We start from the raw sequence: 55,543 nt of genomic DNA, 5'->3' as shown, positions 1-55,543 counted from the left end.
TGTTCCCTGGCGCCACTTGACCGCTCGGGAGTCGTTTTTGAGGGATCAACTCGCCGCGAGGAGCGAACTGCTCGCGCAGCTCACGTCCCATCTCGCCGGCGCCGAAGTCGCCGGCCGCACCTTCCGCCCGTACTGCAAGGCACTGCCACCTCCCGTGGTCGCCGTCGTCGGTGGCCGCGGCATGGGCAAGACGTACGACTTCGCCTGGCTGCGCGACGTCTGCGGACCCGTTACGCCCACCGCGTACCTGGACTGCGCGGACGACGCGCTGCGCACCGGCGCGGCCGAGTCGCCGGAGTCGCGGTCGCTGGTGACGGAGGCGCTGCGGCTGCTGGGCATCGGGTTCACGAGCGCGGGGCCGCCCCGTGCGCCGACGCTGCACATGACCCGGCTGTTCGCCGGCCTGGTCGCGGTCGCCTCGGGCACGTGGAACGCCGACCAGGACGAGCGCATCGCCGCCGAACTGCGCCGCCTGGAGCTCATCTCGCCGTCACGCGGCAACTGGGCGCCGGTCGTGCAGAGCTGGGTGGCCAAGCTGATGGCGGCGTACGCGGCGCTGCCGATGCCGCTGCCTCCGGTGCAGAAGTTCATCGAGGTGTCGGTGGAGGTGCTGCTGCAGGAGCTGTTCCAGCGCGGCAGCCGCAAGGCCGTCGGCTGGTACGGGGCCTATCCGGGCGCGCAGGGCAGCGCCCGCTGGGGGCTGACCCTGCTGGGCAGTCACTTCCGCCTCGGCGGTGACCAGCGACGGCGCGCCGAGTACTTCCTCGGGCAGGCACTGCGCGCCGACCTGGACGCGGCGTACCGGACGGCCGGTGGCTGGCTGCTGCGCACGGGCCGTCCGCTGATGCTGCTGGACAACGCCCACGACGAGCTGGGCGAGCAGCTGGTGCGGGACTGCCTCACCCACCGCTCGACCGGCCATCCGGACCGGGTCGTCATGTACGCCGCGTTCCGGCGCGGCGACCCGTCGGTGCTTCAGGGCGCGCACCGGCTGGCGTCGCTCAGCTCCGCGGTGGGCCTGGCCGGCAGCCGGGGCGACGGGCTGTGCCGGCACCCCATGGTCGTGGTGCCGTATCCGCCGCTGCCGTCGGCCGGTCCCGAGACCTCCGACGGTCTGCTCAGCCATGTCGACCCGGACGCGATGCTGCCGCCCGGACTGCCGCGTGCGCTCTACCGGTTCACCGGAGGACGGCCGCTGGCCATGACCCGGATGACGGACGCGATCGAGCACCTGCGGACCACGCCGGGGGCCGCCACGGCCCCCGGCCCGCTCGCGCCGGCCGCCCTGGCGACGCTGACGCTGCGTTCGCTGCTGCGGCACCGGCCGGCGACCCCGTTGCAGGCGGCCACCGGGCCGACCCTGGCCGAAGCCGTGCGGGAGGAGCTGGCCCCGGGGGAAATGGGCGAACTGCTCACCCGGCTGTCCCCGGCCGCGGACGCGCGCTCTGCCGAGCTGCTGCTCCCGGCGGCGGCCGGCATGACGACCGCGGAGCTGCGCCATGCGCTCGACGCCGACGGATGGCCGCGCTGCGAGCGGCACTTCGTGGCCGACCACTGCTTGCGCACCCTGCTGCTGCACCGGCTCTACCACCTGGACGCCGACCACTCCTCCTGGCTCGGCATGCACTCCCGGCTGGTGATGCACTACGCGGCGGCCGGGCCCGTCTCCTGGCACGCGTACCACCACGAGCTGGCGATCGGCCGGACCCAGGGGGCCGTCGCGCACCTGACCGGCTCCCTCGGCCGCCCGGACACGTCGGGCTGGCTGGAGGAACTGCTGCACATCGCGTCCGCGCCGTGCTTCGACGGGCTCGCGCAGCGGCGCCGTCTCGCGTTCACGGGCGGGCACCGCGACCCGGAGCGGCGCGTCGAGCGGCTGCTGAACGCCGCCTGGCTCGCGCAGGACTGGCTGGAACTGCCCGAGGCGCGGCTGGAGGCGGCAGTCCACGGCGCGCTGTACGCGCTGCGGGACGACGTCGCCGACAGCTCCGTACTCACCGACGCCGCCACGCAATGGGCGGAGAGCATCCGGTCGGGTCGTCCGCTGTGGGAGTGCGACTGTTCCCGGCGGATCCGGGCGAGTGGGGGGAACGACTGATGAACAACCTGACGAAGATCCTCATCGGGGTCGGCGCCGCGACCGCGGTCGTGCTGGCCGTGCTGTTCGGCCCGGGCGTGCTCGACCCGGACCGCTCGTGCGCGACGGGCGTGGTGAAGCCCGAGGGCAGCGACGAGTGCATCGGCGTCTCGGCGACCGGCTACCACTTCGGGGTGAAGGAGATACAGGAGGTCGCCCGCGCCATCGGTGCCGAGAACAGAACAGTGGACGACTCCGAGCAGCTGGCGGTCTCGGTCGCGGTGATGATGCCGTTCAGCTCCAAGGCGCCGGAGCAGCTGAGGAAGATGCGGCACGAGTTGCAGGGCGTGTACGTGCAGCAGCGGCTCGCCAACCGGGCAGAGGGCCGGCCGCCCAAGATCCGTCTGCTGCTGGCCAACACCGGCAATCTGGGCCACTACTGGGAGGACGTGGCGAACCAGCTGGTCACCATGGTCGACGGCCCCGAGCAGCTGCGCGTGGTGACCGGCATTGCCACCAGCAACACCGCGAACAAGCAGGCCGTCGCCCTGCTGGCCCGTCACCGGATTCCGATGGTCGGCTCCACCATCACCGCCGACGACATCACCAACGTCCCCGGCCTCGCCCGCGTCTCCCCCACCAACAAGGATGAGGCCCGGGCGCTGGTGTTCCACGCCAAATCCGTCGACCGCAGCGCCCTGCTCGTCTACGACACCAATCCGGACGACCGCTATGCGCAGACGCTGCGCGAGGCGTTCAACGAGCAGCTGCCCGACCAGGTCTACGAGCCGAGGCAGTTCACCTCCAGCGAGGAGCCCGACAATCCGGGCAATCTTGGCAATGTCTTCAACAGCATCGCCCACTACATCTGCGACACCGAGGCGCACACGGTGTTCTTCGCGGGCCGCCACACTCCCCTGCGGGTGTTCGTCTCGGAGCTCGGCAAAGCGGGCTGCGCCGGCCGCGGGTTCACGGTCCTGACCGGTGACGAGGCGTCCTATCTCGGCTCGGACGACAAGCTGGACCGGCAGGCCCTGGCGGTGCGGCCGGGCGAGAAGAAGCCGCGGGTGACGCTGAAGTACGCGGCGCTCGCCCACCCGGACGCCTGGGTCGAGGCCCCGGGACGGCCGCTGCCCGCGAGGGGCGGCTCGGCGGCGGCGTACCGGCAACTGGCCGACGGCATCGCGGAGATGCGCGCCGACATCGGGCCGAACCAGCTTCAGGACGGGCAGACGATCATCGGCTACGACGCGATGGCGACCGCCGTGCAGGGCATCCGGCGCGCGACCGGCACCTCGGCGAAGGCCCCGGCGCTGACCGATGTGACCGCCCAGTGGCCCCATCTGACGGGCTCGCTCCGGGTGAACGGCGCCAGCGGCTGGATCTGCCTGGACAACTACGGCAACCCGCGGAACAAGGCGGTGCCGATCGTGCGGCTCGCCGCCGACGGCACGCTGCGGTTCCAGGAGTTCTCGTGGCCGGATCAGGAGCCGCCGCCGGTGGACTGCATCCCCAAGAGGGACTGACCGGCCGAGAGGGACCGACCGGCCGAGAAGGACCGACCGGCCGAGAAGGACTGACCGGCCGCGCAGCAGTGCCGCCCCCGTGCGGTCACGCGGCCGCGTACGCGTCCCGCAGCTGCTGCCAGCGCTCAGGGGTCCAGGTAGACCAGTCGGTGGTCGGCCTGCCCTCCAGCGCGGCGACCAGCAGCTCGAAGTGGTGGTGCCAGCCGGCCAGGCAGTCGAGCAGCACCTCGTCGTCGCACCGCAGTTCGTTGGTGAAGCGGAGCACCGTGCCCTCGTCGCCGTGCGGCTCCAGGTGGAAGCGGATGCGGCCGTGCACGGTGACCGTGTACTCGGCGACCCGCTCCACGTCCCACGCGGTGACATGTCCCTCCGCAACGATGTAACGACCGTCCGCATCGGCGTTGAGCCAGCGCAGGGTGACGGCGCCGCCTAGTCGCGGTTCGAGGAGATCGGCGGCGCAGAGCCAGGCCGGCAGTCCTTCGGGAGTGGCGACGGCGGCCCATACCCGGATCACCGGGTGCGGCAGATGCAGCTCGTACCGCAGCAGGCGAGTGCCGTCGTCCCGGGTCTCGGTGGTGCCCTGGGGGATCACGTCACTCATGCCTCCAGCGTCACTCGCCGGCGGTGTCGGCGCTACCTCACGAGGGTTGTCGCGTCACTCCACGCCCGCGTACGAGTGCAGGCTGTTCACGAACATGTTCACGCCGTAGTAGTTCCACAGGAAGCACAGGAACGCGACGAGCGCGATGTACGCGGCCTTGCGGCCCTTCCAGCCGGCGGTGGCGCGGGCGTGCAGATAGGCGGCGTACGCGACCCAGGTGATGAAGGACCAGACCTCCTTGGCGTCCCAGCCCCAGTAACGGCCCCACGCGTCGCCGGCCCAGATGGCGCCCGCGATGATCGTGAACGTCCACAGCGGGAAGACGGCCGCGTTGACGCGGTAGGAGAACTTGTCGAGCGAGGCCGCCGAGGGCAGCCGTTCCATGACCGAGGTGGCGAACTTTCCTGGCTGTCCGCCGCGGGTGAGCTTGCGCTCGTAGGCGTCGCGGAAGAGGTAGAGAACGGCGCCGACCGCACCGAGGTAGAAGACGGCGCCACAGAAGATCGCGGTGGAGACGTGGATCCACAGCCAGTACGAGTCGAGGGCGGGCACCAGCTGGTCGCTCTCGGTGTACAGGTAGGTCACGGCGAAGCCGAGGTCCAGCAGCACGGTGGTGACGAGCGGCAGCCCGGCCCAGCGGATGTTCTTCCCGGCCAGCAGGAGGGCGAGGTACACACCGACGGCGACCGTGGAGAAGGTCGTGGAGAACTCGTACATGTTGCCCCACGGCGCGCGCTGCACCGACAGGGCGCGGGCGACGACGCCCGCCGCCTCCAGCAGGAACGCGAGCGCGGTGAGAGACACGGCGATCCGCCCGTACAGGTCGCCCTGTTCGGTGCCGCCGTGCGCGCCGGGGCCGTCGGGCACGTCCCGGGCGCCGCTCGCGGCGCGGGTGACGACCTTCGGCCTCTGAAGGACCGCGGTTCCGCCGGCGTTCCGGACGGTGACCGGTGGGGCCTCGGCCGCCTCGGCGGGGGCGGTGAGCGCGGCGGCCGTGCGGGCCACCTTGCTGCGGCTGCCGAAGAGCCACTCGGCGATGTGCGCGAGGAAGGCCAGCGTGTAGACGGCCATCGACGAATAGATCAGGTAGTTGCTGATCTCCGCCAGATTCTCGTTGGTTGCGGCGGCGAGAGTCACTTCTCAGCCCCTTCGGCAGGAACGTCTACGGGTTCAGGCGCTGTCGGCGCCTTCGAATGGAGTGTCGCGGCCAGGCCGGCCAGTTCCTCCGGGAGCTTCGCCGACTCACTGCGGCCGAGCCCGGCCATCTCGACGACCGTCACGCCGTCCTCACCGCGCACGGCCCGCACCCAGATGCGGCGGCGCTGGATGAACAGCGAGGCGGCCAGGCCCGCGATGGCGGCGATCGCGCCGCTCAGCGCCCAGCCGGTGGCGGGCTGACGGGTGATCTGGAAGGTCGCCCACTCTCTCACCTCGTTCTCGAAGGTGATGGAGCCGGCGCCGTCGGGCAGCTTCATGGTTTCGCCGGGGCGGATCCGCTGCTTGAGGATGTCGCCCTTGGCGTCCTTGAACTGCTTCATCTTGCGCGTGTCGAGCTGGTACACGTTCTGCGGCAGACCCGCGTCGACACCGAGGCTGCCGTGGTAGCCGGTGAGCGCGAGCACCGGGTACTCCAGGCCCGGGAACTGGGAGAACATGTCGCCCTTGCCGTGACCCGCGAACGTCGGCACGAAGAACGCCTGGAAGCCCAGCTGGTCCTTCTTGCCGTTCTTGTCACGGTAGCCGTCCATCACCTTGATGGCGCCGGTCGACGTGATGTTGTTGTCGATCGGCAGCAGCGGCACGGCGTCCTGGAAGACCACCTTGCCGTTGCCGTCCCGCACGGTGACGACGGGTGCGTACCCGTGGCCGTTGAGGAAGACCTTGGTGCCGTCCACCTCCAGCGGCTTGTTGACCTCGATGATCTGCTTCTTCTCGGTGCCGCCGGGCCCGGACCAGGTCACGGCCGCCTCGTAGGTGCGCGGCGTGCCGCGCTGCGGCCCGTTCTTCTCATACGTGCCGGTGAAGCCGTCCAGGCTGAAGCTGAAGGGGGGCAGGTCGTCCGTGTCGAACAGCGAACCGGACTTGAAGTCGTCGTACTGGGTGAGCGTGTTGGAGAAGCCGCCGCCCTCGACGACCAGCTTGCCGCCCTCGGACTTCAGCAGCTGGCCAAAGGCGAACGCCACCAGCATCACGATCAGCGAGACATGGAAGACCAGATTGCCGGCCTCGCGCAGATAGCCCTTCTCCGCGGCGATCGCGTCGCCCGCCGTGTGGGCGCGGAAGCGGCGTCCGCCGAGCAGCGCGAGCGCCGCCTCGCGCACCTGCTCCGGCTCGGCCTGCGTCCGCCACGTCGTGTACGCGGGTAGCCGGGTCAGCCGCCGCGGCGCGCCCGGCGGGCGGCTGCGCAGCTGACCGACGAACTGCCAGGAGCGCGGCACGATGCAGCCGATGAGCGAGAGGAAAAGCAGGATGTAGATCGCCGAGAACCACACCGAGCTGTAGACGTCGAAGAACTGCAGCTTCTCGTAGAGGGGGCCGAGGACCTCGTGGCGGTCCTTGAACGCCTGCACCTTCATCTCGTCGACGCTGTTCTGCGGGACGAGGGAGCCGGGGATCGCGCCGAGCGACAGCAGGAAGAGCAGGATCAGCGCGACCCGCATGGAGGTCAGCTGCCGCCAGAACCAGCGTGCCCAGCCGATCACTCCGAGGGCGGGGCCGCCGACGGTCTGGTCCGCGGCGGTCTCGGTGGGGGCGGTGGACAGCTGGGCGCCGGCCGCGCCGAGCTCGCGTTCGTCGGTGTCGTACTTGCTCATGGACGTTCAGATCCCCACCGTGAAACCGTTGGACCAGCTCTGCATCGACTGGACCATGCTGTCCCAGACGCCAGTGAGCAGCAGCAGACCGGTCGCGATCATCATGATGCCGCCGATCCGCATCACCCAGGCGTAGTGCCGCTTGACCCAGCCGAACGCGCCGAGCGCCTTGCGGAACGCCACCGCGGCGAGGATGAACGGAAGCCCGAGGCCGAGGCAGTACGCGACGGTCAGCAGCGCCCCGCGGCCCGCGCTGGCCTGGTCCGCCGCGAGGATCTGGACGGACGAGAGCGTCGGTCCGATGCACGGCGTCCAGCCGATGCCGAACAGGGCGCCGAGCACGGGCGCGCCCGCGAGCCCGGACACCGGCCGCTTGTGGATGCGGAATTCGCGCTGCGTGAGCCACGGCATCATGCCCATGAAGAACACGCCCAGCAGGATCATCAGCACGCCGAGGATCCTGGACAGCAGCTCCCGCTCGGCCTGGAGGGTGGAGCCGAAGTAGCCGAAGAGCGCGCCGCCGGAGACGAAGACGGCGGTGAAGCCGAGCACGAACAGGGAGGCACCGGCGACCATCCGGCCGCGCCGGGCCTCTGCGAGATCGGTGCCCGTGACGCCGGTGACGTACGAGAGGTAACCGGGGACGAGCGGCAGCACGCACGGCGAGAAGAACGAGACGAGCCCGCCGAGCACGGCGATGGGCAGCGCGAGGAGCAGGGCGCCGCCGAGGACCGTCTTGTTCAGTTCGGAGGCTGCGGCGAGGACTTCCACAGGATCACTTCTCCGCGATCAACGGGTCGATGATCTTGTGCAGTTCCTCGTCGTCGAGGGCCTTGAGCGAGCGGGCCGCGATCTTTCCGTCCCGGTCGAGCACGATCGTGGAGGGAATGGCCTGCGGATTGAGGCTGCCCTTGGGAAAGCCGTTGACGATCAGTTTGCCGATCGGGTCGTACAGGCTCGGGTACTCGATCCCGTAGTCCTTCTCGAAAGCGAGGGCCGGCCCCTTGTTGGCGTCCCGGGTGTTGATTCCGACGAACTCGACGCCCTTCGCCTTGGTCTCCTTCGCGACCTTCGCGAAATAGGGGGCCTCGGAACGGCAGGGCGGACACCATGATCCCCATACGTTCATCACGACGATCTTGCCCTGGAGATCGGCGACGTCGAGCTGGTCGCCCTCCAGGGTCTCGCCCTTGAGCTCGTTCGGAGACCGACGCTCCCCCTTGGCGACGGTCGAGATGCCGCCGGAGCCGGTGACGAAGTTGGTGTCGCCGCCGCCTCCGGACTTCCCGCCTTCGCCGCAGGCCGACAGGGTGAGCGCACCTGCGGCGACCAGTGCGGTCAGCAGGGCGGCGCGAGGGGCACGGCTGAGGCTCATGTGAAAAGTTTCGCATGGCCTCGGCGGCGATCTCCCGCGCCCCCCTGCGTGCCCGATAAGGCCCGTTGTCAGGAAGCCTTAAGGAATGCGTTCCAGCCGCCTGCCGGTGCCTGGCCGACCTCAAGGGTCCGCAGTTTCGCGAGCACCTGGGGATCCTGTGCGTCGAGCCAGTCGCAGAACTGCCGGAAGGAGACCAGCCGTACGTCCTTCTTCCCGGCCATGCCCTTCAGCGCTTCCTCCACGGCATCCATGTAGATGCCGCCGTTCCACTGTTCGAAGTGATTGCCGATGAAGAACGGCGCGCGATTGGACTCGTAGGCGCGGCTGAATCCCGCGAGATACGCCTCCGTGGCTTGCTTCCGCCAGCCCGGATAACGCGAGGGCATGCCCTTGGTCGAATTCTTGGACTGATTGGCGAGGATGTTGTAGTCCATGGACAGGACCTGGAACGAGTGCCCGGGGAACGGCATCAGCTGGAGCGGCAGGTCCCAGATGCCCAGCCGCTTGCCGGGCCACATCTGACGGCCGCCGGGCGACGAGGCGTCGTAGCGCCAGCCCAGCTTTTTCGCGGCGGGCAGCAGACGGTCCTGGCCGAGCAGACACGGGGTGCGGCCGCCGACGAGTTCCTTGCGGTAGTCGAACGGCAGCGGATCGATGTCGTGCCAGCCGCTGTTGGTCCGCCATTCGGTGACGAACTTCACAGCCTGGTCGATCTCACTCTGCCAGTCGGCGGTCGACCAGCTGCCACCCGATCCGGGGCCCTCACAGAAATGCCCGTTGAAATGGGTGCCTATCTCATGGCCGTCGAGCCACGCCTGGCGTATGTACTTCAGGGTGTCCTTGATGTGTTCGTCGGTGAGATAACCGATGTCGGACGCGCCGATCGAGTTGTTCGGCGGACGGTAGAGCGACTTCTTCGACTCGGGCAGGAGATAGATCCCGGAGAGGAAGAAGGTCATCGCCGCGTCATGGTTCCTGGCGAGTTCGAGAAAGCGCGGGAAGAGGCCGTTGCCGACCTCGCCCGCACCGTCCCAGGAAAAGATCACGAATTGCGGCGGCGTCTGCCCCGGTTCCAGCGGAACTTCACGCCCCGGCTGGTTGGGCTGCTTGCCGGTGTCGGACGTGGAGCCGTCGCCGATCGGCCGGCCCTGCGCCGCCGACGGCGAGGGCTTGGCCCCCTTGCCCTGGTCACCGCCCCGGCCACGGCCGGATCCGCCCGGGCCACTGGAGCCACAGCCCGCCACTGTGACCGCGGCCGCGGCCCCAAGTCCCGCTCCGAGCAGACCCCTTCGGGTGATGTCGCGCATATCGTCCCCCATCCGCACTCCCCTGGTCCGGGGGAGATTTCCAAACCGGCACAGGGAGAGATGCCGTGCGGAACGCGGAGGTTCCTGATATGCGCGACGGGTTCTTCTACGTCTTTTCCCGGGTGGCTACGCGCCGAATGCCTTCGACTTGCCCTTCACGGGCTTGGCACCGGCGAGAAGATGCGGCGGAACGAGATCGCGGGCCGGCTCGGAGTATCCGACGGAGACAATCGTGTTGCCCTCGTAGGTGAACGAGGTCAGCGAGGCCAGCGTGCACTGGCGGCGCCGCGGGTCGTGCCACAGCCGGCGCTTCTCGACGAAACTGCGCACCACCCAGATCGGCAACTGGTGGCTGACGCACACCGCCTCGTGTCCGCGCGCCGCGTCCCGCGCCGCCTCCAGGGCGGCCGTCATCCGCTCGACCTGCTCCACGTACGGCTCGCCCCAGGACGGGCGGAACGGGTTGGTCAGGTGCTTCCAGTTGGCCGGCTGGCGCAGCGCGCCGTCGCCGACGCCGAAGGTCCTGCCCTCGAAGACGTTGGCCGCCTCGATCAGCCGCTCGTCGGTTTCGAGCGTCAGACCGTGCGACTTGGCGATCGGCTGGGCGGTCTCCTGGGCGCGCTCCAGCGGTGAGGCGACGACATGCGTGATGTCCCGGCCCGCCAGATGTTCGGCGACCCGGTCGGCCATCTGCCGCCCGAGCTCGGAGAGGTGGTAGCCGCTGCGGCGGCCGTAGAGGACGCCATCGGGGTTGTGCACCTCGCCGTGGCGCATCAGATGGACGACGGTGATGTCCCTGCGGCTCATGCGGTGGCCTCCGCGGCGGCTCGGGCGGCGGCGGGCAGCGCCGCCGCGATCCGCTCGATCGCGCGCTCGTCGTGGGCGGTGGAGACGAACCAGGACTCGAACGCGGACGGCGGCAGGTAGACGCCGTCGGCGAGCATCGAGTGGAAGAACGCGTTGAAGCGGAACGCCTCCTGCTTCTTGGCGTCCTCGTAGTCCCTGACCTCGGTCGGGGTGAAGAAGACGGAGAACATGTTGGACGCCGTCTGCAGCCGGTGCGCCACGCCCTGCTCGGTCAGGGCGTCCCGGACCAGCGCCTGGATCTCTGTGGAGACCGCGTTCACCTTCTCGTACGCGGCGTCGTCCAGCAGCCGCAGCTGCGCGAGGCCCGCTGCGGTCGCGACCGGGTTACCGGACAGCGTGCCCGCCTGGTAGACGGGACCGGCCGGCGCGAGGTGCGCCATGACGTCCCGGCGGCCGCCGAACGCGGCGGCCGGGAACCCGCCGCCCATCACCTTGCCGAAGGTCATCAGGTCGGGCACGACACCGTCGACACCGAACCAGCCCGCCTTCGAGGTGCGGAAACCGGTCATCACCTCGTCGGAGATGTACAGGGCGCCGTTCTTCGCGCAGGCGTCCTTGAGCCCCTGGTTGAAGCCGGGCCGCGGCGGGACCACGCCCATGTTGCCGGGCGACGCCTCCGTGATCACACAGGCGATCTCGCCCGGGTGTGCGCGGAAGGCCGCCTGCACGGCCTCCAGGTCGTTGTACGGCAGCACGATCGTGTCACCGGCCTGCGCACCCGTGACGCCGGGCGTGTCCGGCAGGGCGAACGTCGCGACGCCCGAACCCGCCGCCGCGAGCAGCGCGTCGACGTGACCGTGGTAACAGCCGGCGAACTTGATCACCTTGGGCCGGCCGGTGAAACCGCGGGCCAGCCGGATCGCCGACATCGTCGCCTCCGTACCGCTGGAGACCAGCCGTACCTGCTCGACGGGCGCCACACGGGCCACGATCTCCTCGGCGAGAGCGACCTCGCCCTCGCCCGGCGTGCCGAAGGAGGTGCCGCGGGCGACCGCCGCCTGCACCGCCTCGATCACCTCGGGGTGGGAGTGCCCGAGGATCATCGGCCCCCAGGAGCAGACGAGGTCGACGTACTCACGACCGTCGGCATCGGTCAGGTACGGTCCGGTGCCGGACACCATGAACCGGGGCGTACCGCCCACGGCGCGGAAGGCACGGACGGGAGAGTTCACGCCGCCGGGCGTCACAAGGGACGCGCGGTCGAAAAGCGTCTGCGAAACTGGGGCGTCATAGGGAAAGCTCACGGAAACCATGGTCTCAGAGGCCCGGGCGATCTTGCGGACAGGTGTTTCACCGGACGTTCGTGGGGGAGGTCACTGTCACGATGATCTGGTTGCGCGGCGGGGGCTGCGAGTGGTCGGGTGGAGATATGCATCGCGGTGGCGGACTGGGCGAGGGGACCGACGACCTGGGTCCTGAGCCTGCCCGGCGTGGAAAACACCGGCGAGGCGAAGCGGATGATCCCGTGGGAGGCAGGAGCGGCCGGTTGGGGGTGACGTACAAGTACTTCGGTGCGCCCGACGGGGCCACGGCCGCACGGGTGCCGATCTCGATGCGCCCCGAGGAGCTCGGCGGCGACGAGCTCGGCATGGGCGGCATGTTCACGAAGATCAAGCCGGAGACCATAGCCGCGATGGTGCTGACCGGCATCCAGGGCATGCCCCTGCACAAGGTGCCGCCGCTGGAGCTGGTGGTGCTCCACCCCGACTATGCGGTGGTGAAGCTGCCCATGACCGTGGTCGACCCGCTGCGGGACATCGGCGAGGAGTCGGTGGGCGCGGCCGCCTTCATCTGGTCGACCGTCCCCGACCGGGGCGGGCCGCGGGACGCGTTCAACGTCTACCAGCTGCTGCACGAATGGCAGGATTTCAGTCATCGTCTGCACGAGGCGGGGCATCAGCCGTACTGCTTGGTGTGGCCCTGACGTACTGCTCGGTGTGGCCTGGCGCCACGCGCCGCGCGCCCTTCGCGCCCACGCTCGCCGGGAGCCGTTGGGGCCGGTGCGCCCTTGGTCCCCACGCGCCACGCGGCCTTCGCGCCCACGCTCGCCGGGAGCCGTTGGGGCCGGTGCGCCCTTGGTCCCCACGCGCCACGCGGCCTTCGCGCCCGCGCTCCCCGGGAGCCGTCGGGGCCGGTGCGCCCTTGGTCCCCCACGCGCCACGCGGCCTTCGCGCTCTCGGGCGGGTGCGCCCTTGGTCCCCGCGCGGCCCCGATGGCTGGATCAGACGACCGGCGGTCGGCCCAGCCGCGCCATCAGCCACACCGTGCTCCAGCGCATCGGACGGCGCTCGCCGCACGGCGTGCGCACACCCTCGGCGAACCCGCCGAACCAGGCCCGCAGGCCGGGCGCCGAGCGGGTGCGCGCCAGCGTGAGCGCGGTCCACGAGCCGAGGTAGAGCGGCACCAGCAGGGCCGGGAGATTCCGCTTCGCCAGCCAGACGCGGTTGCGGGCGGTCATCCGGTAGTAGACGCCGTGCCGGGTCGGAGGCGTGCGGGGGTGCTGGAGGACCAGCTCGGGGGCGTAGAGGATCTTCCAGCCGTCGTCCAGGGCACGCCAGGCGAGATCCGTCTCCTCGTGCGTGAAGAAGAAGTCGTCCGGCCAGCCGCCGACCCGCTCCAGCATCCGCATCGACAGGGCGTGCCCTCCCCCGAGGAACGTGGTCACCTGCCCGCCGCGCAGCGGATCGGTCCTTCCGATCCGCGGTACGTGCCGACGCTGGGTGAAACCGGTCTCGTCGGCGATACGGAAGCTGACGATCCCGAGCGCGGGATCGGCGTCGTACATCGCGGCGATACGGCTGAAGACGTCCGACTCGATGAGCAGCCCGTCGTCGTCCAGGTCCACGAGGACGTCGACGTCGCCGAACTCGCGCAGCCGCTCCATGGCGACGTTGCGCCCGCCGGACACCCCGAGGTTCTCGGGCAGCTCGACGCCGGTGACGCCGGGCGGCAGGTCGGGCAGCGGAGCGCCGTTGGACACCACGACGACGCGGGTGGCGGGATGGTCCTGAGCGGCCACCGATGCGAGCAGAGCCCCCAGTTCGGCGGGCCGTGAGCCCATCGTCAGTACGGCCACACCCACACGCGCTCGGGACACGTCCACATCTCTCCATCTGTTGCCGGTCGTGACCCGCGAGCTTAACGGTGCCCGTCCGGCAGGTGTACGGAGGTGAGCGTGTTGCGGTCACCCTCGGGGCAGACGCCACCCCGGCTACGGCCGACGCCACCCCGGATCGCGCCCCGTGAGCGCCAGCAGCCGGTCGAAGTCCGACGCACCCGCTCCCCCGTCCGGCAGCGGATACTCGGCACCGAAGACGCCCATCTTCCGGGCGGTCGGTGCCAGTTCGCCGAACGCGGTCTGCACCTCGCGCACGACCACCGGCTCCGGTGCGAACTCCTGCCCCGTGGCCCGCGCCAGGTCCCAGGCGTGCACCGTGAGGTCCCCGAGCGCCATCCTCCCGACGAGGCCCGCCGGCATGTTCATGGCCCCTGTCACGCCCTGGTCGGCGCCCGGCACTGCCCATGCCGCGACAAGGGCCTCGGTCTCGCGGACGAAGTCCTCCCGCCAGTCGCCGTGACCGGCGCGGTCCGGCTCCGCGGAGAAGTCGGTGTCCTTCTTCGCCGCCAGCAGCTGAAAGTTCACGACCACCTGGAAGAGGTGATCGACCAACTGCCGCACGTCGTATTCGGCACACGGCGTCGCGTCGCCCAGCTGGTCGTCGGTGATGCCGCGCACCACCGGAACAGCGCGCTCCGCAGCTGCTCGCAACAGGTCACTGATGGTGATCGCCATACCTCCGACCGTAGGCGTGCACCGCTGCACCCGTCTTGAAGAAACGCGACACGGCCCGCAACTAGGATCACCCCATGGCAGGTCCGCGACGCGACACCCGGGGCATCGTCGAAGCCCGGGAACTGCTCGCCCGCGTCGACTTCCGCCGCCGGGAGCCCGCACCCGAACTGCGCTCCCTCATCGAGCACTACTGGCTCATCGACTGGGATCTGACCGAGCCGTACGCCTCCCATGTCGTGCCGCACCCGTCCGTGAACCTGGTGTTCCAGCGGTACGGCGACGAGGCGCCATGGGCCGAGATCGCGGGCATCGGCCTGGAGCTGTTCACGCAGAAACTCGCCGGCCGGGGACGGGTGTGCGGGGTGCAGTTCCGGCCGGGCGGGTTCCGGCCGTTCGCGCCGAACCGGCCGGTGTCGTACTGGACGGGCCGACGGGTGCCACTGACGCGGGCGATCGCGGATCCGGGGCCCGCACCGGGCGGCGACCAGCAGGAAACGACCGGAGCCCGAGCCGTGACTGCGCCGCCCTGGACGCGGCTCGACGCCGAGATCCGCCACGTCGTCGGACCGGACGACGAGGACGCCCGGGTCGCCGCCCTGGACGCCTTCCTCCTGGGCCTCGCCCCGGCACCGGACCCGCAGGCGGCGCAAGCCGTGGCCCTGGTCGACCGGGTCCGTGGCGACCGCTCGATCCGGCGCGTCGCCGACCTGGCGGCCGCGGAGAGGATGTCGGTGCGCTCGCTGCAACGGCTGTTCGCGGCCTGCGTGGGCGTGGGACCGAAGTGGGTCATCCTGCGCTACCGCATCCACGAGGCGCTGGAGCGTGCCGAGGCGGATACGGCCGTACTCGACTGGTCCGCGCTCGCCACCGAGCTCGGCTACAGCGATCAGGCCCATCTGGCGCGGGACTTCACCGCGACGGTGGGCGTGCCGCCGACCGCGTACGCGCGACCCCGGCGCTGAAGCCCCGAGTGCCGCACCCGCCACCACTGTCGTACCCCGCCCCTACAGTGCACGGCATGGGCATCGACGCAGTGAAGGTACGGATCGAGCCGTGGTCCGAGGACGACTTCGCGCTGCTGCGCGCCGCGAACGCGCCGGAGCTGATGGACCACCTCGGGGGCCCCGAGACCGAGGAACAGCTGGTCGAGCGGCATGAGCGCTATGTGAAGCTGAGCGCCGACCGCACCGGCCGGGGAAGGATGTTCCGCATCCTCGTGGCCGAGGGCGAGGACGCGGGCCGCTCCGCCGGCTCTGTCGGCTTCTGGGAGCAGATCTGGGACGGCGAGCAGATCTACGAGACCGGGTGGGCCGTCCTCCCCGCGTTCCAGGGCCGCGGGATCGCGACCGCCGGGACACTGGCCGTGATCGAGCAGGCGCGCGCCGAGCGCAGACACCGGACCCTGCACGCCTTCCCCTCCGTGGACAACGGCCCGTCGAACGGGGTGTGCCGCAAGGCCGGTTTCACGCTCCTGGGCGTGCGCGAGGTCGAATACCCGCCGGGGAACATGCTGCGTTCCCACGACTGGTGTCTCGATCTCAGAACAAGCCGAGGGAATGAACTCATCCGGCCATGAGCAGGCGTCACCTGGGTGGCGAGGTCCTAGGACGCGCCCCGGCGGAAACTATTGGCTGCCACCCTGCGGCCGGTGACATCCTGGCGCTGTGAACGGACCGGAAATCACCCTCAGTGTCGCCCCTGAGCTGCGGCTCTTCCTTCCGTCGGAGCGCCGCCAGGGCCGCAGTGCCGTCGTCACCGACGGCTCGTCGACACTCGGCCATGTCGTCGAGTCGCTCGGCGTCCCGCTCACGGAGGCAGGCAGGCTGCTGGTCGACGGCCGCCAGGTGCCGGTCTCGCATATTCCCCGGGAGGGCGAACACGTCGAGGTGCACGGCGTCGAAAGGCCTCAGCGGGTCCCGGGCGCACCGCTCCGCTTCCTTCTCGACGTCCACCTCGGCACGCTGGCGCGGCGGCTGCGCCTCCTCGGCGTGGACGCGGCATACGAGAACGAGGACATCGGCGACGCCGCCCTGGCGGCCCTGTCCTCGAAGGAGCGACGGGTGCTGCTCTCCCGCGACCGGGGCCTGCTGCGGCGCCGCGAGATCTGGGCGGGCGCGTACGTCTACAGCGACCGGCCAGACGACCAACTCACCGAGGTACTGGAGCGGTTCGCTCCGGAGCTGGCGCCGTGGACCCGGTGCACCGCGTGCAACGGGCCGCTGACGGACGCCGACAAGGAGTCGGTCCAGGCCCAGCTGGAGCGGGGGACCCAGCGTACCTACGACGTCTTCGCCCGGTGCACCGTGTGCGACCGCGTCTACTGGCGCGGCGCCCATCACGCCCGCCTGGAGGCGATCGTGGCGTCGGCCCTGCGCACGGCGGGGACGTAAGGGACGTAGGGGCGGGGACATAGCTCAGGGACGTAGCGGCGGACCGCCCGGGGCGGACGCGTGCCTACGACGCCGGGGAAGGCCGGCGAAAGGAAGTCGGCGAGGTGGTCGGCGAGGTGGTCGGCGAGGTGGTCGGCGAGGTGGTCGGCGGGGTGGTCGGCGAGGTCAGGGGCGCTCACCCGTCAGATAGCGCTGCACCGTCGGCGCCAACCAGCTCACCACCTCCTCCTTCGTCATCTCGACGGCGGGCGGGAGGCACCCGCCGCCACGACCGCCGCGGTGCCGGACGCACCCGGCCGCGTCATACGGGCGCACTGGGCCACCGGCCGGCGTGGCCCGGCCCGGCGGGGCGGGGCGGGGCGGGGCGGCGTCAGAAGACGTACGGATCCCCTGTGGCCGGCACGATCACCCGGTGCTCGTTGTTGGCCGGGTTCCGGTCGGTGGCTCCCCCGTTCCACACGGTGCGGATCTTCACGACCAGCTCAGGTGGGTCGCCCGCTGTCCGCAGACGCAGGATGGTCGTGCGACCGGCACCGTCCGCCCGCAGCGGTCCCGTCGCGCACAGGACCACCCTTTCGCCGGCCCACAGGCACCGCTCGGGCAGGCGCAGTTCGCCGACCGCCCGCAGTGAGAACTCCAGCTTCACCGTGACGTCGTCGAGGCCGGAGGGCCCGTGGTTCCCGCTCTTCAGGGAGATCTCGAACCGCCCGCCGTGCAGCGAGACATGACCGTGATGGGCCACGTCTGCCTCCGGGGCGACGGCCCCGGAGACCACACCCGCGCCCCCGCCCGCTTCGACGCCGCCGTGGCCCGTGTCCGCAACCGCACGCGCGCCCGCCCCCGAGCCGACCATCAACACGACCGCCGCGGCCCCGGCCGACAGCGCCCTACGCATCGCATACATGGACCGAAGATACCGATTCCTCCGCTTATGCACCTGACCGCCGATCAGCACCCGGCGCGTCCCGCTCCGTACTGCCCGTCCCGCTCCGCACGGCTTGCCTGTCCCGCTGCGCCGGCCGCCCGGGCCTGGTCCACCGGTTCGCCGGGCCCGGTCACAGAACCGACCTATCCTGACCGCAGTTCGATCACACGCGCGAGGAGCCACCACATGACCACAGCCCGGACCCCCGTCGCCGTCGTCACCGGAGCAAGCAGCGGCATCGGCGCGGCCACCGCACGGCAGCTGGCAGCCGCCGGACACCATGTTCTCCTCACCGCCCGCCGCAAGGACCGCATCGAGGCCCTTGCCGCCGAGATCACCGCCGCCGGCCACCAGGCCACCGCCCACGCACTCGACGTCACCGACCGGCCTGCCGTCGACTCCTTCGCCGCGTCCCTTGACCGTTGCGACGTCCTCGTCAACAACGCGGGCGGCGCGCTCGGCGCCGACCCGGTCGCCACCGCCGACCCCGCCGACTGGCGCCGGATGTACGAGGTCAATGTGATCGGCACGCTCAATCTCACCCAGGCGCTCCTCCCCGCGCTCACCGCGAGCGGCGACGGCACCGTGGTCGTCCTGTCCTCCACGGCGGGCCTCGCCACCTACGAGGGCGGCGGCGGTTACGTCGCCGCCAAGCACGGCGCCCATGTGCTCGCCGAGACCCTGCGTCTGGAGATCGTCGGCACCCCCGTCCGGGTCATCGAGATCGCGCCCGGCATGGTCAGGACGGAGGAGTTCGCCACGACCCGCTTCCGGGGCGACACCGAGAAGGCCGCCAAGGTCTACGCCGGCGTGCCCGAACCGCTCACCGCCGACGACGTCGCCGACACCATCACCTGGGCCGTCACCCGCCCGTCCCACGTCAACATCGACCTGCTCGTGGTGCGCCCCCGCGCCCAGGCGTCCAACTTCAAGATCCACAGGGAGCTGTGATGAGCGACCGCATCGCCCTCTCGCGCCTCTGCGCCGCCGATCTTCCGGCCGCTGCCCCCGGCCTCGGCGCCCTGCTCGTCGACGCTGTCGACGACGGCGCGTCCGTCGGCTTCCCCTCCTCGCTCACCGCCGGGGAGGCCGCCGCCTGGTGGACGCACCTGGCACCCGCCCTCACGGAGGGACGGACAGCCGTCTGGGCGGCCCACGACGGCGGCCGGCTCGTCGGCACCGTCCAGCTCAGGTGCGAGACCTCGCCCAACGGGACGCACCGCGCGGAGATAGCCAAGCTGCTCGTCCACCGCGACGCGCGCGGCCGCGGCGTCGCACGCCGGCTGCTCGCCACCGCCGAGGAGTTCGCCCGTTCGTCGGGGCGCACCCTGCTCATGCTCGACACCCAGACGGGCAGCACGGCGGAGCGCCTCTACCGGTCGGCGGGCTGGATTCCCCTCGGCACGGTCCCCGACTACGCCGCCGATCCCTCCGGCGTCCTGCGTTCGACGACGTTCTTCCACAAGTCGCTGCGGTCGGCGCCGACGGCACCGCAGGTCTCAGATCGGGCAGTCGAGCTCACGGGCCCGTAGCCCGGCCTGGAAGCGTGATGTCGCACCCGGCAGCGTCATCACGTCGGCGACCCGCCTGCGGTAGGTGCGCAGCGACATCCCGAGAGCCACGCCGCCGTCTCGTCGGTGTGCCCGTCGCCCAGCATCCGCACGCGAACAGCACGCGGCCCCGGACCGTTCCCGCGTTCCCGGTCCGGGGCTCACGGCGACGGCTCGCCTCAGCCCTTCACACAGATGACCTGCTTCAGCTTCGCCACCACCTCGACCAGGTCCCGCTGCTGGTCGATCACCTTCTCGATCGACTTGTACGCACCCGGGATCTCGTCGACCACCCCGGAGTCCTTGCGGCACTCCACCCCACGGGTCTGCTCCTCCAGGTCCCGCGTCGAGAAGCGCCGCTTCGCCGCGTTACGGCTCATCTTGCGACCCGCGCCGTGGGAGGCGGAGTTGAAGGACGCCTCGTTCCCGAGGCCCCGGACGATGTAGGAGCCGGTGCCCATCGAACCGGGGATGATCCCGTAGTCGCCGGCCCCGGCCCGGATCGCGCCCTTACGGGTGACCAGCAGGTCCATGCCCTCGTAACGCTCCTCCGCCACATAGTTGTGGTGGCAGCTGATCTCCGGCTCGAAGGTGACCCGGGCCTTCCTGAACTCCCTGCGGATCACTTCCTTGAACAGGCCCATCATGATCGCGCGGTTGTACTTCGCGTACTCCTGGGCCCAGTAGAGATCGTTCCGGTACGCCGCCATCTGCGGCGTCTCCGAGACGAAGACGGCAAGGTCGCGGTCGATCAGGCCCTGGTTGTGCGGCAGCTTCTGCGCCTCGCCGATGTGGTACTCGGCCAGCTCCTTGCCGATGTTCCGCGACCCGGAATGCAACGTGAGCCACACCGTACCCAGTTCATCGACCAGAAGCTCGATGTAATGGTTGCCCCCGCCCAGCGTCCCCATCTGCTTCGTCGCCCGTTCCCTACGGAACTTGACCGCGTCGGCCACTCCGTCGAACCGGTCCCAGAAGTCGTCCCAGCCCTCCGCCGGGAAGCCGAACACCCGTGTCGGCTCCAGCATCTCGTCGTGCATGCCCCGGCCCACCGGGATCGCCTGCTCGATCTTCGAGCGCAGTCGGGAAAGGTCACCGGGCAGGTCGTTCGCCGTCAGGGAGGTCCGCACCGCCGACATGCCGCAGCCGATGTCCACGCCTACCGCCGCCGGGCACACCGCGCCGTGCATCGTGATCACCGAGCCGACCGTGGCGCCCTTGCCGTAGTGCACGTCCGGCATCACGGCGAGGCCCTTGATCCAGGGAAGCGTGGCGACGTTCTGCAGCTGGCGCATCGCGACGTCCTCGACCGTCGCGGGGTCGGTCCACATCCGGATGGGAACCCTCGCGCCCGGCATCTCTACATACGACATAACTCCCCAATTCCCCCGAAAAGACATCTAACGCAAATGCCCGGTCAATGACCGCGAACAGCTCAGCGGACCGACATCCGGGGCAGCGCGTGCGATAGACATTGTGTCGTTCGGCCCTCGGCGGTCGACAACCGTTTTTCCCGGGCGCGGCAGCGCGGACCACTCAGCGCTACCCATGGAGAAGGGAGCCAGGCACGTGCAACGGAAGGCGTACGTCCCCGGCGCGGCGGCGCTCCTCGCGGCGCTCGTCACCGGCGTCACCAGCTGCACCAGCGGCGGGGGAACCACTGATTCCGCAACCGACGCCAAGGCCAACGGGGCCCCGGCCTCGGCCGCGCCTCCCGGCCGGTACCGCACGCTGCTGGAGCCCTGCGGCTCCGTCGAGCGAGGCACCCTGAAGGACCTGCTGCCCGGCGTCGTCACGCTGCCCGAGGACCAGCAGCAGCAGGTGCTGCGGGGCACGCCGGCCGTGACGTACGACACCGACCGCCGCGCCGCGTGCAGTTGGAAGGGCCAGTCGCCGGACTCCTCCCACCAGGTGCGGGTGGATTTCGAGCGGGTCGTCTCCTATGACCCCGCCGTCAGCGACGACAACCGCGCTCAGGAGGTGTTCGCGGAGAAGCAGTCCGCGACCTCCGTGCCCGTCGCCCTTCGCCCCGGTGACGGCGGCCCCGAGGGCGAGACCACGGCCTCGCCCTCCACGACCCCGAGCGCCGGGTCGGGCGCGACCCCGGACCTGGAAACCCGCGGCGGGAAGGGTACCGAGGCACCCGGAAAGCCTGAGGACCCGGAGAGCTCCGGACAGCCGTCCGACGACGCGTCCCCCGACGGCTCCCCGGACGGCTCCGCCAACGACCCGGGCGGCAGCCCGTCCGGCAGCGCGTCCACCGCAGGGCTGGAGCCCCGCGTCCTGGAGGGGCTCGGCAACGCCGCCTTCATCGACGACGTGCTCGGCCGTGCCGGGAACACCGCGCAGCGCCGCACCGTGAGCGTGGTGTTCCGCACATCGAACGTGATCGTCACCGTCGTCTACGCCGAGCAGCCGGCGCTGGTGACGGAGGTTCCGGACAGCCAGGAACTGCAGGAAAAGGCCCAGAGCGTGGCCCGCAGGCTGGCCGAGCTCTTCGAGGAGTGACCGGCGCGGCCGGGGCCTCGCACGTCCGGAGCCCGGCCCCACCGCCGCCGCGAGGGCGCGTACCGTGGCCGGGCCGGCCGTGGCGTCCGCGCCCGGCCCGACGGACCTGACGGAACCCAGGACCGACCGAACGAACGACGGACAGACCGAACGACCGACTGAAGGAACCATGCACCGTTCAGCCCAGCGACTCACCCGCATATTCGCCTGCGCAGCCGTTCCGGTGATGCTCGTCGTCGCCGGCTGCTCCTCGGACTCCGACGACAGCAAGCCCGAGGGCTCGTCCGCCGCCGCGACCCCCGAGGCGAAGAAGTCACCGACGGTCGCGCCCGCGAAGTTCACGAAGCTGCCGGACCCGTGCGAGTCGATCGCCCGCAAGACGATCGAGGACCTGGTACCGGCCGCGAAGTCGAAGTCCGGTTCGGCCGGCCGGTCCTCGGACGCCGACAGCCGCGGCAGCTGCTCCTGGAACGGCTTGGACGACAACGGCGTGAAGGGCTCGCAGTACCGCTGGCTGGACGTCTCCTTCCTGCGCTACGACTCCGACGCCACGCTCGCCGTCAGCGGTGAGCAGCGCGCGAAGGACAACTACGCCAAGGAGATCGCCAAGGCGCAGGCCACCGAGGGCGCCAAGGACGTGAAGACCGCCCCGGCGCCCGGCATCGGCAACGAGGCGAGCACGGTCAACTACAAGCTGAGGAACACCGGCGAGGACTTCGTCTACGCCGTCATCGTGGCCCGCACGGAGAACGGCCTGGTCACGCTCACCTACAACGGCACCGGCTACGCCGGGGCGAAGAACCCCTCCTCCGGCGATCTGACGAAGGACGCGCTGAAGGCGGCGAAGGAGGCCGTGGCCTCGGTGGCCACCGCCAACAAGTAGTTCGCCGACAGAACGGACAGTCCACCACAGAACAGGCACTCCACCGACAAGCAGTGGGCCTGTTCACCGACACACCGCTCCCCCACCGGTGTTGACGTATCTGCCGACCACCCTCCGCCCGCCGTCGTAGTGGAGGGCGGAGGCACACGCTCCGGGGCCATGTGCCAGGCTGGGCCCCCGCAGAATGAGGGATGGGGAGGGGAACACCGTGGCCGCGATGCAGCTGACGCGCACGCACCGGGTGCTCATCGTTGTCGTCGTCGCGGGAGCATTGATCATTGCCGCGATCGGTTTCGCGGGATCGTATTCCGCGGTCCGCGAGCTCGCGGAGCAGAAAGGGTTCGGCAACTTCTCGCTCGTCTTCCCCATCGGCATCGACGCCGGCATCTGCGTGCTGCTCGCGCTCGACCTGCTGCTGACGTGGATGCGCATACCGTTCCCGCTGCTGCGCCAGACGGCGTGGCTGCTGACGGCCGCGACGATCGCGTTCAACGGTGCGGCCGCCTGGCCCGACCCCCTCGGCGTCGGTATGCACGCGGTGATCCCGATCCTGTTCGTCGTCTCCGTCGAGGCGGCCCGCCACGCGGTGGGCCGGATCGCGGACATCACGGCGGACAAGCACATGGAAGGCGTGCGGCTCACGCGCTGGCTGCTCTCCCCCGTACCGACGTTCCGGCTGTGGCGGCGGATGAAGCTGTGGGAGCTGCGCAGCTACGAGCAGGTGATCAAGCTGGAGCAGGACCGGCTGATCTATCAGGCCCGTCTGCAGGCACGTTTCGGCCGGGCCTGGCGCCGTAAAGCGCCCGTCGAGGCCCTGATGCCGCTGCGGCTGGCGAAGTACGGCGTTCCGCTGGCGGAGACCGCCCCGGCGGGTCTCGCGGCCGCGGGCATCGAGCCGGCGCTGCTCCCGCCCGCGCCGGTCGCGGAACAGGCGGCGCAGCCCGAGCTGCCGCGCGGCACCGAACAACGCCCGGCCGCCCGGGAGGCCATCGCTCCCGAGCCCCGGCCCGACGCCGAGGCCGCGCAGGACGCACAGGCCCAGGCCGGGGGGCAGGAGCCGCGGCAGGAGCGGGCCGAAGGCCCTGGCGGCCCCTACGAGAGCCCTTGGTTCGCCGCGTCGCAGGCTGCGCAGGACGCCTACCAGGGCACGTACGACCCGACGTTCCTCGAAGGCTTCGAGCCCGTTCCGGTGCCGGTCCCAGTGGGCCCCGGCGACCGTACGCGCCCGCTCGGCACGGGCCCCGGACCGCAGGCGTCCGACGAGCAGCAGCGGTACGCCCAGGGGTACGCGGAACAGCAGTACGCGGAGCAGTACGCGCAGCCCGCTCCCGGGCCCGAGCTCGTCCCCGAGTTCACGCCCGAGGACAAGGAATTCGAGGAGATGGCCTACCCGGCGTACAGGGACTACGTGGACGAGCACCAGGACTATCCGAACTCCCGGACGCTCGACATAGTGCTCGCCGACCGCTACGGCGTCCGCCACCCGAGCAGCGCGACGCTGCTCAAGCGCCTGATGCCGCGCTTCCAGCAGCGTCATCAGACCGAGCTCGAGGCCGAGCACATCGCCTGACAGCCGCCCCGACACGGCAAGGGCCCCCACCCAGCCGGGTGAGGGCCCTTCGCACACCTGGGGGCTTCAGGCCCCGAGCAGCTTGCGCACCCGGTCCGCACCCACGGCGAGGAGCAGCGTGGGCAGGCGCGGACCCGTCTCGCGGCTGACCAGCAGGCGGTACAGCAGCGCGAAGAAGGAACGCTGGGCGACCTTGAGCTCCGGCGTCGGCTTGGCGTCCGGCGTCAGGCCCGCCATCACTTTCGGCACTCCGTAGACGAGCGTGGTGAGCCCGTCCAGGGACCAGTGCGTGTCCAGTCCCTCCAGCAGCAGCCGCAGGGACTCGCGGCTCTGGTCGTCCAGCGAGCCGAGCAGCTCGGTGTCGGGCTCGGAGCGCACGACGGTCCGGGCTTCGGCCGGGACGTGCGTCGAGATCCAGCTCTCGGCACGGTCGAGCCGCGGCCGGACCTCATCGAGGTCCGTGACCGGGTTCGCCGGGTCCAGCTCGCTGAGGATGCGCAGCGTCTGGTCCTCGTGCCCGGCGGTGATGTCGACGACCGAGGCGAGCGTGCGGTAGGGCAGCGGGCGCGGCGTACGCGGCAGGTCACCGGCGGCCGTGCGGGCGGCGCGGGAGTGGGCGGCGGCGTCGGCGGGCAGGACGGTGCCCTCCGCCACCTTGGCCTCCAGCTTGTCCCACTCGTCGTACAGCCGCTGGATCTCCTGGTCGAAGGCGATCTTGAACGACTGGTTGGGCCGGCGGCGGGCGTACAGCCAGCGGAGCAGCTGCGGCTCCATGATCTTCAGCGCGTCGGCCGGGGTGGGCACGCCACCGCGGGACGACGACATCTTCGCCATGCCGGAGATGCCGACGAAGGCGTACATGGGACCGATCGGCTGCTTGCCGTCGAAGATGCCGACGATCTGGCCGCCCACCTGGAAGGACGAGCCTGGCGACGAGTGGTCGACACCGGACGGCTCGAAGATCACGCCCTCGTACGCCCAGCGCATCGGCCAGTCGACCTTCCAGACCAGCTTTCCGCGGTTGAACTCGCTCAGCCGGACCGTCTCCGAGAACCCGCACGCGGTGCAGGTGTAGGTCAGCTCGGTGGTGTCGTCGTCGTACGCAGTGACCGTGGTCAGGTCCTTGTCGCACGAGCCGCAGTACGGCTTGTACGGGAAGTAACCCGCGGAGCCGGTGCCGTCGTCCTCCGCCGCCGCGCCGGAACCCTCGGCGGCCTCCAGCTCGGCCTCGTCGACCGGCTTCTGCGACTTCTTGGCCTGCGCCTCGGCCTGGGCCTTGGGGTCCTTCTTGGTGCGGTACTGGGCGAGGATCGCGTCGATGTCGCCGCGGTGCCTCATCGCGTGCAGGATCTGCTCGCGGTAGGCACCGGCGGTGTACTGCTCGGTCTGGCTGATGCCGTCGTACTCGACACCCAGCTCGGCCAGGGACTCGGTCATCGCCGCCTTGAAGTGCTCCGCCCAGTTCGGGAAGGAGGAGCCCTTCGGCGCGGGGACCGAGGTGAGCGGTCGGCCGATGTGCTCGCTCCAGGACTCGTCCACGCCGTCGATCCCCTTCGGGACCTTGCGGTAGCGGTCGTAGTCGTCCCAGGAGATCAGGTGGCGGACCTCGTACCCGCGGCGCCGGATCTCGTCGGCGACCAGGTGCGGGGTCATGACCTCTCGGAGGTTGCCCAGGTGGATGGGGCCCGACGGGGACAGTCCGGAGGCGACGACGACCGGTTTGCCAGGCGCACGTCGCTCCGACTCGGCGATGACCTCGTCCGCGAAACGGGAGACCCAGTCGGTCTCGGTGCTGCTCTGAGCCACGGTCGGCACGTCCTTGATTCCTAGGGTCGGGTAAACGTCGGGAAACTCGCGTACACCATTCTCCCAGACCGGCAAACCGGATCGCACTGACGATTCGGCGCGGCGCCGTACGGCCGTCCGCGTCCCGCCGCATCGGCGCATCGCTCGCCCCCGCGCACCGGCACATCGGCTCGCCCGCCGCCAAGCCGTCCAGCCGTCCGCGCCACGCCGGTCGGCCGTCCGCGTCCCGGCGCATCGGCTCGCCCGCGTGCCGGCAATTCGGTTGCCGGGCCATGGGACACTTGACCACTGGAACATCCCCCTCGACAGGAACGGAAGCTCATGGCCTCGGTCCCTTCCCTCGCTTCGACCGTGCAGCAGCGCCTCGCGGACGCCCTGGCAGCAGCGCTGCGGAAGACCGAGCTCGCCGACCCTTCCCCTCGCCCTTCGGGCTGGGGAGACCCCATGCTGCGACGAAGCGACCGGGCCGACTTCCAGGCCAACGGCATCCTGGCGCTCGCGAAGAAGCTCAAAGGCAACCCGCGCGAGCTGGCGACCAAGGTCGTCGACGCCATCGCGGCGAACGACGTGCTGAAGGACATCGAGGTCTCCGGCCCCGGCTTCCTGAACGTGACGATCACCGACAAGGCGATCGTCCGGACGCTGGCCGCCCGTGCCGCGGACGACCGGCTCGGTGTGCCGACGGCCGCCGAGCCCGGCACGACGGTGATCGACTACGCCCAGCCGAACGTGGCCAAGGAGATGCACGTCGGCCACCTGCGCTCGGCCGTGATCGGCGACGCGATGGTGCGGATCCTGGAGTTCGCGGGCGAGCGCGTGGTGCGGCGGCACCACATCGGCGACTGGGGCACCCAGTTCGGCATGCTCATCCAGTACCTGATCGAGCACCCGCACGAGCTGGACCACAAGGACGGCACCTCCGGCGAGGAGGCGATGTCCAATCTGAACCGCCTCTACAAGGCCGCCCGTGCCCTCTTCGACTCCGACGAGGAGTTCAAGGCCCGCTCGCGCGACCGCGTGGTGGCGCTCCAGTCGGGCGATGCGGAGACCCTCGCGCTCTGGCAGAAGTTCGTCGACGAGTCGAAGATCTACTTCTACTCGGTCTTCGACAAGCTCGACATGGAGATCCGCGACCCCGACGTCGTCGGCGAGTCCGGCTACAACGACATGCTCGACGAGACCTGCCGCATCCTGGAGGAGTCCGGCGTCGCGGTGCGCTCCGAGGGCGCGCTCTGCGTCTTCTTCGACGATGTGAAGGGCCCCGACGGCAACCCGGTCCCGCTGATCGTCAAGAAGTCCAACGGCGGCTACGGCTACGCGGCCACCGACCTGTCCGCGATCCGCGACCGCGTGCAGAACCTGGACGCCTCCACCCTGCTGTACGTGGTGGACGCCCGCCAGTCCCTGCACTTCAAGATGGTCTTCGAGACCGCGCGCCGGGCGGGCTGGCTGGGCGACAAGGTCCAGGCCGTGCAGCTCGCGTTCGGCACCGTGCTCGGCAAGGACGGCAAGCCGTTCAAGACCCGTGAGGGCGAGACGGTCCGGCTGGTGGACCTCCTCGACGAGGCGATCGACCGGGCGACGGCCGTCGTCGCCGAGAAGCGGGAGAAGGTCGGCCTGACCGACCAGGAGGTCGCCGACAACGGCCGGTACGTGGGCATCGGCGCGGTCAAGTACGCCGACCTGTCGACGTCCGCGGTGCGCGACTACAAGTTCGACCTGGACCAGATGGTCTCGCTCAACGGCGACACCTCGGTCTACCTCCAGTACGCGTACGCCCGTATCCAGTCGATCAAGCGGAACGCGGGGGACCGCCGCCCGGTCGCGCACCCCGAGCTCGAACTGGCTCCGGCCGAGCGGGCTCTGGGCCTGCATCTGGACCAGTTCGGCGAGGTGCTGGCGGAGGTCGCGTCCTCGTACGAGCCGCACAAGCTGGCCGCGTACCTGTACCAGCTGGCCTCGCACCTGACGACGTTCTACGACCAGTGCCAGGTGCTGAGCAACGACAACCCGGTGGAGCTCGTGGAGAACCGCCTCTTGCTCGTCGACCTCACAGGCCGCACGCTGCACCAGGGCATGGCACTGCTGGGCATCCGGACGCCCGAGCGCCTCTGAGCCCTCCTCCGTACCGGGATCCCTTTCCGTACTGGACCGTCGGCCCGGATCGCAGCGAGCGGATGACCCGCTGAGCGGTCCGGGCCGACGGCCCTGCGGTCAGGCCGTCAGGCCGTCAGGCCGTCAGTGGATCGGGTGCGACTTTCTCCCCGACGCCTGGTCGATCTCCGTGTGCGCCTTCTGCAGCAGCTGGGAGGCGAGGTCCATCAGGGCGCGTGCGCCCGCGATCTCCTCGCCGACCAGTAGTTGCGGCTGGTCGGAGTGGTGACGATTCGCGTTTCCGTGGCCCCGGTATTCCGTGCCGTCACCGAGCCTCACCATGGCGGCCGCCCTGGTCCGGTCGCCCTCCTCCCGGAATTCCATCTCGATGTGCCATCCGACGAGTGTCTGCATGGCGGATCACCTCCAGCGGTACCCCTTCCAGGGTGCGCCGCGAGGCCGCAGATCACCACACCACTTGCCCGCCTCGTGCGTATCCGACTGAGTCGACCTCACCGTCGGCACCCCGGCCCAGGCGCGCGACATCGCCGCGTACGCGAAGAAGGAGGGCGTCCGCCGCATCGACGGCGGGATCACGGCCGTCCCGCGGATGATCGCGGCCCCGGCCGCGTACGTCCTCTACAGCGGCGACAAGCAAGTGTACGAGGCCCACGAAAGTTACCCGGCTCACATTGGTCTATACCTTGACTGGATCATGACATAACGCTTGAGTGGGTGTCACAGCCCCCACCGCGGCTCGCCCGGAGGCGAACTCCAGCTCCGGCGCGGGCCGTTGAGCTCAAAAGGAGTGATTGAGTGCTGAGAACACGCCTCATGGCCCTGCTGGTCGCGATCCTCGCCACCACCGGCCTCGCCGCGGTCCTGATGCCCTCCGCGTCCGCAGCGTCCGCAGCGTCCGCGGCGTCCGTCTGCGACACCGCTCCGAACTGGCAACAGGGCGCCTGGTACACGACTGGCAACGTTGTCAGATACAACGGCTCGTACTACATAGCCGAGCACGACAATCCGGGCTACGACCCGACGATCAGCACCTGGTACTGGGACCCGTACACCTGCAGCGGTGGCAGCACCCCGTCCCCGTCGGGCTTCGTGGTGAGCGAGGCCCAGTTCAACCAGATGTTCCCGAACAGGAACTCCTTCTACACCTACAGCGGCCTCACCGCGGCCCTCAGCGCCTACCCCGGCTTCGCCAACACCGGCAGCGACACGGTGAAGAAGCAGGAGGCCGCGGCCTTCCTCGCGAACGTGAGCCACGAGACCGGCGGACTGGTCCACGTCGTGGAGCAGAACACGGCCAACTACCCGCACTACTGCGACTGGAGCCAGCCGTACGGCTGCCCGGCCGGCCAGGCGGCGTACTACGGCCGCGGCCCGATCCAGCTCAGCTGGAACTTCAACTACAAGGCCGCGGGCGACGCGCTCGGCATCGACCTGCTCAACAACCCCTGGCGCGTGGAGCGCGAGGCGGCCGTGGCCTGGAAGACGGGCCTTTGGTACTGGAACACCCAGACCGGCCCCGGCACCATGACCCCGCACAACGCCATGGTCAACCAGGCCGGCTTCGGCCAGACCATCCGCTCCATCAACGGCTCACTGGAATGCGACGGCAAGAACCCGGCGCAGGTCCAGAGCCGGGTCAGCAAGTACCAGCAGTTCACACAGATCCTGGGCGTGCCGACTGGCGGGAACCTCTACTGCTGAAACCGCGCCGCCACTGAACGGGCCGCGGACCGGGGAGACTTCGTCCCCCGGCCGCGGCCGCACCATGTCTCGCGGCCCACAGGCAACCCACAGGTTCTTCTCCCCGTCCTCCGAGTTCGAGAGGCACCCGCAGACCAGGGCGCCCGAGAAACGGGGTCGAGGAGGGGGAACGTTGATACGTACCCGGAAGATATGGGTCACCGCGGCAGCGGTGCTCACGATGGCGGTGGTGTCGCCCGCGGTGGCGCACGCCGAGCCGCAGCCACCCGGCAGCCCGCCCGCCGCGGTGACCGACGACAACGAGGGCCTGCCGCCCGGCTGGCGGATCACGAACACCGCCGGGCAGAACACCCTGGAGTGGCGTTCACCGCGGCCCGTGCCCACGGGCGACGCCCGGGTGGAGTTCCACGCCGACGGCAAGCTGGTCGGCGTGCCGGAACCCGAGAACGACGGCCGGACCTTCCGGCTGCCTCTGGACGAGGCGCGCACAGCGGACCTGGCTGACCTCCAGGTCCTGGCGGCAGGCCGGCGCCTCGACCAGCAGGCGGACGGCGCCCGCGACCGGCGTTCCTCGCCGCCCGCCGCCCAGCCTCCCGCCCAGCTCCCCGCGGGTTCCGTCGACCCGGGCAGGCCCGGCAAGTACCGCACGGTCACCGGCGAGTACGCGCTCGACCCGGTCCGCCTGCCCGGCTTCCCCGCGCCCGTCGAGATGCGCGGCGTCGTCGTCGCACCGAAGGGCGCCACCGGCAGGAGCCCGGTCGCGCTGTTCCTGCACGGCCGGCACGCCACCTGCTACGTCCCCGGCAAGGACGAGATCACCGGCGACTGGCCCTGCGCCAAGGGTGCCGAGCCGATCCCGAGCCACCGGGGCTATCTGCGCGACCAGCAACTGCTGGCCTCCCAGGGCTATGTGACCGTCTCGATCTCCGCCAACGGCATCAACGGCCAGGACGGGGACGCCGAGGACGGCGGCGCGCAGGCACGCTCCTCGCTGGTCCGGCAGCACCTGGCCCGCTGGGCCGACTGGGCCGCGAAGCCTGCCAAGGCACCAGAGGCAGTACGCAAGGGGCCGAAGGCCGACCTGTCCCGCGTGCTGCTCGTCGGGCACTCGCGCGGCGGCGAGGGCGTCAACCGTGCGGCCATGGACAGCCTGTACCCGGCCCCGGCCGGTCAGGACGGCTACCGCGGCAAGGTGCGCTGGCACATCCGCGGGACCGTGCTCATCGGCCCCACGATCTTCGGCCAGAACCCAGTGCCGGACGTCCCGTCGCTGACGATCCTGCCGGGCTGCGACGGCGACGTCTCCGACCTCCAGGGCCAGGTGTACGCCGACGGCACCCGCGGCGTCAGCAGGGGCAAGGCCCTGCACAGCGCGGTCTACATGGTCGGCGCGAACCACAACTACTTCAACAGTGAGTGGACGCCGGGCCAGGCCCAGGCTCCCGCCGACGACGATTTCTGGCACGACCCGGAGCAGCCCGACCCGGTCTGCTCGCCCGGCACCGCGACCCGGCTGACCGCCGACCAGCAGCACAGGGCGGGCGCCACCTACATCGCCGCGGCCGCCCGGCTGTTCGTCGCCGGGGACGACCGGGTGCGTGAGCTGCTCGACGGCACCGGCCGCCGGGCCCCCTCCGCCGACCCGGCGCGGGTTCTGACCCACGGGGTCGGCTCGAACCGAGGCGCCGGTTTCCTCCCCGACGGCTCCGTGAAGGTGACCGGCGGACGGCTGTGCTCCGCGATCGACCCCGATCCGCGCAAGGCCTGCCTGGACCCGGAGGCCGGCGGCTCCTCGCCGCACTTCGCCTCCTGGCAGCCGGACCGTGAGACCGGCCGCCGTGCCGTGGCGCTGCGCTGGTCCGCGCCGGGCTCGGCGGTGAAGGTCCGCCCGGAGAAGCCGCTCTCCGTGCGCGGCGCCAAGGGCCTCGCACTGCGCGTCTTCGTGCCTCCGAACACCACCGGGACGCAAGCGGACGTGGCCGTCACCGACGCCTCCGGCAAGCGCGCGAACCTGGGCCGCGTCCGGGTGGACGGGCTGCCCGGCAGCGACCGTACCGCGTCCTACTGGGCGCGCGAGGTGCGCGTACCGCTCTCCGCCGCCGCTCGCGCCGGACTCGACCTGCGCCGGATCGCCTCCCTGGAGCTGATCCCGCGCAGCCGCTCCGGCCAGGCATGGCTGATGGACGCCTGGGCCTGGAGCCCCGGCACCCCTGCCGTGCGCGAGGCCCCGCTGGCCCGCGTCGACATCGGCCGGCTGAAGGTCAAGGAGGGCGACTCGGGAGTCCGCACGTACCAGGTGCCGGTACGCGTGTCCGGCAAGGGCAGCGGCACGGTCCGGCTGTACGTCCTCGACCCTGCCACCGGTCAGGCCAAGCACCGGCTGGTGACGGTCAGGCCGGGCAGCAGCGGCATCGACGTACCGGTGAAGGTGAAGGGCGACAAGCGCTACTCCTGGGACGTGGCCACCGACGTGCTCGTCAAAGCGGTCCGCGGGACCGTCGTCGGCACGTACTCCGGCGGGGTCACCGCGGAGAACGACGACCCGATGCCCGAGATCACCGTGAAGCCGCTCGCCGACAAGGTGACGGAGGGGCAGCCGCTGAGGTGGCAGGTCGCCCTGTCCGCGCCCGCCGACGTGGAGATGTCGTCGACACTCCGGTTCGTGGGCGTCCCGGGCCGCCCTGAGCTGTCCACCAAGGACGTCGACCGGCAGTGGCTGATGGACATGATCGGCGAGGTCCCCGACGGGGACGTCCCGCTGTCCCGGCTGGAGTACGCCTACCTGTGGGCGTCCGTACCGGCCGGGAGCACCAGCGCGGAGGTGACCGTGCCCACGGTCGGCGACCGGGTGGCAGAGCCGGCGGAGTACGTGGGCCTCCAGTCCGTCGACGACGAGGGCCGGCCGCAAGGCCCTGTCCTCACGGGCACGGTGACCGACGCGCCGTAGCCCCGTCACGGCAGGGTGAACTCGCACCACACCACCTTGCCCGGGTCGCGCCGGCCGACACCCCAGGTGTCGGCCAGCGCGTCCACCAGCAGCAGTCCGCGCCCCGACTCACCGGCCGGGGCGCGGACGCAGGGCCGCCCGTCGCCGCTGTCGTGCACCTCGACCCGGAGGGCGGTCCCTTGCTCGTAGAGCCACAGCCGCAGCAGATACCCACGCCCCGGCGGTACGCCGTGCACCAGCGCGTTCGTCGCGAGCTCGCTCACGCACAGCGTGATGTCGTCGGCCCGTGAGCCCCACCCCCACGCGCCCAGTGCCTCACGGACGAACTCCCGGGCAGCGGCCACCGATCGACGCTCGCGGCGGCAGAACAGCTCGCGCAGGTCCCCGTGTTGCATCGTCTTGTCCACCACGGGAGCGTTGCGCGCAGTGACGGTTCGGCAGCACGCCGTCGACCCGTACATTTCTTTTGTACGGGTGGCGGAGGCGTAACGTACGAGTCCCTCCGGGGAGTTGGTCAGACATGCACCCCAGGAGACGCCACCGGAAGAACGCCACCGCAGTGCGTATGGTCGGCCGCCAGCTGGCCCGCTTCCGTGAGGCCGCGGGCCTCACGCAGCGTGAGCTCGCCGCCGAGTTCAACCTCGGCGAGGAGACCGTCGCCTCGATCGAACAGGGCCGCCGCCCACTGAAACCGGACCTCGCGCAGAGATTGGACGACCGCCTCGACACGAAGGGCGCGCTGTCGGTCGCGGTGGAGCACATGCCGGAGGTGGACCTGATCCCGGCGTGGGCGGAGGAGTACATGGACCTGGAGCGGGAGGCGATCGCGCTGTCCTGGTACGACAACCAGGTCGTCCCGGGCCTGCTCCAGACCGAGCGCTACGCACGCGGCGTCTTCCGCAGCAGGGTGCCCGCCTTCGACGCGGACGAGATCGAGGCCCAGGTCGCCTCACGCGTCGCGCGCCAGGAGATCCTGGCACGGAACCGGCCGCCGACGATCAGCTTCGTGATGTGGGAGGCCATCCTCATGGACCGCATCGGCGGCGACGACGTGTACGAGGAGCAGGTCCGTCACTTACGCGCGTGCGCCGAACTGCCGGGCGTATCGCTCCAGGTGATGCCGTTCGGCCGCACCAGCCACGCGGGGCTCAACGGCCCGTTCACGTTGCTGGAGACCCCGGACCATCAGCTCGTTGGCTACACCGAAGGTCAGCGCGGCAGCCAGCTGCTCATCGACCCCGACGAGGTCAGCATCCTTGCGCAGAAGTATGCGATGCTGCGGGCACAGGCCCTCAACCCCGAGGACAGCACGGGCCTGTTGGACCGGCTGCTGGGAGAGAGATGAGCACCGCACTGAAGTGGTTCAAGTCCAGCTACAGCGGCGACGAGGGCGGCCAGTGCCTCGAAGTGGCCTACGACTGGCGCAAGTCGACCCACAGCGGCAGCGAAGGTGGGCAGTGCGTCGAGGTCGCCACCCACCCCTCCGCGATCCACGTCCGCGACTCGAAGACCCCCGGCGGCCCGGTGCTCAGCCTCGCACCGGCCGCCTGGACGGCCTTCGTCAGCGACCTGCGCTGAGACCCTGCGCGCCCTGGACGTACAGGGCCCACGCGAGGCAGCCGAAGGCCGCCGTGTGCAGGACGGCCCGGACGGTGTTCCAGGTGACCCACTTGTCCTCGAAGGCGGCCCGAGCCGCCTTGAGCTGAGCGGGGTCGCCCGCGAGGGACACCTTGTCGAGCGCGTCGTTGAGCGGCACGTTCTGCGTGCCGGTCACCAGGAACGCCACCACGTACAGCACGAGCGCGGCGACGATCCACCAGCGGGCCCCGCCGCCGGGCCCGCCGCCCGGCCGGACCGCCGCGAGGACGAGCAGGGGCAGCGGCAGCAGGAAGGGCACCAGGAACCAGCCGTTGATGATGGCGCGGTTGATGTGCTGCATGGCCTGGACGAACGCCTGGTCCCCGGCACGGGCGAGGCCCGGCATGACCGCGTAGGCGAAGGCGGCGAACAGACCGGCCATCAGCCCGGTCGCCACCGTGGAGGCCACGAGGGCCGCGGTGCTCAGTGTTCTCATACGTTCTCCTCTACGCTGTCGGCGGCGGGGGTGACCCATTCGACGAACTGGACGATCACTCCGTTGGGGTCGGTGATCTGGAAGAGCCGCTCGCCCCACGGCTCCTCGCGCAGCGGCATGGTGATCTCGACGCCTTCGGCGCGCAGCCGCTTCTCCTCGGCCTCCAGCCCCGTGAGGGTGAAGGCGAGGATCAGGCCGCCGGCGTGCTGGTCGCGCTGCTCCGCGGGCAGGACCTCGATGCCGCGCCGCAGCAGGACGATGTCGACTGCGGCGTCGGCCCGGGTGAGGGAGGCGAAGCCGTCGGCGGCGGCCTGCTCCTGGTAGCCGAGGTGGGTCGTGAAGAAGGTCTGGGACGCGGCCACGTCGTCGACGGTGAGCGAGACGGTCGAGGCGTTGATCTGCAAGGTGTGTTCCCTTTCCAGGGGTTGAGGGGGCCGGCGCGCCACGGTGGCGGTCGGGTCGGTCAGTAGGAGCTGCGGCGCGGGAGGTTGCGTGCGCGGCGGTGGTTGTCCTGGAAGCGGACGGGATGGAGCTGTGCGGGCTGCCGACCGCCTTGCTGCCGTCCACGGGCGGCCTGGTTGCCGGTCGCCTGGTCGGCGAGGAGCTTGGGGAGCTCGATTCGCTGCATGCGTTGTTCCTCTCGGTGGAAATTTACCACGGACGTAAACTTACTCCGAGAGAAGCAGGGGTGTCAACATAAAATTGCTACGGATGTAAGATTCCCTCATGAGCAATGAGACGGGCATGGCGACGAGCACCCCGGCGCATGACGCGCAGGCGGGCCTGCGAGAGTCCAAGAAGCGCGAGACACGGCAGCTGATCTCCGACCACGCGACCAGGCTGTTCATGGCCCAGGGCTTCGAGCGGACGACCATCGCGGAGATCGCCGACGCGGCGCGCGTGGCGAAGAAGACGGTGACCAACTACTTCCCGCGCAAGGAGGACATGGCGCTGGACCACCAGGAGGCGTTCGTCGCGAGCCTGGCGGACACCGTCGCCTCCCGGCCCTCCGGTGAATCGGCCCTCGCGGCGCTGCGCCGCGCGTTCGAGGCCGCCGTCGCGGCCCAGGATCCGATCGCCGGGTTCGCGGGCCCGGACTTCTCGCGCATGATCGACGACAGCCCGACTCTGTCAGCCTGTCTGCGCGGTCTGCACGACCGGCGCGAGGAGGCCCTTGCCCACGCCCTCGCCGGGGCCACGGGCACGTCCGCCGACGACATCACGCCCCGTACGGCGGCGGCGCTGCTGGGCGCGGCGCACCGGGTTCTGTTCGGGCGCATCCAGGAGCTCACCCTCGCGGGGCACTCAGGCGATGACATCGCGCGGACCGTCGAGGTCGAGGCCGTCCGCGCCTTCGACCTGCTCGAACCCGCCCTCGCCGACTACGCGGTCGCCTGACCGGCCGGCACCGTGCCGGCGTCGCCGCACACGGCAGACGGCCCGGTGCACGCGCGCGCACCGGGCCGTCGGGGAAGTCTTGGTCAGCGACCTGCGCCGATCCGCTGCGCGACCTCCGTCGCCCAGTACGTCAGGATCATGCTCGCGCCCGCGCGCTTGATGCCGAGCAGGGTCTCGGCGATCGCCTTCTCCCTGTCGATCCAGCCCTTCTCGGCGGCGGCCTCGACCATCGCGTATTCGCCGCTGATCTGGTACGCGGCGACCGGCACGGCCACCGACTCCGCGACCTTGGCGAGGACGTCCAGGTAGGGCCCGGCGGGCTTGACCATGACCATGTCCGCGCCCTCCTCCAGGTCGAGGGCCAGCTCGCGCAGCGACTCGCGGACGTTGGCCGGGTCCTGCTGGTAGGTCTTGCGGTCGCCCTGGAGCGAGGAGCCGACGGCCTCGCGGAAGGGACCGTAGAAGGCGGAGGAGTACTTCGCGGTGTACGCGAGGATCGACACGTCCTCCTTGCCGATGGTGTCCAGCGCGTCGCGGACGACACCGATCTGGCCGTCCATCATGCCGCTCGGGCCGACGACATGGACGCCGGCGTCGGCCTGGACCTGGGCCATCTCGGCGTAACGTTCCAGCGTGGCGTCGTTGTCGACGCGGCCGTCCTCGGCCAGGACCCCGCAGTGGCCGTGATCGGTGTACTCGTCCAGGCACAGGTCCGACATGATCACGAGCTCGTCGCCGACCTCGGCGCGGACGTCGCGGATGGCGACCTGGAGGATGCCGTCCGGGTCCGTGCCCGCCGTTCCCAGAGCGTCCTTCTTCGCGTCCTCGGGTACGCCGAAGAGCATGATCCCCGCGACCCCGGCCTCCCGTGCCTCCACGGCGGCCTTCCGCAGGGTGTCGCGGGTGTGCTGGACGACGCCGGGCATGGCCTGGATCGGGACGGGCTCGCTGATGCCCTCACGTACGAAAGCGGGAAGGATCAGGTCGGCCGGGTGCAGGCGGGTCTCGGCGACCATGCGCCGCATGGCGGGAGTGGTCCGGAGCCGCCGGGGGCGGGCACCGGGGAAGGATCCGTACGCAGTCATACGTGCCACGCTACGCCCGGCCGGAGCGTGCGATTACCGACACCGCGTCGGCGCAGGCACCGGGCGCCGGGGGATGCCGAGCGGATCAGGCCGGACATGCCGTGGCCGTCTGGCGCAAGGGGCCTCCCCCAGGCCCACAGGGCCGAGGGGAAGCAGGACTACGGGGGAGTGCCGTCACCTGGGAGTGCCCGAGGCTTCGCCTGGGGCTCAGGCGAAGCCTCGGGAAGCATCATGGCCCCGGCCACGACGCGCCGGACCCCCTACGGGCGTACGGCGGTGACGATCCAGGCGGCCGAGCCGTACAGCACCCCCTCCTCGGTCAGATGCGCCTCGATGTCCGCGCGCAGTGCGTCCAGGACCCGTGCCCGTCCGGCAGGGTCGAGATCCTCGAACAGCCAGACCATCCCTGACACGAAGCGGTACGCCTCCTCGGTGTTCCGGCCGAGGCGCATCGGGCGCTCCAGGCCGGTCAGCCGCGGCGCGCCGAACCCGGCGGCGGTCAGCCGCTGCCGTACGACACCGGGGTCGGCCATGGAGAAGGGGCCGGGCTCGTCCGGCGGCAGGGCGGGCAGCTCACGCCCCGCCGCCAGCAGAGCCGAGACCGAGCGGAACCACTCGTTGCGGGCCAGGTCCTGCCACACCAGGAGCACCAGCCGGCCGCCGGGCCGCAGCGCACGGGCGATGTTGCGGAACGCGGCCACCGGGTCGGCGAAGAACATGGAGCCGGCCCGGCTGATCGCGACGTCGAAGGACGCCTCGGGGAACCGGTGCGTCTGCGCGTCCGCCTGCTCGTAGCGGACGCTGTCGAGCCCTTCCCGCTCGGTCTCCCGCCGGGCCACACGCAGCATGGGCCCGGACAGGTCGACGCCGAGGACGGGGCCGCCGACGGTGAGCCGGGCGGCGGCGCGGGAGGTGAGGCCGTTGCCGCAGCCGACGTCCAGCACGCGCTCACCGCGCTGGAGGGCGGCGGCATCCAGGAAGGGCCGCTGATAGGCGTGCAGGGCTCGGTCGAAGCTCTCGGCGTGTTCCGCCCAGTACGCGCCTTCTTCGCCGTCCCAGGCGCGGGCCTGCTCGGCGTTGGCGGGGTCGACATGCACAGTCCCGGAGCACACGGCCGGTCACCCCTTTTTCGGCTGCCCGAAGGACCCTTGTGCTTCCGGTGTACGCCCGTCGGACCCCACCTGTCGAACGCACGGCCCGACCCGTGGCGCCCACGGCCCGGCCTGTGGCACGCACGCAGGCGGGGCGGGCGGAAACTCCGCCCGCCCCGCCTTTCAAAGAGATGTCCGCTCAGGTCGTCGTGCGACGCCTCCGGCCGCCCGGACGCCGCTCGGACGGGCGCGTCACGTGCTCGCCCGCCTCCACCGCAGCCGCCCGGCGCGCCGCGCCGAACTGCGCCAGTGCCTCCGCCAGCTTGTGCACCGACGGCTCCGGCGACAGGACGTCGACCCGCAGCCCGTGCTCCTCGGCCGTCTTCGCCGTGGCGGGACCGATGCACGCGATCACGGTCACGTTGTGCGGCTTGCCGGCGATGCCGACCAGGTTCCGCACGGTCGACGACGACGTGAACAGCACCGCGTCGAAGCCGCCGCCCTTGATCGCCTCACGGGTCTCCGCCGGGGGCGGCGACGCGCGCACGGTCCGGTAGGCGGTCACGTCGTCGACCTCCCACCCGAGCTCGATCAGGCCAGCGACCAGCGTCTCGGTCGCGATGTCCGCACGGGGCAGGAAGACGCGGTCGATCGGGTCGAAGACCGGATCGTACGGCGGCCAGTCCTCCAGCAGACCGGCCGCGGACTGCTCGCCGCTCGGCACCAGGTCCGGCTTCACGCCGAAGTCCACCAGCGCGGCCGCCGTCTGCTCGCCGACCGCCGCGACCTTGATCCCGGCGAAGGCACGGGCGTCGAGCCCGTACTCCTCGAACTTCTCCCGCACGGCCTTCACCGCGTTGACGGAGGTGAAGGCGATCCACTCGTAGCGTCCGGTGACGAGTCCCTTGACCGCGCGCTCCATCTGCTGCGGCGTACGCGGCGGTTCGACCGCGATCGTCGGGACCTCGTACGGCACCGCACCGTAGGAACGAAGCTGGTCGGAGAGCGAGGCCGCCTGCTCCTTCGTACGCGGCACGAGCACCTTCCAGCCGAACAGCGGCTTGGACTCGAACCACGCGAGCTGGTCGCGCTGGGCGGCGGCGCTGCGCTCACCGACCACGGCTATGACCGGCTGGTGTCCCTCGGGGGAGGGCAGCACCTTCGCCTGCTTCAGCGTCTGCGCGATGGTGCCGAGCGTCGCCGTCCAGGTGCGCTGGCGGGTCGTCGTACCGGCGACGGTGACCGTCAGCGGCGTGTCGGGCTTGCGGCCCGCGGCCACCAGCTCGCCCGCCGCGGCGGCGACCATCTCCAGCGTCGTGGAGACGACGACCGTGCCGTCGCTCGCGCCGACCTCGGTCCAGCAACGGTCGGACGCGGTGCGGGCGTCGACGATACGGACGTCCGTGCCCTGCTCGTCGCGGAGCGGGACACCGGCGTACGCGGGCACGCCGACGGCCGTCGCCACACCGGGCACGACCTCGAAGGGAATCCCTTCGGAGGCGCACGCGAGCATCTCCCGGCCGGCGTCGGTGTCCAGGCCGGGGTCACCGGTCACGGCACGGACGACCCGCTTGCCGCTCCGCGCGGCCTCCATGACAAGATTGGCCGCGTCCCTGAGGACGGGGATCCCGGCGGATGTTGACGCATCGTCAATGACCGTCAACTCAGGCGTGCTCACGCCTGCCCGCGCATGGCCTCGGACGACATCGAGGACAGCGGGCTCGGCGATCAGCACGTCCGCGCCGGCGAGCGCCTCGACGGCGCGCAGAGTCAGCAGACCGGGGTCGCCGGGACCGGCACCCAGGAAGGTGACGTGCCCGTGGCCGTCGAAGGCGGGAAGGTTCGAGGTGGTGGGGCTCAAAGTGCTCGCTCCCCCATAAGACCGGCCGCACCCTTGGCGAGCATCTCGGACGCGAGTTCGCGACCGAGCGCGATGGCGTCGCCGTGCGACGTGGGTACGGGACCGGTGGTGGACAGCTGCACCAGCGCGGAGCCGTCGGTCGTGCCGACGACGCCCCGCAGGCGCATTTCGGTGGCTTCCTGGCCGTCGGCCAGCAGGTCGGCCAGCGCACCCACAGGTGCGGAGCAGCCGGCCTCCAGGGCGGCGAGCAGGGATCGCTCGGCGGTCACGGCGACCCGCGTGTGCGGGTCGTCGAGTCCACCGAGCGCGGCGACGAGATCCGCGTCGGACGCGGAGCACTCGATCGCCAGGGCCCCCTGGCCGGGGGCGGGCAGGACGAAGTCGACCGACAGGAAGTCGGTGACCTCGTCGATCCTGCCGATGCGGTGAAGTCCCGCAGCGGCGAGCACGACGGCGTCGAGCTCCCCGTTGCGTACGTACCCGATCCGGGTGTCGACGTTTCCGCGGATCGGCACGGTCTCGATGTGCAGCCCGTGGGAGCGGGCGTACGCGTTCAGCTGCGCCATGCGGCGCGGCGAACCGGTGCCGACCCGGGCGCCGTTCGGCAGCTGGTGGAAGGTCAGTCCGTCCCGGGCGACCAGCGCGTCGCGCGGGTCCTCGCGCCTGGGTATCGCGGCCAGCGCCAGACCCTCGTGCGGCGTGGTGGGCAGGTCCTTCAGCGAGTGGACGGCGAAGTCCACATCGCCGCGGAACAGCGCTTCCCGCAGGGCCGTGACGAACACGCCGGTGCCGCCGATCTGCGCCAGGTGCTCACGGGAGACGTCCCCGAACGTCGTGATCTCGACGAGCTCGACGGCCCGGCCGGTCAGCCGGCGCACCGCCTCAGCCACGTGCCCGGACTGGGCCATGGCGAGTTTGCTGCGCCTGGTCCCGAGCCTCAGTGCCCTCTCGGTCATACTCGCCCTCGGTTCTTGACGTCTGCGTCATTCAGGTCGGCCCGGCTGACGGAGGCGACCGTCTCCGGGTCGAGGTCGAAGAGGGTCCGCAGCGCATCCGCGTACCCGGCACCGCCGGGCTCGCTCGCCAGCTGCTTGACCCGCACGGTGGGCGCGTGCAGGAGCTTGTCCACCACGCGGCGCACGGTCTGGGTGATCTCGGCGCGCTGCCTCTCGTCCAGGCCGGTGAGCCGGCCTTCGAGGCGGGCCATCTCGCCGGCCACGACATCGGCGGCCATGGTGCGCAGGGCGACCACGGTCGGGGTGATGTGCGCGGCGCGCTGGGCCGCGCCGAAGGCGGCGACCTCGTCGGAGACGATCGAGCGGACCTGGTCCACATCGGCGGCCATCGGCGCGTCGGCGGAGACCTCGGCGAGCGACTCGATGTCCACGAGCCGTGCACCGGCGAGGCGGTGGACGGCGGCGTCGATGTCGCGCGGCATGGCGAGGTCGAGCAGCGCGAGCCGGACGAGGCCGCTGCCGTGCGGCACGGTGGCCGCACGGGAGGAGGCCGCGCGGGCACGGGAGGCGTTGTCGACCCAGGCGCCGTGCTGAGCGAGGGAGTCGTCGAGACCGACGGGGCACTCGGAGCCTGGGGCAACGTCAATGCCGCCGAGACCGGCGCCGCTGCCCGCGAGGGCCGCCGCCTCGGCGGCGGGCAGGTCCGTCACGCGTACGGCGGCGGTGTCCCCGCGTCCGGGGTCCGCCGACTCTGTGTGATGCGCGCCGGGCAGGCGGGACGCCTGGTCCGCGCCGGGCAGGCGGTCTTCCGTCCGGTCCGGGCCCGCGGAGTCGCCGGACCGGTCGGTGCCCTCGATCGAGGGAGCGGCCAGGTCCGCGCGACCCGGCAGTTCGGCCACGCGTCCGTCCCTGGCCGCCGCGGCGGCCAGGCGTGCGACCACACTGCCCTCGGGGGCGCGCAGGTCAGCGGCCCGGCCAGTGGGCTCGGGCACGACGTGCTGGGAGGCGAGCGCCGTCGCGACCGCCTCGGCGGTCAGGACCAGACCGGTCGCGCCGGTGCACGAGACGGCCACGTCGGCACGTGTCAGTTCGTCGGCGACGGACGCCATCGGCACCGCGTGCGCACGCACGCCGCCCGACTCGGACAGCGCCGCGGCCAGCCGCTCGGCGCGCTCCGTCGTCCGATTGGCGATGACGAGTTCGCGTACGCCCAGGCGCGCCAGCGTCGTCGCCGCGAGCGAGGACATCGAGCCGGCGCCGATCACCAGGGCCCGCTTGTCCGCGGCCCACGCCTCGACCGGCTCGCCCGCGGCGAGCTGCTCGAGACCGAAGGTGACGAGCGACTGCCCGGCCCGGTCGATTCCGGTCTCGCTGTGGGCGCGCTTGCCGACGCGCAGCGCCTGCTGGAACAGGTCGTTGATCAGCCGTCCGGCGGTGTGCAGTTCCTGACCGCGCGCGAGGGCGTCCTTGATCTGGCCGAGGATCTGGCCCTCGCCGACGACCATGGAGTCCAGACCGCAGGCCACCGAGAACAGATGGTGGACGGCCCGGTCCTCGTAGTGCACATAGAGATAGGGAGTGAGCTCCTCGAGCCCGACCCCACTGTGCTGGGCGAGCAGCGTGGACAGCTCGGCGACACCGGCGTGGAACTTGTCCACGTCCGCGTACAGCTCGATGCGGTTGCACGTGGCGAGGACCGCCGCCTCGGTGGCGGGCTCCGCCGCGAGGGTGTCGTGCAGCAGCTTGATCTGCGCATCGATGGGCAGCGAGGCGCGCTCCAGCACGCTCACGGGAGCGCTGCGGTGGCTCAGCCCGACGACGAGGAGACTCATGCCGGCATCACGGCGGGCATGTCCCCGTCGGGTCCCTTCCGGCCGGCGGCCTCGGCCTCCTCGCCGGCCTTCCGCTGCTCGTGGAAGGCGAGGATCTGGAGCTCGATCGAGAGGTCGACCTTGCGCACGTCCACGCCGTCCGGCACGGACAGCACGGTCGGGGCGAAGTTGAGGATGGAGCTGACACCGGCCGCGATCAGCCGGTCGCACACCTGCTGGGCGGCACCGGCGGGCGTCGAGATGACGCCGATCGACACCCCGTTGTCGCTGATGATCTTCTCGAGCTCGTCCGTGTGCTGGACGGGGATGCCCGCGACGGGCTTCCCGGCCATGGCCGGGTCGGCGTCGATGAGCGCGGCGACCCGGAAGCCACGGGAGGCGAAGCCGCCGTAGTTGGCGAGGGCGGCGCCGAGATTACCGATGCCGACGATGACAACCGGCCAGTCCTGCGTCAGACCGAGCTCGCGGGAGATCTGGTAGACGAGGTACTCGACGTCGTAGCCGACGCCGCGGGTCCCGTACGAGCCGAGGTACGAGAAGTCCTTGCGCAGCTTCGCGGAGTTGACGCCGGCGGCCGCGGCGAGCTCCTCGGAGGAGACCGTGGGCACGGACCGCTCCGAGAGCGCCGTCAGGGCGCGCAGGTACAGCGGAAGCCGGGCGACGGTGGCCTCGGGGATTCCTCGGCTACGGGTCGCCGGTCGGTGATTTCGGCCAGTTGCCACGGTGCTCCTGCGGGATGAGCGAGGCTGCAGGCGGCCGTGTGTGCCAGGACCGCCCCGTCGAATGCAGGCTATGTCTTTGTGAACGCGTGCACAAAGATGGTGTCCGCTTTGTCCGTCCAAAGTGACCGGGGTCACGCGATCCGGGGGCCTGATGCAGGAACCGCGAACCACCCCGGACCGTTGAGGCGCCAATGGGGGCAAAGCCGTACACACTCCTTACGATCTACGCCCCCGAGACCGCCTGGCTCCACCTACTCTGCCCTTTCGCGGCCCTGGCCCGATAGAGTCGCGCCCGGCGGAGAAACCCAAGCAAAACGACCATGATGGTACCCGCCTTCCGTGTGACATCAGCTCCCGAGCGCGCGGCGCAGCCGATCGGGGTCCACCCGCCAGAAGGTGTGCTGTTCCCCGTCCACCAGGACCACGGGGATCTGTTCCCAATAGGCGCGGTGGAGTTCGGTGTCCTGGTTGATGTCCTTCTCCACCCACGAGGCGCCGGTCTCCGCGCAGACCGTCTCGACCACGGCCCGCGCGTCGTCGCACAGATGGCACCCGGGCTTGCCGATGAGCGTCACCACGCGCTCCTCGGGCTTCTTCTTCACACGCCGCAGCACAGGACTCATACGTCCATTCTCGCCCGCGCCGCTGATGCCCCGTTTCCTTCCGTTGCCGCGCCGCGGATCACCCGTTTAACAGCGCTGTCGCGGAGTGTTCACGCCGTCGCGTCCCGGCGAGTCCGGAAGTCCCGAACAGACTGGCTATGCTCACGACATGGCCGCTCTGGGATGGCTCACCCCTCGTAGGCGCTCCGCCACCGCTCGCAGCGTGCTGGCGGGCGAAGCCGCCGCCGAGGCAGCGCGTAAGTCCTCACAGACCATCGAGGCGCTCGAAGCTCTTGAAGAAGGGCCCCCGACCGCAGGGCCCGCCGTCGCGGAGCCCGTGTTCCCCGTTGCCGGGGACGTTCGCGCCGCGGCGTTCTTCGACCTCGACAACACCGTGATGCAGGGCGCGGCGATCTTCCACTTCGGCCGCGGCCTGTACAAGAGGAAGTTCTTCCAGCGTCGCGAACTGGCCCGGTTCGCCTGGCAGCAGGCGTGGTTCCGGCTGGCGGGCGTCGAGGATCCGGAGCACATGCAGGACGCGCGGGACAGCGCGCTCTCCATCGTGAAGGGCCACCGGGTCTCGGAGCTGATGACCATCGGCGAGGAGATCTACGACGAGTACATGGCGGACCGGATCTGGCCGGGGACTCGGGCGCTGGCCCAGGCGCACCTCGACGCCGGCCAGAAGGTCTGGCTGGTCACCGCCGCACCGGTCGAGACCGCGACGATCATCGCCCGCCGGCTCGGGCTGACCGGCGCGCTCGGGACGGTCGCCGAGTCGGTCGATGGCGTGTACACGGGCAAGCTGGTCGGCGAACCACTGCACGGCCCGGCGAAGGCGGAGGCGGTACGGGCGCTGGCGGCGGCGGAGGGCCTGGACCTCGACCGGTGCGCGGCCTACAGCGACAGCCACAACGACATCCCGATGCTGTCGCTGGTCGGCCACCCGTACGCGATCAACCCCGACGCGAAGCTGAGGAAGTACGCGCGTGAGCGCGACTGGCGCCTGCGGGACTACCGGACGGGCCGCAAGGCGGCGAAGGTGGGCATCCCGGCGGCGGCGGGTGTCGGCGCGCTGGCCGGCGGCACGGCAGCGGCGGTGGCCCTCCACCGCCGTCGGCGCTGACCCTCCGAAGACCCCCTAGGGACCAGCGGCACGCCCTGCGCCGCGTGCGCATGAGGCGCGGGGTCTGGACGACGCGCCCGGAGAAACACGCGGAGAGACCGCGGCGGCCGTCGCACCCCCGGCGTGTCGCGATCATGCCGTGGGCCTGCCGCAGCGGCGACGAAGCGTGTAGCAGGCGTGTCGCAATGGAGCCGGGGCGTGTCGCGGGCGTGTCGGCGGATAATCAGCGCCTCTTACCCCGCCACACCCCCGGCCAGTCCCGTTGCCGCGCTCCGACCACAAGTCACCCCTCGACAGGACAGATCACGAAGCAATTCGATCAAGAAGTGCTCACAATATGCGACCTGATCAGTCGTCAACCCGCAACAGAAGCGACGGAAACGGCGATTTGAGCAACTCGGTGTAGCACTGCCTGTACGAAGCGTTATTCTCCTCAGACGCATGACGGAACCCACCAGTCATCACGACGGGTGAACGGTCCCGCACAGCACGTGATGGAAGCTCTGCCTCTGGGAGTCCCGTGTACCCACACGTCGGGGTTGACGCCTCGGGCCTGGCTACGCTGCGCGCAGCGGTCCTCGACCACCTGCGCGGCTTTGTCCCCACCGCGTACGCCGTCCCCGCATTCGCCACGCCCGGCCTCGCCGTCAGCGGCGCGGCCGCCCCTTGTTATGCCCTGGCCGACGGCATTCCGAACGGCATGCAGAAGGGATCGGCCCGCAGCGCCGTCGATGACGGACGCCGGTCTGCCGACGGCCGGGCGGCCGTCGGCAGACGGGGCGGACGCGGCGGCGCGACCACCGCCCGACGGCCCACCGCCGACAGCGACAGCGCCCGCATGATGGAACTCGTCGAGCGCGCCCAGGCGGGCGAGGCCGAGGCCTTCGGGCGGCTCTACGACCAGTACAGCGACACCGTCTACCGCTACATCTACTACCGCGTCGGCGGCAAGGCGACGGCGGAGGACCTGACGAGCGAGACGTTCCTCAGGGCACTGCGCCGGATCTCCACCTTCACCTGGCAGGGCCGCGACTTCGGCGCCTGGCTCGTGACGATCGCCCGCAACCTGGTCGCGGACCACTTCAAGTCGAGTCGCTTCCGCCTGGAGGTGACCACCGGCGAGATGCTCGATGCCAACGAGGTCGAGCGCAGCCCTGAGGACTCGGTCCTGGAGTCCCTGTCGAACGCCGCGCTGCTCGAAGCCGTGCACAAGCTCAATCCCCAGCAGCAGGAGTGCGTGACCCTCCGCTTCCTCCAGGGCCTGTCCGTGGCCGAGACGGCCAGGGCGATGGGCAAGAACGAGGGTGCGATCAAGACGCTTCAGTACCGGGCCGTCCGCACCCTCGCGCGGCTGCTCCCCGACGACGCGCGCTGAGCCGTCCCCCAACGTCCCCCCACACCTCCTCCTCCGCCCCCTGCGTCCCCCACCCCACCCCGGCCAGCCGTACCCAACTCACCGTGAGTGACGGCTCGATGACGCACTGGTCCGATCATCTTTCGCGCGTAACCCAAGTGCCGCGCCGCTCGTTGTGCGGGATGCAGACTCCCTGTGGACACGCCATGCCCGCAGCCACTCACCATTTCGAGTGGATGTACTCAAGGCGTGCAACCTTCCAGACGCCCAGGGGAGTCGATCGTCATGACGAGAGGAGGTGCCGCCAGTGATCGCGAACGTTTCGGCGCACCGGCGGGCGAACGCCTTCGCCCAGGCCTTGGAAGATCAGGCGGCCGATGAGCAGGCGGAGTCGGTCGAATCGACCGAGCACGAAAGGCTGTTGAGTCTGGCGCGCGGCCTCGGCGAGCTGCCGAAACCCGAGCTGGACCCCGAGGTCAAGGTGGTGCAGCGGGCGCAGCTCGTGGCCGCCATGGAAGCGATGCTTCACCAAGGGACGGCGGAGGGAGGCGCATCCGCGGGCCCTACGGTGCCGGAGCAGCGAACCCACGGCCGCGGCGCCCACCGGGCTTCCCGGCTCCGGAAGTTGCGACCGCGCTCCCGCTGGTCGAAGGGGCTTGCCGCGGGCGGTCTGACCGTCGGTGTGGCCGCGGGCGCTTTCAGCGGCGTAGCCGCTGCCAGTTCCGACGCCCTGCCCGGTGACTCGCTGTACGGGCTGAAGCGCGGCATGGAGGACATCAAGCGCGGCATGGCGGACGACGACTCCGACCGTGGCGAGCTCTACCTCGACCAGGCCTCCAACCGCCTCAGCGAAGCCCGCCGCCTGATGGAGCGGGGCCGTTCCGGCCACCTGGACCACGAGTCGCTCGGTGAGGTCCGTCGCACGCTCAACGGCATGCGGCACGACGTCAGCGAGGGTCACCGGCTGCTCAGCGCGGCCTACGAGCGCGAAGGATCGCTCGGTCCCATCGCCACGCTCAACTCGTTCTCACGCTCCCACCGGGACGTGTGGAACGGGCTGCGAGACCGGCTGCCCGCCCAGCTCACCGGCGTGGGCGACGAGGTCAGTTCGGCCTTCGACGCCATAGACGAACAGGTCGGCCCGCTCGAGTCGCTGCTGCCTCGGGCCCCCGAGAACGACGGCCTCGGCTCGCGGAGCCCGGGTGGCGCACCTCAGGACGCCGGGCACACCACGTACCCGGTGAGCGGCACACCGTCGGCCCCCGATGCGGGCGGCGGTCACACGGGCGAGGACGGCGAACCCCGTCCGTCCGGCTCCAGCTCCGCCGACGACGGGCTGCTCGGCGGAAACACCGGCGGTCTGTTCGACCCGCCGGCACAGGACGCCGGACCATCCCCGTCCGATAGTGAGGCGGAGCCGTCCGTGCCGGACGTCACCATCCCGCCGATCCTGCCCGGCATCCTCCCGGGCCTCGGCTTCGACGGCGAGGAAGAGTAACGAGTCCGTACGCGTGAGGGGCGCCCCCGGCCGGGGGCGCCCCTCACGCGTACGGACCAGGAAGCCGACGGATCACCCGTGCGGGCTCAGAAGAAGACCGAGCGGCGCTGTACCAGCAGCTTGTACAGCGTGTGCTGGATCTGCTCCCGCACCTGATCCGTCAGGTTGAACATCAGCATCGGGTCCTCCGCCGCCTCCGGCGGATACCCGTCCGTCGGGATCGGCTCGCCGAACTGGATCGTCCACTTCGTCGGCAGCGGCACCGCCCCCAGCGGCCCCAGCCACGGGAACGTGGGCGTGATCGGGAAATACGGGAAGCCCAGCAGCCGCGCCAGCGTCTTCGCGTTGCCGATCATCGGGTAGATCTCCTCGGCGCCGACGATCGAGCACGGCACGATGGGCACACCGGCCCGCAGCGCCGTCGAGACGAATCCGCCGCGCCCGAACCGCTGCAGCTTGTACCGCTCGCTGAACGGCTTCCCGATGCCCTTGAAGCCCTCCGGCATCACACCGACGACCTCGCCGCGCTGGAGCAGCCGTTCCGCGTCCTCCGCGCACGCCAGCGTGTGGCCGGCCTTGCGCGCCAGCTCGTTGGCCACCGGCAGCATGAACACCAGGTCCGCGGCGAGCAGTCGCAGATGGCGCCCGGCCGGGTGGTTGTCGTGGACGGCGACCTGCATCATCAGCCCGTCCAGCGGCAGTGTGCCCGAATGGTTGGCCACCACGAGTGCTCCGCCCTCGGACGGGATGTTCTCGATGCCCTTCACCTCGACGCGGAAGTACTTCTCGGACAGCGGCCGCAGCAGCGACATCAGAACCTGGTCGGTCAGCTCGGCGTCGTACCCGAACTCGTCGACCTCGTAGTCACCGGTCAGCCGACGGCGCAGGAATGCCAGCCCGCCCGCGATCCGCCGGTCCCAGCTCCCGCCTCCCGACGGTGCCGTCTCGCGCGCGTCGCTCTCTCCGGCAGCCGCCGCCACGACGGCCTGGTGCTCCGGGTGCTCCGGCAGCGGGCTCACAGCGGCGTCGCGTACGGCGACCTCCCGTACCCCCGCCCCGCGCACCTGAGGCCCGCGGGACGCCTCACGCGCCGGCCCCTCGCGCACCACGGAGTCGCCCGTCGCGGCCTGCTCGGCCTTGCGGCGCGCGGACCCACCGGGGCGCCGCCGCACCGGTCGCTGCGCACCGCCGCGCGAACGGTCGTCGTCGAACGGAATGACCTTGGCGTCCGCCATCGTTGGCTGCGCTCCTTATCCGGGCCCCTCGGGGCTCATCCGGCGCTGTGCGTCGTCTCGCCGCGCGTCGTCTCACCGGTCGTTCTCTCCACGGCGTGCCCCGCGCCGCGACCGAGCGGCAGTGCCGCCGCGACCCGGTCCACGGCCCTCGCCACGGACTCGGGCGGCAGCAGCCCCGGGGCCCGGCTGCGCGCGAAGTCCGCGAACGTCTCGGCGGTCGTGAACCGCGGGAAAAATCCCAGTGTCTCGCGCATCTGAACCGTGCTCACCACCCGGCCGTGGGTGAGCAGCCGGATCTGCTCCGGCGAGAAGTCCGTGATGCCGACCGTGCGCAGCGCGGAACCGACCCACGTGACGGCGGGCAGCAACACCGGCATCGTCGGCCGCCCGAGCCGCCGTGAGCACTGGGACAGGGTCAGCACCCCGTCGCCCGCGATGTTGAACGTGCCGCTGTTGAGCGTCCCTCGGCGCGGCTCGTGCAACGCGATCCGCAGCACGTCGATCACATCGTCCTCGTGGACGAACTGCAGCCGCGGGTCGTAGCCGAAGACGGTCGGCATAACCGGCAGGGAGAAGAACTCGGCGAGCGGCGAGTCGGCGCACGGGCCGAGGATGTTCGCGAACCGCAGCACACACACGGCCACGTCCGGGCGGCGCCGGGCGAACCCGCGCACATATCCCTCGACCTCCACGGAGTCCTTGGCGAAACCGCCGCTCGGCAGCGACTTGGGCGGTGTGGTCTCCGTGAAGACAGCCGGGTCGCGGGGGGCGGAGCCGTAGACGCTCGTACTGGACTTGACCACCAGACGCTTGACCGTCGGCGACTTCTGGCAGGCGCCCAGCAGTTGCATGGTGCCGATGACGTTGGTCTCCTTGACGGCTGTACGTCCGCCGGCGCCCAGCGGCGTACCCGTCACATCCATGTGCACGACCGTGTCGACGGCATGCTCGGCGAGGACGCGCGCGATCGCCGGCTGGCGGATGTCGGCGCGGACGAATTCGGCTCCGCCCAGATGATGTCCGGGGTTCACCGCATCGACCCCGATCACCCGGTCCACCTCGGGATCCCGCTGGATGCGCCGCACAAGACGGCCCCCGAGCTGACGGGCCACACCGGTGACGAGCACGACCTTGCCCAAGATCAGCGCCTTCCCCTAGGTCCTGGCGTCACCGTAGCGCGTCGGTGTTGCGCTGTGATGACCGCACGGCGCACTTTTGCCAGGACCATCCATTTCGCGCCCCCACTTGTCCTCCACACCTGCTCCATAACGCACCTCGGCCCTCCCACCGGGCTGGTGGGAGGGCCGAGAAAACACGTACAGCTGTCGCCTACTTCTTGTTGCGACGCTGAACGCGGGTGCGCTTGAGCAGCTTGCGGTGCTTCTTCTTCGCCATCCGCTTGCGCCGCTTCTTGATAACAGAGCCCACGACTACCCTCGCTCACTTCTCTTCACTCGGTGCGGGGCGTCTGGGCCCACACGACCTACGTCGGCCTAGCCTACCTGCCGCCGGGTGAGGGACGTAATCCGAGGGCGACCGTCCCGTCTATCCGTTACGCGGATTCCACCCCCACGAAGGATTCGCGGAGATACTCATGCACCGCTTGCTCCGGCACCCGGAAGGACCTCCCCACCCGGATCGCCGGCAGATGACCGCTGTGCACCAACCGGTACACAGTCATCTTCGACACTCGCATCACCGAGGCAACTTCCGCCACGGTAAGGAACTTGACCTCATTGAGAGGCCTCTCGCTGCCAGCAGCCATGACCCACCTGTACCTTCCGCACCCGACGCGCACCGGCTTCCCCTCCGGTGACTCTTCGTCGCTGTGCGCTCACTGCCCAGACTAGGGGCGGGTGATGCGAGTGGGGAAGAGGAGCTGCGATCGCCGCCTACTGTGACAGACACGCTCGATTGAGTACATACCGCGTCAGAGGGCGGTAGGACTCGGACCGAACGGCGTCATCAAGCGGAACCGCGACCGACACCCGCCCCTCCGCCTCGCCGACGAACAGCGCGGGATCGTCCGTGTCCGCGAGGCCGATGGCCTCGATCCCCAGCTGACCTGCGCCGCAGACCCAGCCGTGGTCCCCGACGACCAGCTCGGGCAGCGGCCCGCCGGCGTCCGCCGCGACCTGGAGCGCGACCCTGACCGGTAGCGGGGAATGGGTGTGCGCCCCCGTCCGCCGCGCGCCCTCCTCGTGCAGCGACGCCACCCCCCTTACGTACGCGAGGTGATGCGTGCGTACGCCGAACCGGGTCGTTATGTCGACACATCGCCCCTGCGCGGGGGTGAGTACGGCACACCCCGCCGCCGACACCGCGTCTGCCAGGTCTGCGTAGAACCCCAGCAGCCGGTGCGGATGCCCCGTGCCGAACAGGACGGGAGCACGCCGCCGTGCCGCGTCCCCCAACCGGGCGGCGAACGCGTCCAGCGCACACAGCGTCAGCTCCGGATCGATGACGTCGCCGCCCGCCACGCAGGCTGGATCCGCGGACACCCCGCACCTCTCGGCCATCAGCGCGATCAGCTCCCGCTCGCTCCACCGCCACCGGGGATCAAGCCCGATGGTCACCCGGGGATCACGCGCGGCGAAAGCGCGATAACTGCGCAGGTTCGCCTCGCGCGAGGTCGCCACGTCCCCCGCCAAACCCGACGCCAGCAGATGCGCCCGCAGCTGCGCCCGCAGCGATCCGGTCCTCAACACCTTCCGATGCTGACGCACCGGCCCCTGTGACAGGTCGGAAACGCGTGTCCTGCGCACAGTTGGCGTAAGCACATGCAGCACCGCGCCGGGAGTGCCGACTACGCCAGCAGACCGCGCAGCGGGAACACGGCCCGCCGCGTCGCGAGGATCGACTGGTCGAGCCGGTCCGCCGGGTCGTACCCGTCCTCCCAGGCCCGCAGGCGCACCGGCCACCGGCCGTCTGTCATCCGCGCGGGCCCCAACCGGCGTGTCCGTGCGTACACCTCGTCCCGCCACGTCGACGGGATCACCGACTCCGGATCCACCGGCCGGTGCGCCGCGATCCCGACCAGGTGCGTCCACGACCGGGGAACGACGTCCACGACCTCGTAGCCGCCGCCCCCGAGCGCGACCCACTTCCCGTCCGCGTGCGCGTGCGCGAGCTCGTGACACGCCTCCTGCACCGCCCGCTGCGCGTCCAGCGACACCGCCAGATGGGCCAGCGGGTCCTCGAAATGCGTGTCCGCACCGTGCTGCGTCACGAGCACCTGCGGCCGGAAGCCGGCCAGCAGCTCCGGCACCACCGCGTGGAACGCGCGCAGCCACCCCTCGTCGCCCGTACCCGCCGGCAGTGCCAGGTTCACCGCCGAGCCCTCGGCCGGACCCCTGCCGCCCGTCTCCTCCGGCCAGCCCGTCTGCGGGAACAGCGTGCGGGGATGCTCGTGGAGCGAGATCGTCAGCACCCTCGGGTCGTCCCAGAACGCCGCCTGCACGCCGTCGCCGTGGTGGACGTCCACGTCCACGTACGCGACCCGCTCCGCTCCCAGCTCCAGCAGCCTGGCGATCGCCAGCGACGCGTCGTTGTAGATGCAGAATCCGGACGCAGCGCCGGGCATCGCATGGTGCAGCCCGCCGGCGAAGTTCACGGAGTGCCCGGCCTCCCCGCGCCACACGGCCTCCGCGGCACCCACCGACTGCCCGGCGATCAGCGCCGACGCCTCGTGCATCCCCGCGAACGCCGGATCGTCGATCGTGCCGAGGCCGTACGACTGGTCGGCGCTCGCCGGGGCGTCGGACGCCGCCCGGACCGCGGCCACGTAGTCCTCGCGGTGCACGAGCCGCAGCGTCGAATCCCCGGCCGGCTTAGCGGCCACCACGTCCATGGCCCGGTCCAGGCCGTACGCCCGCACCAGCCCCATGGTCAGTGCGAGCCGCACCGGATCCATCGGATGGCTGCTCCCGAAGTCATACTTCGTTACCGCCTCGTCCCACATCAACAACCCGCGGCCGCTCATGCCCGCCACCGTATCGGGCGGGCTCGGCACCGAACGACCGGGCATACGCCATCGTGGCCAGCACCAACACCATCGGAACCAGCATCGCGCCCCGATAGCTCCACAGGTCCCCGAGCGCCCCGACCAACGGCGACCCGATCAGGAAGCCGACGTAGTTGAAGACGTTGAGCCGCGCCACGGCCGCGTCGCTGTCCCCCGGCGCCAACCGGCCCGCCGCCGCGAACGTCTGCGGCACGATCACGCACAGCCCCAGCCCCAGAAGGGTGAAGCCGAGCATGCCGACCCACGCTCCGGGCGCGCCCGCGACCACCGCGAACCCGGCCGCCGCCAGCACCGACCCGCACCGGACGACGGCCACCGCCCCGAAACGCCGCACCGCGAGATCCCCGACGGCGCGGCCCACCAGGGTCGTCACCATGTACGCGTTGTACGGGACCGTCGCCAGTTCCTCGGAGCTTCCCAGCACGTCCTGGAGGTACTTCGCGCTCCAGTTGGAGACGGTCGAGTCCCCGATGTACGCGAAGGTCATGACGAGGCACAGCGGCACCAGCGCCGTGAACGCGACCCCTCGCCCGGCCGCCTGCTTCCGAACGTCCTCCGGCACCCGCTCCCCGTCCACGTACCACCGGCTCGCGGCGAGCGCGGCCGGTACCAGCACCGCGACCACCGGCAGCCAGGACACCAGCAGCGCGAGATCGAAGTGCGCCCCCGCCCAGGCGAGCGAGGCGCCCGCGATCCCGCCGAGGCTGTACGCGGCATGGAAGCCGAGCATGATGCTGCGCCCGCAGGCCCGCTGAAGACTGACGCCCAGCATGTTCATCGAGGCGTCCAACGCGCCGACCGCCAGCCCGAACACGCCCAGCCCGACGGCCGCGTGCCACAGCTCATGCCCTGCGGCGACCCCGAGGAGCGACAGCAGCACGACCGGCTGGGACCACCTCAGCACCGCACTCGCCGGAACGCGGCGGACGACGCGCCCCGTCACGACGCTCCCCACCCCGGCGAGGACCGGCACGGCGGCGAGGAAGAGGGGCAGCGACCCGTCGGATATCCCGTACCGGTCCTGTACGGCGGGGATACGGGTCACGAGCAGAGCGAACGCGACGCCCTGGGAGCAGAAGCCGAACGCCAGAGAGGCCCGCCCGTGGCTGGGCCGCGCATCAGTCATGGCGGCACAGCGTAGGCCCGCGCCCTACTCATGGGCAGACGGATCAGCCGAGCAATCCGGGGAGTTCGGCCATCGCCCCGAAGTACCCCTTGGCCCCGGCGAGTTCCGCGGCGGGCGTCATGGCGGTGAAGCCGTACACGTCCATGCCCGCCGCCAGGGCCGCCTGGACGCCCAGTCGGCTGTCCTCGACGACGACGCACCGCGCGGGCGACACGCCCATGCGCGCGGCCGCGTGGAGAAAGAGGTCGGGCGCCGGCTTCCCCCGGCCCACGTCCTGGGCACTGAACACGATGTCGTCGGCGAACCAGCGGTCGAGCCCGGTCGTCCGATGCCCGACCCGGATCCGCTCATGGCTCCCCGAGGACGCCACGCAGTACGGCCCCCCGTCGGCGGCGAGCTTCTCCAGGACCTCGGCGACACCGTCGACCGCGGTCAACTCCCGTTCGAAGGCTGCGAACACGCGCGCGTGGAGTGTGTCGTCGAAGTCCTCGGGCAGCGCCTGTCCGGTCCGTTCACGGACGAGGTCGTGCACGCGGTGGACGGCAGCCCCCATGTAATCGCGCAGGGAGTCCTCGTACGACGTGGGATGACCCAGCTCGGTGAGGTAGCCGGCAAGAATGGTGTTGGAGAGGGGCTCACTGTCGACGAGCACACCGTCGTTGTCGAAGATGACCAGGTCATAGCGCATACCTCCGACCCTATGGGACCCCGAAACGCAGGAAAGCCCCGGAACGAGGTTCCGGGGCTTTCCCACAATGATTGTTCGGCGGCGTCCTACTCTCCCACAGGGTCCCCCCTGCAGTAC

Annotated in this window: 55 protein-coding genes and 1 pseudogene; 20 read left to right on the top strand and 36 right to left on the bottom strand. The window is 70.8% G+C overall.

Features of this window, described 5'->3' with window-relative positions; all coding sequences use genetic code 11:
* Positions 1-37 precede the first annotated feature (37 nt).
* Positions 38-2,098, top strand: a complete 2,061-nt coding sequence (locus tag ACH5AF_RS19355) for a hypothetical protein (RefSeq protein WP_398902853.1) — start codon at positions 38-40, stop codon at positions 2,096-2,098.
* Positions 2,098-3,603, top strand: coding sequence for an ABC transporter substrate-binding protein (locus tag ACH5AF_RS19350; protein WP_398902852.1), 1,506 nt, complete (start codon positions 2,098-2,100; stop codon positions 3,601-3,603). The genes ACH5AF_RS19355 and ACH5AF_RS19350 overlap by 1 nt, the downstream gene beginning before the upstream one ends.
* A gap of 85 nt (positions 3,604-3,688) precedes the next feature.
* On the opposite strand, the gene ACH5AF_RS19345 is transcribed toward ACH5AF_RS19350, so the two are convergent.
* From ACH5AF_RS19345 to hemL, 8 genes are all read right to left on the bottom strand, one after another.
* On the bottom strand, positions 3,689-4,204 hold the full coding sequence (locus tag ACH5AF_RS19345; RefSeq protein ID WP_398902851.1) for an SRPBCC domain-containing protein: 516 nt from the start codon (positions 4,202-4,204) through the stop codon (positions 3,689-3,691).
* A gap of 54 nt (positions 4,205-4,258) precedes the next feature.
* Positions 4,259-5,341, bottom strand: a complete 1,083-nt coding sequence (ccsB, locus tag ACH5AF_RS19340) for a c-type cytochrome biogenesis protein CcsB (RefSeq protein ID WP_398902850.1) — start codon at positions 5,339-5,341, stop codon at positions 4,259-4,261.
* Positions 5,338-7,017 (bottom strand): cytochrome c biogenesis protein ResB, encoded by a 1,680-nt coding sequence (locus ACH5AF_RS19335; protein ID WP_398902849.1) that lies wholly within the window; start codon positions 7,015-7,017, stop codon positions 5,338-5,340. Before ACH5AF_RS19335 ends, ccsB begins: the two co-directional genes overlap by 4 nt.
* A 6-nt stretch (positions 7,018-7,023) precedes the next feature.
* Positions 7,024-7,788, bottom strand: a complete 765-nt coding sequence (locus ACH5AF_RS19330; protein ID WP_398902848.1) for a cytochrome c biogenesis CcdA family protein — start codon at positions 7,786-7,788, stop codon at positions 7,024-7,026.
* 4 nt (positions 7,789-7,792) lie between these two features.
* Positions 7,793-8,392: a TlpA family protein disulfide reductase gene (locus tag ACH5AF_RS19325; protein ID WP_398902847.1), complete on the bottom strand. Its 600-nt coding sequence runs from the start codon at positions 8,390-8,392 to the stop codon at positions 7,793-7,795.
* A 68-nt stretch (positions 8,393-8,460) separates the two neighbouring features.
* Positions 8,461-9,699, bottom strand: coding sequence for a hypothetical protein (locus tag ACH5AF_RS19320; RefSeq protein ID WP_398903028.1), 1,239 nt, complete (start codon positions 9,697-9,699; stop codon positions 8,461-8,463).
* Positions 9,700-9,825: 126 nt separating this feature from the next.
* On the bottom strand, positions 9,826-10,506 hold the full coding sequence (locus ACH5AF_RS19315; protein ID WP_398902846.1) for a histidine phosphatase family protein: 681 nt from the start codon (positions 10,504-10,506) through the stop codon (positions 9,826-9,828).
* On the bottom strand, positions 10,503-11,819 hold the full coding sequence (gene hemL, locus ACH5AF_RS19310) for a glutamate-1-semialdehyde 2,1-aminomutase (protein ID WP_398902845.1): 1,317 nt from the start codon (positions 11,817-11,819) through the stop codon (positions 10,503-10,505). Before hemL ends, ACH5AF_RS19315 begins: the two co-directional genes overlap by 4 nt.
* 116 nt (positions 11,820-11,935) lie before the next feature.
* Between hemL and ACH5AF_RS19305 the strand changes: the two genes are divergently transcribed.
* Positions 11,936-12,490: a hypothetical protein gene (locus ACH5AF_RS19305; RefSeq protein WP_215185445.1), complete on the top strand. Its 555-nt coding sequence runs from the start codon at positions 11,936-11,938 to the stop codon at positions 12,488-12,490.
* A 297-nt stretch (positions 12,491-12,787) separates the two neighbouring features.
* Here the strand turns inward: ACH5AF_RS19305 and ACH5AF_RS19300 are convergent, their stop codons facing one another.
* Entirely contained in the window at positions 12,788-13,663 is an 876-nt protein-coding gene (locus ACH5AF_RS19300) for a glycosyltransferase family 2 protein (protein WP_215185315.1), read from the bottom strand.
* 114 nt (positions 13,664-13,777) lie between these two features.
* A complete protein-coding gene (locus ACH5AF_RS19295; RefSeq protein ID WP_398902844.1) occupies positions 13,778-14,359 on the bottom strand; it encodes a TIGR03086 family metal-binding protein in 582 nt (193 codons plus the stop codon).
* 74 nt (positions 14,360-14,433) lie between these two features.
* Here ACH5AF_RS19295 and ACH5AF_RS19290 point away from each other — a divergent pair, with 74 nt between their 5' ends.
* From ACH5AF_RS19290 to ACH5AF_RS19280, 3 genes are all read left to right on the top strand, one after another.
* Entirely contained in the window at positions 14,434-15,321 is an 888-nt protein-coding gene (locus ACH5AF_RS19290) for a DUF6597 domain-containing transcriptional factor (protein WP_398902843.1), read from the top strand.
* A gap of 56 nt (positions 15,322-15,377) precedes the next feature.
* Positions 15,378-15,935, top strand: coding sequence for a GNAT family N-acetyltransferase (locus ACH5AF_RS19285; protein ID WP_398902842.1), 558 nt, complete (start codon positions 15,378-15,380; stop codon positions 15,933-15,935).
* Between the two features lie 88 nt (positions 15,936-16,023).
* Complete coding sequence (locus ACH5AF_RS19280) at positions 16,024-16,749, top strand: Mut7-C RNAse domain-containing protein (protein ID WP_398902841.1); 726 nt, start codon at positions 16,024-16,026, stop codon at positions 16,747-16,749.
* On the opposite strand, the gene ACH5AF_RS19275 is transcribed toward ACH5AF_RS19280, so the two are convergent.
* The 3 genes and pseudogenes from ACH5AF_RS19275 to ACH5AF_RS19265 form a co-directional block, all read right to left on the bottom strand.
* Positions 16,695-16,928, bottom strand: a complete 234-nt coding sequence (locus ACH5AF_RS19275; RefSeq protein ID WP_398902840.1) for a hypothetical protein — start codon at positions 16,926-16,928, stop codon at positions 16,695-16,697. The genes ACH5AF_RS19280 and ACH5AF_RS19275 overlap by 55 nt on opposite strands.
* Positions 16,915-17,004, bottom strand: a pseudogene (locus tag ACH5AF_RS19270) (TetR/AcrR family transcriptional regulator); the annotation flags it as partial. The gene ACH5AF_RS19275 and the pseudogene ACH5AF_RS19270, both read right to left, overlap by 14 nt.
* 115 nt (positions 17,005-17,119) lie before the next feature.
* Complete coding sequence (locus ACH5AF_RS19265) at positions 17,120-17,653, bottom strand: hypothetical protein (protein WP_398902839.1); 534 nt, start codon at positions 17,651-17,653, stop codon at positions 17,120-17,122.
* A 207-nt stretch (positions 17,654-17,860) separates the two neighbouring features.
* Here ACH5AF_RS19265 and ACH5AF_RS19260 point away from each other — a divergent pair, with 207 nt between their 5' ends.
* A complete protein-coding gene (locus ACH5AF_RS19260) occupies positions 17,861-18,625 on the top strand; it encodes an SDR family NAD(P)-dependent oxidoreductase (protein WP_398902838.1) in 765 nt (254 codons plus the stop codon).
* On the top strand, positions 18,625-19,206 hold the full coding sequence (locus tag ACH5AF_RS19255; RefSeq protein WP_398902837.1) for a GNAT family N-acetyltransferase: 582 nt from the start codon (positions 18,625-18,627) through the stop codon (positions 19,204-19,206). The genes ACH5AF_RS19260 and ACH5AF_RS19255 overlap by 1 nt, the downstream gene beginning before the upstream one ends.
* On the opposite strand, the gene ACH5AF_RS19250 is transcribed toward ACH5AF_RS19255, so the two are convergent.
* Positions 19,174-19,296: a hypothetical protein gene (locus ACH5AF_RS19250; RefSeq protein ID WP_398902836.1), complete on the bottom strand. Its 123-nt coding sequence runs from the start codon at positions 19,294-19,296 to the stop codon at positions 19,174-19,176. The genes ACH5AF_RS19255 and ACH5AF_RS19250 overlap by 33 nt on opposite strands.
* 107 nt (positions 19,297-19,403) lie before the next feature.
* Positions 19,404-20,597, bottom strand: coding sequence for an RtcB family protein (locus ACH5AF_RS19245; RefSeq protein WP_398902835.1), 1,194 nt, complete (start codon positions 20,595-20,597; stop codon positions 19,404-19,406).
* Positions 20,598-20,793: 196 nt separating this feature from the next.
* Between ACH5AF_RS19245 and ACH5AF_RS19240 the strand changes: the two genes are divergently transcribed.
* From ACH5AF_RS19240 to ACH5AF_RS19230, 3 genes are all read left to right on the top strand, one after another.
* Positions 20,794-21,732, top strand: coding sequence for a DUF3558 domain-containing protein (locus ACH5AF_RS19240; RefSeq protein ID WP_398902834.1), 939 nt, complete (start codon positions 20,794-20,796; stop codon positions 21,730-21,732).
* A gap of 169 nt (positions 21,733-21,901) precedes the next feature.
* On the top strand, positions 21,902-22,615 hold the full coding sequence (locus tag ACH5AF_RS19235; RefSeq protein WP_398902833.1) for a DUF3558 domain-containing protein: 714 nt from the start codon (positions 21,902-21,904) through the stop codon (positions 22,613-22,615).
* Between the two features lie 208 nt (positions 22,616-22,823).
* Positions 22,824-24,185 carry a DUF2637 domain-containing protein gene (locus ACH5AF_RS19230; protein ID WP_398902831.1) on the top strand — a complete coding sequence of 454 codons (1,362 nt, stop codon included), beginning with the start codon at positions 22,824-22,826 and terminating at the stop codon, positions 24,183-24,185.
* 66 nt (positions 24,186-24,251) lie between these two features.
* On the opposite strand, the gene lysS is transcribed toward ACH5AF_RS19230, so the two are convergent.
* Complete coding sequence (lysS, locus tag ACH5AF_RS19225; RefSeq protein WP_398902830.1) at positions 24,252-26,000, bottom strand: lysine--tRNA ligase; 1,749 nt, start codon at positions 25,998-26,000, stop codon at positions 24,252-24,254.
* A 312-nt stretch (positions 26,001-26,312) separates the two neighbouring features.
* Between lysS and argS the strand changes: the two genes are divergently transcribed.
* Complete coding sequence (argS, locus tag ACH5AF_RS19220; protein WP_398902829.1) at positions 26,313-28,106, top strand: arginine--tRNA ligase; 1,794 nt, start codon at positions 26,313-26,315, stop codon at positions 28,104-28,106.
* Positions 28,107-28,229: 123 nt separating this feature from the next.
* Here argS and ACH5AF_RS19215 read toward each other — a convergent pair whose 3' ends face one another.
* Positions 28,230-28,499 (bottom strand): DUF1876 domain-containing protein, encoded by a 270-nt coding sequence (locus ACH5AF_RS19215; protein WP_398902828.1) that lies wholly within the window; start codon positions 28,497-28,499, stop codon positions 28,230-28,232.
* 420 nt (positions 28,500-28,919) lie between these two features.
* Here ACH5AF_RS19215 and ACH5AF_RS19210 point away from each other — a divergent pair, with 420 nt between their 5' ends.
* Entirely contained in the window at positions 28,920-29,807 is an 888-nt protein-coding gene (locus ACH5AF_RS19210) for a glycoside hydrolase family 19 protein (RefSeq protein WP_398903027.1), read from the top strand.
* Between the two features lie 172 nt (positions 29,808-29,979).
* The gene (locus tag ACH5AF_RS19205; RefSeq protein WP_398902827.1) at positions 29,980-32,754 is read left to right on the top strand and encodes an alpha/beta hydrolase family protein; all 2,775 of its coding nucleotides are present in this window, start codon (positions 29,980-29,982) and stop codon (positions 32,752-32,754) included.
* A 5-nt stretch (positions 32,755-32,759) separates the two neighbouring features.
* Here the strand turns inward: ACH5AF_RS19205 and ACH5AF_RS19200 are convergent, their stop codons facing one another.
* A complete protein-coding gene (locus tag ACH5AF_RS19200) occupies positions 32,760-33,161 on the bottom strand; it encodes an ATP-binding protein (RefSeq protein ID WP_398902826.1) in 402 nt (133 codons plus the stop codon).
* Positions 33,162-33,274: 113 nt separating this feature from the next.
* On the opposite strand from ACH5AF_RS19200, the gene ACH5AF_RS19195 reads away from it, so the two are divergent.
* Positions 33,275-34,099: a Scr1 family TA system antitoxin-like transcriptional regulator gene (locus ACH5AF_RS19195; RefSeq protein WP_398902825.1), complete on the top strand. Its 825-nt coding sequence runs from the start codon at positions 33,275-33,277 to the stop codon at positions 34,097-34,099.
* Positions 34,096-34,332 carry a DUF397 domain-containing protein gene (locus tag ACH5AF_RS19190; protein ID WP_398902824.1) on the top strand — a complete coding sequence of 79 codons (237 nt, stop codon included), beginning with the start codon at positions 34,096-34,098 and terminating at the stop codon, positions 34,330-34,332. Before ACH5AF_RS19195 ends, ACH5AF_RS19190 begins: the two co-directional genes overlap by 4 nt.
* Here ACH5AF_RS19190 and ACH5AF_RS19185 read toward each other — a convergent pair.
* The 3 genes from ACH5AF_RS19185 to ACH5AF_RS19175 are packed head-to-tail and all read right to left on the bottom strand — an operon-like array spanning position 34,316 to position 35,456.
* Entirely contained in the window at positions 34,316-34,828 is a 513-nt protein-coding gene (locus tag ACH5AF_RS19185) for a DUF1772 domain-containing protein (protein WP_398902823.1), read from the bottom strand. The two genes, ACH5AF_RS19190 and ACH5AF_RS19185, sit on opposite strands and share 17 nt — an antisense overlap.
* The gene (locus tag ACH5AF_RS19180; RefSeq protein ID WP_398902821.1) at positions 34,825-35,232 is read right to left on the bottom strand and encodes a VOC family protein; all 408 of its coding nucleotides are present in this window, start codon (positions 35,230-35,232) and stop codon (positions 34,825-34,827) included. The genes ACH5AF_RS19185 and ACH5AF_RS19180 overlap by 4 nt, the downstream gene beginning before the upstream one ends.
* A gap of 59 nt (positions 35,233-35,291) precedes the next feature.
* Complete coding sequence (locus tag ACH5AF_RS19175; RefSeq protein ID WP_398902820.1) at positions 35,292-35,456, bottom strand: hypothetical protein; 165 nt, start codon at positions 35,454-35,456, stop codon at positions 35,292-35,294.
* Positions 35,457-35,554: 98 nt separating this feature from the next.
* Between ACH5AF_RS19175 and ACH5AF_RS19170 the strand changes: the two genes are divergently transcribed.
* The gene (locus ACH5AF_RS19170; RefSeq protein WP_398902819.1) at positions 35,555-36,226 is read left to right on the top strand and encodes a TetR/AcrR family transcriptional regulator; all 672 of its coding nucleotides are present in this window, start codon (positions 35,555-35,557) and stop codon (positions 36,224-36,226) included.
* Between the two features lie 83 nt (positions 36,227-36,309).
* Here ACH5AF_RS19170 and hemB read toward each other — a convergent pair whose 3' ends face one another.
* The 7 genes from hemB to ACH5AF_RS19135 form a co-directional block, all read right to left on the bottom strand.
* Positions 36,310-37,311 carry a porphobilinogen synthase gene (gene hemB, locus ACH5AF_RS19165; RefSeq protein ID WP_398902818.1) on the bottom strand — a complete coding sequence of 334 codons (1,002 nt, stop codon included), beginning with the start codon at positions 37,309-37,311 and terminating at the stop codon, positions 36,310-36,312.
* A 260-nt stretch (positions 37,312-37,571) separates the two neighbouring features.
* Positions 37,572-38,408 (bottom strand): class I SAM-dependent methyltransferase, encoded by an 837-nt coding sequence (locus ACH5AF_RS19160; protein ID WP_398902817.1) that lies wholly within the window; start codon positions 38,406-38,408, stop codon positions 37,572-37,574.
* A 193-nt stretch (positions 38,409-38,601) separates the two neighbouring features.
* Positions 38,602-40,263 carry a uroporphyrinogen-III synthase gene (locus ACH5AF_RS19155; RefSeq protein WP_398902816.1) on the bottom strand — a complete coding sequence of 554 codons (1,662 nt, stop codon included), beginning with the start codon at positions 40,261-40,263 and terminating at the stop codon, positions 38,602-38,604.
* Complete coding sequence (hemC, locus tag ACH5AF_RS19150) at positions 40,260-41,219, bottom strand: hydroxymethylbilane synthase (RefSeq protein ID WP_398902815.1); 960 nt, start codon at positions 41,217-41,219, stop codon at positions 40,260-40,262. The genes ACH5AF_RS19155 and hemC overlap by 4 nt, the downstream gene beginning before the upstream one ends.
* Entirely contained in the window at positions 41,216-43,051 is a 1,836-nt protein-coding gene (locus ACH5AF_RS19145; RefSeq protein WP_398902814.1) for a glutamyl-tRNA reductase, read from the bottom strand. The genes hemC and ACH5AF_RS19145 overlap by 4 nt, the downstream gene beginning before the upstream one ends.
* The gene (locus ACH5AF_RS19140) at positions 43,048-43,773 is read right to left on the bottom strand and encodes a redox-sensing transcriptional repressor Rex (RefSeq protein ID WP_215185245.1); all 726 of its coding nucleotides are present in this window, start codon (positions 43,771-43,773) and stop codon (positions 43,048-43,050) included. Before ACH5AF_RS19140 ends, ACH5AF_RS19145 begins: the two co-directional genes overlap by 4 nt.
* Before the next feature lie 347 nt (positions 43,774-44,120).
* Positions 44,121-44,396, bottom strand: coding sequence for a glutaredoxin family protein (locus ACH5AF_RS19135; protein ID WP_398902812.1), 276 nt, complete (start codon positions 44,394-44,396; stop codon positions 44,121-44,123).
* 148 nt (positions 44,397-44,544) lie between these two features.
* On the opposite strand from ACH5AF_RS19135, the gene ACH5AF_RS19130 reads away from it, so the two are divergent.
* The 3 genes from ACH5AF_RS19130 to ACH5AF_RS19120 all read left to right on the top strand — a co-directional run bounded on the left by ACH5AF_RS19130 (position 44,545) and on the right by ACH5AF_RS19120 (position 48,353).
* Positions 44,545-45,501, top strand: a complete 957-nt coding sequence (locus ACH5AF_RS19130; RefSeq protein WP_398902811.1) for an HAD family hydrolase — start codon at positions 44,545-44,547, stop codon at positions 45,499-45,501.
* A 520-nt stretch (positions 45,502-46,021) separates the two neighbouring features.
* Positions 46,022-46,876 (top strand): ECF subfamily RNA polymerase sigma factor, BldN family, encoded by an 855-nt coding sequence (locus ACH5AF_RS19125; protein ID WP_398902810.1) that lies wholly within the window; start codon positions 46,022-46,024, stop codon positions 46,874-46,876.
* A gap of 286 nt (positions 46,877-47,162) precedes the next feature.
* Positions 47,163-48,353 (top strand): DUF5667 domain-containing protein, encoded by a 1,191-nt coding sequence (locus tag ACH5AF_RS19120; RefSeq protein WP_398902809.1) that lies wholly within the window; start codon positions 47,163-47,165, stop codon positions 48,351-48,353.
* A gap of 86 nt (positions 48,354-48,439) precedes the next feature.
* Here ACH5AF_RS19120 and ACH5AF_RS19115 read toward each other — a convergent pair whose 3' ends face one another.
* The 8 genes from ACH5AF_RS19115 to ACH5AF_RS19080 all read right to left on the bottom strand — a co-directional run bounded on the left by ACH5AF_RS19115 (position 48,440) and on the right by ACH5AF_RS19080 (position 55,426).
* Positions 48,440-49,588 (bottom strand): lysophospholipid acyltransferase family protein, encoded by a 1,149-nt coding sequence (locus ACH5AF_RS19115; RefSeq protein ID WP_398902808.1) that lies wholly within the window; start codon positions 49,586-49,588, stop codon positions 48,440-48,442.
* Positions 49,589-49,623: 35 nt separating this feature from the next.
* A complete protein-coding gene (locus ACH5AF_RS19110; protein WP_398902807.1) occupies positions 49,624-50,727 on the bottom strand; it encodes an NAD-dependent epimerase/dehydratase family protein in 1,104 nt (367 codons plus the stop codon).
* Positions 50,728-50,917: 190 nt separating this feature from the next.
* Positions 50,918-51,016: a 30S ribosomal protein bS22 gene (locus ACH5AF_RS19105; protein ID WP_003948845.1), complete on the bottom strand. Its 99-nt coding sequence runs from the start codon at positions 51,014-51,016 to the stop codon at positions 50,918-50,920.
* Positions 51,017-51,140: 124 nt separating this feature from the next.
* Positions 51,141-51,353 carry a helix-turn-helix domain-containing protein gene (locus ACH5AF_RS19100; protein WP_014046653.1) on the bottom strand — a complete coding sequence of 71 codons (213 nt, stop codon included), beginning with the start codon at positions 51,351-51,353 and terminating at the stop codon, positions 51,141-51,143.
* 127 nt (positions 51,354-51,480) lie between these two features.
* On the bottom strand, positions 51,481-52,296 hold the full coding sequence (locus tag ACH5AF_RS19095; protein ID WP_398902806.1) for a phosphatase: 816 nt from the start codon (positions 52,294-52,296) through the stop codon (positions 51,481-51,483).
* A 98-nt stretch (positions 52,297-52,394) separates the two neighbouring features.
* On the bottom strand, positions 52,395-53,570 hold the full coding sequence (locus ACH5AF_RS19090) for an acetoin utilization protein AcuC (RefSeq protein WP_398902805.1): 1,176 nt from the start codon (positions 53,568-53,570) through the stop codon (positions 52,395-52,397).
* The gene (locus tag ACH5AF_RS19085) at positions 53,521-54,738 is read right to left on the bottom strand and encodes an MFS transporter (RefSeq protein ID WP_398902804.1); all 1,218 of its coding nucleotides are present in this window, start codon (positions 54,736-54,738) and stop codon (positions 53,521-53,523) included. Before ACH5AF_RS19085 ends, ACH5AF_RS19090 begins: the two co-directional genes overlap by 50 nt.
* A gap of 43 nt (positions 54,739-54,781) precedes the next feature.
* Complete coding sequence (locus ACH5AF_RS19080) at positions 54,782-55,426, bottom strand: HAD family hydrolase (RefSeq protein ID WP_398902803.1); 645 nt, start codon at positions 55,424-55,426, stop codon at positions 54,782-54,784.
* Positions 55,427-55,543 lie beyond the last annotated feature (117 nt).

Source organism: Streptomyces sp. NPDC018833 (assembly GCF_044390825.1).
GTDB lineage: Bacteria > Actinomycetota > Actinomycetes > Streptomycetales > Streptomycetaceae > Streptomyces.
The sequence above is the reverse complement of the archived record's forward strand: the minus strand, read 5'-3'. Positions and strand labels throughout refer to the sequence as shown.

Coding starts and splice junctions, on each gene's coding strand:
- ACH5AF_RS19085 (WP_398902804.1), bottom strand. CDS start 54,738: ATGACTGATGCGCGGCCCAGCCACGGGCGGGCCTCTCTGGCGTTCGGC.
- ACH5AF_RS19295 (WP_398902844.1), bottom strand. CDS start 14,359: ATGGCGATCACCATCAGTGACCTGTTGCGAGCAGCTGCGGAGCGCGCT.
- ACH5AF_RS19135 (WP_398902812.1), bottom strand. CDS start 44,396: ATGAGTCCTGTGCTGCGGCGTGTGAAGAAGAAGCCCGAGGAGCGCGTG.
- ACH5AF_RS19325 (WP_398902847.1), bottom strand. CDS start 8,392: ATGAGCCTCAGCCGTGCCCCTCGCGCCGCCCTGCTGACCGCACTGGTC.
- ACH5AF_RS19190 (WP_398902824.1), top strand. CDS start 34,096: ATGAGCACCGCACTGAAGTGGTTCAAGTCCAGCTACAGCGGCGACGAG.
- ACH5AF_RS19215 (WP_398902828.1), bottom strand. CDS start 28,499: ATGCAGACACTCGTCGGATGGCACATCGAGATGGAATTCCGGGAGGAG.
- ACH5AF_RS19305 (WP_215185445.1), top strand. CDS start 11,936: ATGCATCGCGGTGGCGGACTGGGCGAGGGGACCGACGACCTGGGTCCT.
- hemB (WP_398902818.1), bottom strand. CDS start 37,311: ATGACTGCGTACGGATCCTTCCCCGGTGCCCGCCCCCGGCGGCTCCGG.
- ACH5AF_RS19290 (WP_398902843.1), top strand. CDS start 14,434: ATGGCAGGTCCGCGACGCGACACCCGGGGCATCGTCGAAGCCCGGGAA.
- ACH5AF_RS19255 (WP_398902837.1), top strand. CDS start 18,625: ATGAGCGACCGCATCGCCCTCTCGCGCCTCTGCGCCGCCGATCTTCCG.
- ACH5AF_RS19245 (WP_398902835.1), bottom strand. CDS start 20,597: ATGTCGTATGTAGAGATGCCGGGCGCGAGGGTTCCCATCCGGATGTGG.
- ACH5AF_RS19315 (WP_398902846.1), bottom strand. CDS start 10,506: ATGAGCCGCAGGGACATCACCGTCGTCCATCTGATGCGCCACGGCGAG.
- ACH5AF_RS19210 (WP_398903027.1), top strand. CDS start 28,920: ATGGCCCTGCTGGTCGCGATCCTCGCCACCACCGGCCTCGCCGCGGTC.
- argS (WP_398902829.1), top strand. CDS start 26,313: ATGGCCTCGGTCCCTTCCCTCGCTTCGACCGTGCAGCAGCGCCTCGCG.
- ACH5AF_RS19175 (WP_398902820.1), bottom strand. CDS start 35,456: ATGCAGCGAATCGAGCTCCCCAAGCTCCTCGCCGACCAGGCGACCGGC.
- ACH5AF_RS19115 (WP_398902808.1), bottom strand. CDS start 49,588: ATGGCGGACGCCAAGGTCATTCCGTTCGACGACGACCGTTCGCGCGGC.
- ACH5AF_RS19185 (WP_398902823.1), bottom strand. CDS start 34,828: ATGAGAACACTGAGCACCGCGGCCCTCGTGGCCTCCACGGTGGCGACC.
- ACH5AF_RS19345 (WP_398902851.1), bottom strand. CDS start 4,204: ATGAGTGACGTGATCCCCCAGGGCACCACCGAGACCCGGGACGACGGC.
- ACH5AF_RS19130 (WP_398902811.1), top strand. CDS start 44,545: ATGGCCGCTCTGGGATGGCTCACCCCTCGTAGGCGCTCCGCCACCGCT.
- ACH5AF_RS19145 (WP_398902814.1), bottom strand. CDS start 43,051: ATGAGTCTCCTCGTCGTCGGGCTGAGCCACCGCAGCGCTCCCGTGAGC.
- ACH5AF_RS19170 (WP_398902819.1), top strand. CDS start 35,555: ATGAGCAATGAGACGGGCATGGCGACGAGCACCCCGGCGCATGACGCG.
- ACH5AF_RS19080 (WP_398902803.1), bottom strand. CDS start 55,426: ATGCGCTATGACCTGGTCATCTTCGACAACGACGGTGTGCTCGTCGAC.
- ACH5AF_RS19285 (WP_398902842.1), top strand. CDS start 15,378: ATGGGCATCGACGCAGTGAAGGTACGGATCGAGCCGTGGTCCGAGGAC.
- ACH5AF_RS19100 (WP_014046653.1), bottom strand. CDS start 51,353: ATGGCTGCTGGCAGCGAGAGGCCTCTCAATGAGGTCAAGTTCCTTACC.
- ACH5AF_RS19090 (WP_398902805.1), bottom strand. CDS start 53,570: ATGAGCGGCCGCGGGTTGTTGATGTGGGACGAGGCGGTAACGAAGTAT.
- ACH5AF_RS19320 (WP_398903028.1), bottom strand. CDS start 9,699: ATGCGCGACATCACCCGAAGGGGTCTGCTCGGAGCGGGACTTGGGGCC.
- ACH5AF_RS19350 (WP_398902852.1), top strand. CDS start 2,098: ATGAACAACCTGACGAAGATCCTCATCGGGGTCGGCGCCGCGACCGCG.
- ACH5AF_RS19235 (WP_398902833.1), top strand. CDS start 21,902: ATGCACCGTTCAGCCCAGCGACTCACCCGCATATTCGCCTGCGCAGCC.
- ACH5AF_RS19265 (WP_398902839.1), bottom strand. CDS start 17,653: ATGTATGCGATGCGTAGGGCGCTGTCGGCCGGGGCCGCGGCGGTCGTG.
- ACH5AF_RS19195 (WP_398902825.1), top strand. CDS start 33,275: ATGCACCCCAGGAGACGCCACCGGAAGAACGCCACCGCAGTGCGTATG.
- ACH5AF_RS19260 (WP_398902838.1), top strand. CDS start 17,861: ATGACCACAGCCCGGACCCCCGTCGCCGTCGTCACCGGAGCAAGCAGC.
- hemC (WP_398902815.1), bottom strand. CDS start 41,219: ATGACCGAGAGGGCACTGAGGCTCGGGACCAGGCGCAGCAAACTCGCC.
- ACH5AF_RS19335 (WP_398902849.1), bottom strand. CDS start 7,017: ATGAGCAAGTACGACACCGACGAACGCGAGCTCGGCGCGGCCGGCGCC.
- hemL (WP_398902845.1), bottom strand. CDS start 11,819: ATGGTTTCCGTGAGCTTTCCCTATGACGCCCCAGTTTCGCAGACGCTT.